The sequence below is a fragment of the Streptomyces sp. NPDC003032 genome (genome assembly GCF_053591415.1).
Genome location: NZ_JBSFTT010000040.1, coordinates 1 through 57,671, shown reverse-complemented (window position 1 = coordinate 57,671; position 57,671 = coordinate 1). Strand labels below are relative to the sequence as shown.

Below are 57,671 nucleotides of genomic sequence, written 5' to 3'. Positions count from 1 at the left end.
GTGGGTCGGCGCCCAGAGCGGCGAGCACGGCCATGGTGAGCAGCATGGTGGCGGCGATGCGGGCTGCGGTGGCGGCGCGCAGCAGACCGGGGTCGGCGGCGGTGAGGGCATCCACGAGCGTGGATGCCGCCGCCCGGGGGGGCGTGGGGGTGTGCACTGCTGTCGTACCGCTTCTGATCGGGCCGGGCAGCGGGCCCGGCCCGGCTGCCGGAGCTCTGGGCCAGTGACGCGGATCGGCGGGGCCGGGCCCGGGCGGGGGTTTAGGGCTGCCAGGTTTCGGTGGCGTACTTCTTCATCACTTCGGCGATGTCCGCGGGGTTCAGGCCCTCGGGGCCGGGCTTGAGGCGTGTCAGGTCGCGGAAGTACTCGATGTACAGGTCGGGGGTGGTGGTGAACAGGATGCTGGCGTCCTGGTCCTTGTCGGGGTTGCCGAAGGTGTGGGGGGTGCCGATGGGGGCGGTGACGAGCTGTCCGGGGCCGACGCGGTGGGTGTCGTGGCCGGAGGTGAAGTCGACGGTGCCGGAGAGGACGAAGAAGGTCTCCTCGTGTTTGCGGTGCAGGTGCTGCGGCGGGCCGCTGAAGCCGGGAGCCAGCCACAGCTCGGCGATGCCCAGGCGCTTGTCGGTGCGGGAACCGTCTTCCAGGATTCGTACCCGGGTGGCGCCCATGTCCAGCAGGTCGCCGTCGTTCTGGGTGACGAGGTTAATGGTCACGGCCAAGGTCTCCGATCGTCGAGCCGAGAAGCAAACAAGTGCAGTTTTAAGCGGTAACTGCTGTTTTGCGTGGTTAACGCGCGGTGGGCGCCGGTTCCAGGACGCGGCCGGTGGCGTACTGGTAGGAGGCGGTGACGACCTGCTGGACGAGAGCCAGCTCGTCCTCGTCGCGGGGCGCGTAGACCATGAGGGCGTTGGCCCGCTGCGGGTGATAGAGCGGGTGACGCTCACCCCAGCCGGCATCCAGCACCACGGCCTGGTCGTCGGGGTGGAGGGCGAGGTGGAGGCTGCCGTCGGCGTGCAGATGGACGAACTCCGTGCCGCGCGGCGGCATAAGCACCGCGCCGTCGGCGGCCGGGGCCGTCAGGTGAAGGGCCCAGCTGTCGGGGACGGAGATCCCCGAGCGGCCCGCTCGGGTGCCGTCCAGCGTGGTGGCCATCCACCGCTGAAGGGCTTCCCGGACGGCCGGGGGGCCGACCTGGGACAGCTGCAGGTGCGGGATGAACGATCCGGTGCGCGGACGGTCACCGGCGCGCGGCGGAAGTGAGGTCAGGGGCATGGTGCGCATTCCTTGCATGGGGGTGTGCCCGCGACGAGTGGCGGGCTGGGGGCCGGCTCTCGTGCCACGGTGAGCCGGGCCGGTATCTCCACGCTAGTAGCCGCCGGATAGTGGTTTCCCTGACGAAACCACCCCTCGATGGGATGAACGCGCAGGTCAGAGGTGCTGAAGATGTTTCACACCTGCTTGCCCGGTATCCGCTGGGAGCGGTTCAGCCTTCGGCCCAGGCTTCCTCTTCCGCGCGGGCGGTGTCGTAGGCGAGGCGGGCGGCTTCGACGTCGGCGAGATGGTCCTGGCCCCACCCGGTCAGCGTCTGGAAGACGGGGGTCAGGGTGCGGCCCAGGTCGCTGAGCGCGTACTCCACCCGTGGCGGGATGTCGGGGTGGTAGGTCCGCTCGATCAGTCCGTCGCGCTCCAGTTGCCGCAGCCGGCTGGTGAGGATCTTCGGGGTGATCTCGGGGATCAGGCGCTGCAGGGCGTTGAACCGCAGCGTGCCGTGATGCCCGAGGGTCCACAGGATCGGGGTGGTCCAGCGGCTGAAGATGATGTCGCCGACCGGACTGACCGGACAGGCCACCACCGCCTCACTCATCGGGGCAGCGGCCCTCGCAGGCGTGGCGGAACTCGGTCGGCGCGGCATAACAACACTCCAAAAACGAAGACGAAGACGTGTGGCGGGGACGCTCGGCCCGGGACGCCGCAGGCACGCCGGAATCCACCGGGCCGACCGACGCACGGAAACAACTAGGCCCCCGGTTTTCCAGTGTCGCCGCGACGTCGGGGGCACTTTCGTCAGGGAAACCGCTATCTCCACGGTAGTAGCGTGGAGGAGTCGCCGCACGACGGACGCGCCACTGGGCGCTCCTGCGGCACGGCAGCCGGGTGCCACAGTCCCCGGCCATGCCGGGCGCAGCTCACCTCATCAGTTGCCTGATGCCCTCCCCCGAGGCACCGACCGCCCTCGCGGGCAGTCCCCGCTGCACAGTCCCTTCCTCACCGAGTCCGGAGTTTTCCTGTGACTACCGCTTTCACGCCCTTCGACCTGGCGGGTACCAAGCTCGCCAACCGCGTCGCGATGGCCCCCATGACCCGCAGCCGCGCCCGCGGAGGCAGCGGCGTGCCGACCGCCGCCATGGCCATGTACTACGCCCAGCGGGCCTCCGCGGGCCTGATCGTCACCGAGGGCGTCCAGCCCAGCGCCGTCGGCCAGGGCTACCCCGACACCCCCGGCCTGCACACCGCCGAGCAGGTCGCCGGCTGGCGGCAGGTAACCGACGCCGTCCACAAGCAGAACGGTGTGATCTTCGCGCAGCTGATGCACACCGGCCGCATCGGCCACCCCAGCCTCCTGCCCGACGGCCTCACCCCCCTCGCGCCGTCCGCCGTCGCCGCCCGCGGGCAGGTCTACACCCACCAGGGCCCGAAGGACTTCGTCACGCCCAAGGAGCTGACCGAGGCGGAGATCGCGGCGACGATCGCCGACTTCGCCACCGCCGCCCGCAACGCCGTGGAGGCGGGCTTCGACGGCGTGGAGATCCACGGCGCCAACGGCTACCTGATCCACCAGTTCCTCTCCGACAACGCCAACCAGCGCACCGACCGCTGGGGCGCAAGCACCGAGGGCCGGATCCGCTTCGGCGTCGAGGTCGCCACCGCCGTCGCCGAGGCGATCGGCGCCGAACGGGTCGGCTTCCGCATCGCACCGGGCAACCCGTTCAACGGCATCACCGAAACCAGTCCCACTGGGCTCTACACCGCTCTGCTGTCCCGCCTGGCACCCCTGGATCTGGCGTACGTGCACATGGTCGAAGGCCCCGACCGCGACCTGACCCGCCACCTGCGGCAGGCGTGGCCCGGCACGTTCATCCTCAACCCCTTCACCCACCCCGACACCACCGGACCCAAGGACCTGGCCCTGGTCGACGAGGGACTGGCGGACCTCATCGCCTTCGGCGCCATGTTCGTCGCCAACCCCGACCTGCCCCGCCGTCTCGCCGCCGGCGGCCCGTACAACACCCCCGACCGGGCCACCTTCTACGGCGGCGACGAACGCGGCTACACCGACTACCCCACCTTGGGCTGACCCACCCGCCACACCGGCCGCCACCAGGCCGTCCGCCATTCGGGGACGACCCACGGCAACACACCAGAGGGCACACCACCGGCGGGTAGGACAGCCACACGGCCCGCCTTCAGGCCCATCAACTCTGTGAGGAGCTTTCCCATGTCACAGGCCATCCGTTACACCACCTACGGCGACGCCGACGTCCTGCAGCTGACCGAGGCCCCCCTGCCCGAGCCCGGCCCGGGCCAGGTCCGCATCGCGGTGAAGGCGGCCGGCGTCAACGCCCTGGACTGGAAGATCCGCAAAGGCTTCTTCTCCGAAGGCAAGCCCCTTCCCGGCCCGGCCGGCACGGGCATCGAACTGGCCGGCACCATCGACGCCGTCAGCGACGACGTGACGCAGTGGCAGGTGGGCCAGGCCGTCTTCGGCCGCTCGGCCACCGGTGGCGCAGCCGCAACCCACGACCTCGCCGACGCCGACGAGATCTTCGGCAAGCCCGAGTGGCTGTCCTTCGAGCAGGCCGCCGCTCTGCCCGTCGCGGTCGAGACCGCCTACCGCACCCTGCGCGAACTGGGCGTGCGCGAGGGCCAGACCCTCCTGGTGCACGCCGCCGCCGGCAGCGTCGGGCTGATCGCCACCCAGCTCGCCCGCGCCTGGGGCGCCACCGTCATCGGCACCGCCAGCGAGTCCAACCACGCCTTCCTCCGCGAGATCGGCGCGACCCCCGTCACCTACGGCGAGGGCCTGACCGACCGCGTCCGCTCCGCAGCACCCCAGGGCATCGATGCTGTCCTCGACGGATCCGGCCGCGGCGTTCTGCCCGACTCAATCGCCCTGACCGGCGACCCGAAGAAGGTGCTCACTATCGCCGACCCCACCGCCGCGGAACACGACGTCCGCTTCTCCGGCCGGCCCGGCCCGGCAGGCCCGGCCCTGGAAGCAGCCCTTCCTCTCATCGAACAGGGCAAGATCCACATGCCCATCGACTCCGTCTACCCGCTCCAGAAGGCCGCCGACGCCCACCGGCACAGCGAGAACGGACACCTCCAGGGCAAAATCGTCCTCAGCATCGAACCCGTGACCTCGGGAGACTGACCCACGACCCTCATAGCCGTGCCAGGCGGGGCCAGCAGGACGTCAAGGTGCGGTGATCTCGAGCGGGCTTGCGACGTACGTCCGCAGAAATCGTCGAAGTAGCCTCTGCACCAGATCACGCCCAGCCACTTCTCTCAGCGATGGCGCCCACTCGCGGGCAATGACGGGCTTGAGTCGGAAGGGCTTCACACGCCGGGACCCCAAGGCCACCCTGGCCCCGGACCTGGTCCAGCGCGACTTCACCGCACCCGCGCCGAACCGGCTGTGGGTCACCGACCTGACGGTGATCGCGTCCGGCGAGGGCCCGTTGTGGCTCTCCGCGATCCGGGACACCTTCTCCCGCCGTGTGGTGGCCTGGGAGACCTCCGCGTGCGGACGCCGACCTGGTGCTGTCCACGCTCGAGTATGCCCTCGCTTCCCGCCAGGTCGAACCCGGACAGCTCATTCATCACGCGGACCACGGCTGTCAATATACGTCGATCAAGCTCACAACCCGCCTGCTGCAAGCGGAGTTCATGCGTCCATGGGCGCAGTCGGAGACTCGTACGACAACGCCCTCGCGGAGAACCTGTGGGTGATCACCAAGACGGAGTGCATCCGCGGCCGCGTCTTCACCACCCGGGCCGAGGCGAACCTGGCGCTGTTCGAGTACATCGATGGGTTCTATAACTCCCGGCGCATCCAGAAACGGCTCGGTTACCTCAGCCCGATCGAGTCTGAGGAGAAGCACTACGCCGACCAGGCAACGGCCGAACGGACGAACCTGAAACCCCGTCAACCTGCCCTGACCAGCTGATCAGCACCTCCCACACGCCGGGGGAACCTCCAAGCGGCTGGTCGAGCGGGGATGGCTGGACGAGGACGGGCCCGGGCTGTTCACCCCGGCCCGCCGGACTTGTCAAGGCCGCGTGACGGTGCCTTGCCTTCGGTTCCCCGCCCGTCCGGCCGGGCTGCCGCCCACGAGGGGGCAGGCCCCCAGGTCAGCCCATTGCTGAGGGGAGGCGGCCTGAGCCCGCCGCTCTTCTGGCGCCAACTGCATGCGGTCGCTCCCCTGCCGCGGGCTGGCACCGGTGGGGCACGGCACGAGGGCGGTCACCGTCTTGCCTGTGGCATAGACCTCGACTCGCACGTCCACGGACAGCTCCTGCACCAGAGCCAGCCGAACCCGCCCGGCCGGGTGACATCCGGCGGCAGGAGCCGCGGCGGGACGGTGCTGGCGTCGTGGACTTCAACGGTCACCGTGCCCGGCCGGGCCTTCAGCCGGAACCCGCTCACCCCGCCGGCATGCCGCACCGCGTTGGCGAACAGTTCCGACACCACCAGCAGCACCACATCCACCGCAGCGCCGCCCTCTGGCGCGGCCACGGCCAAGAACCTGCGGGCCACGGCCCTGGCCTGCAGGGCCATCGGCACGCTGCCGTCATCGAGGGGGTCGTACTCCTCTGTGGGGGAATGCACCATCACGGCCTCCAGGAGCTCGGTCCTTGCGATTGCTGCCGTCTGCCCCGGACCGGTCGGATCATCCAGAAAAGAGGAAGCCGCCACTCATTCGGAGGCATCGGCGGCGGCCCGATGACCGCACTCCAGACCGATCACCTGCGGCCCGGACGGTTTCGCGATGCGTGCCGCCAGGCCCCGGACGGGTGCCTCACCGGCCGTCGCAGGGGCTGCGGGAGGACCCCCAGGCAACGGGCGGCGGGCCAGCCAGATCCGTGCGTCCGCTACGGATCCGGCGGCCTGCCCTGTCATCTTGACCGCCGGGCCGAACGGGCAGCTGGCAGCGCACCGGCCGAGGGCGGGGGCAGACCTTCACCAGAGTAGAACCGCCGGTGCCATCACTCGATGGGGCTCATGCCGGACAATGAATCCGGCCAGCGGGCAACGGACTTCGCCCCCCGCCCCACACCAAGCGCGTGGAAGACAACGACTGCTTCCCGCCCAGTCCCTCAAAACGCGACTACTTCACCGAGAGCCCCACCAAGTCGCTGTGCCCGTGGACGGGCATCGCCCGCCCCTACGCCGTGACCGTCGACGGCGCACTCCGGACGCAGCCTGGTACTACCCGCACCCCAGCCCACTCACCCACCGCATCAAGAACCACGTCGCCTTCTGGAACGGCGTCACCATCGAAGGCACCCGAGAGAAAAAGCCGCTGACGCGGAGCCGCCCCTTCGCGTTCCTGATCTTCCCGCGGATAGTCCTCGGGACGGCCAGGCCGCCCCGTGCCCACACCCCGGCCCGCCCCTCATGAAGCCCGGCCCGGAACCACCGACGACACCACGGACATTGCTGGGCACAGCAACAAGAGCGGAGGCCACACCCCCTCCAGCAACACACCGGACAGCGCGTCGGTGGACTTGTCGAGACCAGGAACGGAAGCAAGTAGGGTGTGTGCTTCATCACGGTCCGGGATGGGGATAGCAACACGATGCGCCACAGCACGGCGACACCGACCACGTCGCCAGCCGCCTCGTAAAGCGACACGACTTGTGGGGGACACGGTCTCTGCGGGAACAAACCTGCTGAGGACTCTTGCGATGAGCGCGACCGCCTTCGGGGTGGTTCTCGGCCTGGGCGCCTTGGGTGCGGCCGCCGGGGCACTGACCGCCCCGACGCTGGTCCGCCGTTACGGGCCCGGGCCGATGATGCTCACCGCGCTCGTCATCACCCCGTTGACGCAAGTCCCGCTGCTGCTCGCCTCCCCCGGGCTTCGCTGGCAGATCGCGGTCGCAGCGGCCCTGTTCCTGCAGCTGGCGTGCGCCGGTGCCGCGGGGACTACGCAACGTTCGATTCGTCAGATCGTCACCACGGCCGGGATGCAGGCGCGGATGCAGGCCGTGAGTACGTGGCTGACGGCCGGTGCCCGCCCCGTGGCCGCACTGCTCGCCGGCGGCCTGGGCACATGGATCGGAGTGCGGCCCACCCTGACCGCCGGGACCTTCCTGCTGCTCGTCCCCCTCGTGGTCCTCGCCCGCTCCCCGCTGCGCGCGCTGCGGCACATGCCCAACCAGCCAGCCGCCGCGCCCGGGACAGGCGGCGATCCCGTGCCGCCGCCCACCCTGCGGACCGCCCCTCCGGCCGTGCCCACGCCCGCTCGCACGGAAGACGACCGTCACGACCGCTCGCCCGGAGGAGATGCCACGTGACCAAGGTGCCGCACGCCGCCATGGCAACGTCTGCCGTGCCCACCGCGTCTCAGCCCCTTGGGTGCAACGGGCGCAGCGACCCCGCCCTGTCCGCCGAGCCCTTCCTGTCACCGCAGTCCGCCGACGACACATTCGGGGCCGCGGCCGCCCGGGCGGCGATGGTCACCCGGCTCGAGGCCAGCGGAGAGCTGCACCCCGGGCCAGTGCGCGAGACCCTGCTCGCACTGCCGCGCCAGGTCCTGATGCCCCAGGCGTACATGCGGTGCAGCGCCCCGGACGAGACCCCGCCGCGCTGGGATCTGCTGGACTGGACCCGCCCGAGTGACCGGGACGAGCTGCTGGAGCGGCTGCACAGCGGGGACAGCGTCGCGATCCAGCATGACGGCGAGCCGATCCTGGGCCGTACCGCCGGGCCGCGCCGTGGCGGTGCCATGACCGCGATGTCGAGCACGATGGGTATGACCGCGGACCTGCTCCAGCTCCTGGGCCTGCGGCCCGGGCAGCGCGTGCTGGATGTCGGGACCGGTGCCGGGGTGACCGCGGCGGTGGCGTGCTTTGTGTGCGGCGATGCAGGCGTCGTCACCCTCGACATCGATCCGCACGTCACCGCGGCCGCCCGCGAGCGCCTGTCCGCACTCGGATACCAGCCGGCCTCGGCGACCGGGGATGGCACCGCAGGCTGGCCCGACGCGGGCCCGTACGACCGGGTCTTCGTCTCCTTCGCCGTCCGCCGCGTGCCGACCGCCCTGGTGAAGCAGCTGGCGCCAGGCGGGCGCGCCCTGATGACGCTCGGGACGTCGTCGCCGTCGTGGCCGGGCCTGGCCGTGATCGACAAACGACCGGACGGGACCGTGGAGGCGCAGCTGCGCGCGGTCGAGTTCGGGCACCGCGCCGGTGCCGGCTTCGACCGGCTGTTCCTGTCCGCCACGTTCCTCGCGACGATCACCACGGCCGGCGGATGGACGCAGCGCACCCGGATCACACCGCCGGCGGACACGGCGCGCGGCATATGGCTCGCCCTGGACGCCCTGCACCCGGGGCTGGTGCGCCACTTCGGCGCCAAGGACCTGACGATCGGCGCGCCCGAGTGCGGGTCGTGGATGCGCGTGCGCCCCGTCGGCTACCGCCGGTGGGACGTGACGACCTGCGGCACCCGGGACATCTGGGCGGAGATCCAGGATGCCGCCGCCCGCTGGCGGGCGGCCGGTGAACCGGACGCCTACCGGCTCCACCTCGACAGCGACGTCCAGCGGGTCACCAGCCCGAACGGCGCCCTGACCTGGCAACTCCCCCGTACTCCTGGAGGTGCACGATGACCCGCCCCGACCAGCCGGTCTCCGCAGCGGTCTCGGACGATGCCCTGTTCGGGTCCGAGGCCGACAATTACGCCCGCTACCGTCCCGGCCTGCCCGACGCGGCAGTCCACCTCCTGGCCTCCACGCAGCACGGCGTACCCGACCCTGTCCTGCTGGACCTGGGCACCGGAACCGGCCAGGTCCCGCGCGCGCTGCTGCCCGTCCTGCACCGCCTGGCGCACATCGACCTAGTCGACGTGAACGAGTCGATGCTGAAGGCGGCCCGCGCCGCACTCGAACCGGTCCGCGGAGCGTGCACAGTGAACCTCTTCGTGACATCGCCCGAGATCACCCGCAGTGTCGTCCCGTGCGCGTAATGGCTGCGGAAGGTCTCTTCCGTGTGATCGTCGGCGATGTCGCTGATCCGGCCCTTGAACGCGATGGCCTTCTCGACCTTGCCCGACTTGCGAAGTCTGCGGATGTCGATCGGCGCGTTGAGACTGACCTGGTGGGCTTCCACCCAGTCCGCGAAATTCGATGCGGGCAGCGTCCCGTGGAAGGGCTTGATGCTGATCGTCGAGGAGTTGGCGACGGAGGCCCGCAGGAACAGCGGGATCCGGGTGAGTCCTGCCCGCTGGGCGAGTGGCCTGGTCAGCTTCAGCAGCCGCCGGATCAGATCACCGGCGTCCAGCCGCGGACGCTCAGGGTGGAGGACACCCTGCGGCATGGCCGTGGTCCCGAAAGCCTGACGAGGCTCGGCCCCGGCCCGTCCTTTCGTGAAGTCGATCGTCACGCTCTTCGGTCCGAACTCCACGTCGTCCTCGAACAGGCCCGTGACCTCCTCCGGGGCCCGTCCCGTCGCGGCCATCAGCAGGATCCGGAAACAGTGCAGGTCACGGTTGTGTAGGAACAGCTTCGCGACCAGCTGGCCCAGCAGGAACTGCTTCTTCCCGACGAGCGGAACACTCGCTGGAACCAGATCCTGCAATGCCGGCGGGCAGTCGGCCCAGGCCGGAACGTGGGCGACGATCTCCTCGAGGGACAAGCTGCCGGGTCCGAGAGCCCAGAGCAGGTTCGCCGGCTCCAGCCAGCCGTGTTCTCGTGGGTCCCGCCCCGCTTCCGCGAGCGTCCACCCGTCCTTGATCCGTGCCTCAGTGGCCATCAGATCGGCCCAGGCGGCTTTGACCAGGGTCTGCTTCTGAGCCCGTGTGAACTCGTCCAGCTCGGTGGACTGCCCGCGGCGAATCCCGACATTCCCTTGGGCCCAGGCAGGCAAGTGCCCGACCACCGGCCGGTTCGGGTGATCGGCGCGTCGAGTGATCAGTCGCCGTAACCGTCCCGCGTGCCAGGCCGGCGACCGCGAACCCTCCTTGAAGCCCGTCGGCAACGTCCTGATCCACTCTGTGACGGCGTGGTGCAGATCCGGGACCTCCCGGCTAAGTGACGCCTCCTCGGACTGGCTGGCGTGCTTGTCGACGAACGTGCAGAACAGGCGGACCGTGTTCCGGAAGTTGCGTACATGTCCGACCTTGAACTCGCGCAGAGTGACCAGCTCCACCCACTCATCAGCCAGTTCACCGGCCAGCGTCGAACAGCGAAACTCCGCTGGGTCAAGCGTGACCAGCGACTTCTCGCCCCGGCCGTCGACAGCGACGACCTCCCGCCTTCCAATCCCCTGCGGCTCACCGACGACGGAAGGCTCCGGCAGGGGGAAATCCCCGCGATATTCACCTCTGCGAGGCATCGGTCTTCTCCAGGTTCATCAGATGGCGGGCGATGGTCACGTAAGAGGCACCGCCGGCAGCACTCCACTCACGAAACGCGGCGTCGACCTCCGGTATGGGGTCTTTCAGATAGCGGACGTAGCGGTAGGTCGAAGAGGGATTCCTGTGCCCGAGGCGCTTCTGGACCACCAGCAGCGGGTTGCGGATCATGTGGTCCAGCAGTGTCGACATCGGCAGCTGCTGAGTCTCGGCATCGTCCAGAGCCTCACGGGTCAGGTAGATCAACAACCGAAGAGCGAAGGTGTGCCGCAGGTCGTGATAGACCCAGCGGCGGCGGGGCATCACCGGCGCCGACGGATCCGACGACCACTGCTTCATCCGGTCCCAGGCTCTCCACCGTGCCCGGTCCCAGCCCGAGAACGTCGGCATCCGTCCGCCCCGGCCCAGAAAGACAGCCAGAGGTTCCAGTCCGTCCCCGGTCTCCATCACGCAAAGGCGTCGCAGCTCGGGGTCCATGTCCTTGATCACCCATGACACCTGCTGGCCCTCGAACCGGCCTCGCAGACGACCATCATCGGCTTCGACCCGGTCGACGACGAACAGGTCGCGGTGACGGCGGCGCAACGTCCGCTGAGCCACTGCCACCATCTCGCGCCGTTCGAGAAGCAGGTAGGGGTCCAGGAGTTCCATGGCGTCTCGCGGAACGTAGACGCTCCGGGGTTGCTGGAACTTCGCGCATCTGGCCAGGTCGACATCTGCCGTGGTCGGCCTCTGCCCGTCGAGCAGACCCAGCTCGGGCAGGAGCAGAGTCGACCACTCCTGAATGCGCATCCCCGTCATCAGAGCCAGCTCGCAGGCCGCGCAGTTGCGATGAGGGCGCCACCCGGCGAAGGTCTCGTCCACGTCGCCATCCGCGACCAGACCGCCGAACCCGACATCCCGAAGGAACAGGTACTGATCAAGTTCCATGTGCCGCACCCGCAGATCCCGGCTGGTGCGGTTGGCCAGCGGATCACGGCCTCCGTCGGGGCGCCACGGCGCCGACGCGATGCGACCAGTCCGCTTCAGATACCCATAGAGGCTGGTCAGCGCGGCCGAGTCACGACTCCACGTCGGATGCTGGACCGGGTCCTTCTGAGTCTGCTTCCTCCAGTGCCGGAACGCCTTGATGTCCGACTCCGTGGCCTCGGTCAGACCAACACCACGTCTTTCAAGGAAGCCCAGCCACATCACCACGGTGTAGCCGTACGCACTCATCGTCTTCGCGTCCTGCTCGTCCATGCCAAGACTGCGAAACCACGACGAGATCGGCTCGATCGGCCGCATCTGATCGTCAACGAGGACCGGCGTACCTGCCGGAATCTGACGACGCTCAAACAGCTCAGTCAGCTCGTCCCGGCCCAAGCCCGCGACCTCACCGACTCGCCAGACCGCTCGATAGTCCGCGAAGAAGAGTTGCACCCCCGCATTCGACTCGTGCGACCCCGGCGCCCGTGAGGACTTGAACAAGCTGAGACATATAGAAGTGTCTGGAGAACCCGGCGAGATCCTGCACGTCTACGACGGCGGCACGTGGGCCAACGAGCAGATCGCCGCCATCCGGCTGCCCGACCGCGAGATCAAGTTCATCGAGTTCGTCGAACCCGCCCGGCTACCGGCCCTGATGTCCCCCGGCGACGCCCGCCGGGCCCTGTCCGCCCTGCGCGTCCGCATCAACGCCGCCGGACCCGCCCTGCTGGAGAACGGCCTCCCCATCGCCCCCACCGTCCTGGATCGGGCCGGCGCCCTTCGCACCGCCCGCGCCCGGCACCATTTGCCCTTCCACGCCGGCCCCGCCCCAGAGCAGCTCTCGGTGGGCCAGGTCTGGGGCTGGCTCCTGGGCCCCGACGGCCGCGTCTTGGTGCTTTTCGAACCGGACACCGGCGCGGCCCTCCTGCCGGGCGGCGCCCCCGAACTCCCAGACCGCTGCAACCCTCTCATCACACTGCACCGGGAGGTACGCGAGGAAGCCGCGGCCGAGTTCGGCGAACCGCTGTTCCTCGGACACCTCTGCGACCCCGACGAGCCGTACGCCCGCCTCCGTTACGCCGCGCCCCTCACCCGTCTGGGCCCGCCCTCCGTCGACCCGGCCACCGGCCGCACCCACATCCGGGCCCTGGCCACACCCGAGCAGGCCCTGGAGCTCTTCATCTGGGGACTCCCGGCGGCCGACCATTCTTCGCGGCCATAAAATAGCGGGTGGCAGGTTTCAGCCACTGCGGCAAACTGAACTCACTTTCCGCAGTGCAGGAACGAAATAGTGACGTAATACCTATCCTCTTCTCATGGCAAAGCCTGACGGTGAAACAAGGTCAGCAGGTCACCTCATTCCGGCGCAGATAAACCTGTCGGATGTACCGAATGTGCGCAACTTCCGGGACGCTAGAATTGCTCCTCTGTGCCCCGGAGTCCTATACCGATCGGGTTCCCTGAACCGGCTCACCGACGTGGGCGCCGGACGCCTCCGAGAGCTGGGCGTGCGCACCGGTCATCGACCTGCGCAGCGGTGTCGAGAGCAACGTCTGGCCCGGGCAGATGCACGGACTCGACGTCGAATGGGTCCCGATTCCGGCGCTGCCCGACCTGGATGCCCTGAAGGCACTGGGATTCACCGACTTCTCGGGCTTCGACGGGAAGCCGTGGCCTGTGGATCCCGCCGCCCTCTACCCCTTCATGGCCACCTACGCGGCTCCGGCCATCGCGGCGCTGGTCAAGCGGCTCGCCGAGCCGGCCTCGCTGCCCGCCGTCGTACAGTGCGCGGTCGGAAAGGACCGCACGGGACTCGCGATTGCCGTGGTCCAGTCGCTGCTGGGCGCGCCATGGGACCAGGTCGTCGAGGACTTCGTGCAGTCCAACGTCGAGCTGGAGCTGACGGCAGGCCCGACGTCCGAGGCAGGGGTCACCCGCTACTCACACCCGGTCAGCGAGGCCCTGCTGACCTCGGCGATGAACACGATCCAGACCGAATGCGGCTCCCTCCCCGCCTACCTGGCACCCCACGGGGTCACCACCACCGACCTGGAGGCCCTTCGCTCCAAACTGCTCGCCTGAACCGCCTGCCCCAGCTACGCCCGAGATCCCCGGATCGTGGGCGCAGCTGCATGGGCACGTGGCACGTTGATCTCCGCGGGCGCCGCCCGATGCCCGGTCATCCGATCGGGTGACATTCACAACGTGAGGCCGCCCGGGAACACTGTGCCGCGCATTGGCGCAGGCCAAACAGGTGCGCTTTGATCAATTAAGTGATGACGCTGCTCGAAGTCGATCTTGAGAACGACGGACCATGCGCGCGGCGAGGCGAATTGGGCGCCCCGTGGACGCTGATCAAGGCGACTCGTATAACATCGCCTGGGTCGCAGGGTGAGCTCTGAGTCCTAGCGTGGAAATGTGCTGCTAGTGGACCTATGGGCCTATTAGGGATCTAGGTATGGGAGCGGCTGTAATGGCTGATGCGTCAGGTGGTGCGATCACGCTGTCGGGTGGGCGGATGACCGATGGCATCGTCCGGGTCGATAATTCCGTTCGTAGGCCGGCGTCGGTTTCCTCGGAATTCATCGCCGCTCTCCTCAAGTTTTTCGAGCAGCGGGAATTCAACGGCGCTCCCAGGTATCTCGGGCAGGCCGACGGAATGGATATTCTCAGCTTTCTCCCGGGTGAGGTTCCGACCCGTTTCCAGGTGTGGCGGGACGACCAGGTGGCGGCTGCTGGAGCGCTGCTGCGGGCCATGCATGACGCGACGCGGGGCAGCGAACTGGCCGGCCGCTCGCCGGTTGTGTGCCATCACGATGTCGGGCCGAACAACGCCGTCTTCGTCGACGGCCTGCCCGCCGCGTGGATCGACTTCGACACCGCGGCACCCGGCTCGCCCCTGGAGGACCTCGGCTATGCCGCGTGGACCTGGTGCATTGCATCCAAGTGCACCGTTCCGGTGGAGCGCCAGGCGGAGCAGGTGAAGATCCTCGCGGACGCCTACGGCCTCCAGGAGCCAGAGCGTGGCGCGATGGTCGATGCCATCCTCGAGCGGCAGGCGCGCAACGTGCGGTTCTGGGCCGAGCTCATGGCCGCGCCCGAGACCGCGCCCGCCGCGCCCGACGTGCTGGCTTCGCGGATCGGGTGGAGCCGCCGGGAGTTCGCGTTCACCGCCGAGAACCGGTCGGTGTTCGAGGACGCGCTGGCCTGAGCCGGCCTCTCGTGGTTCAGGCAGTGGGTGGGACCGGTACCGGGGCGGGGGGCAGTCCGAACATCGAGCCGCTGGTCCGCGCCAGCGCCGAGATGTCCGCCGCCCCGCCGGTGTAGGCGATGACGTTCTGGTCGAGCCTCGGATTGGCCAGGAAGAGTGTGGTGATGCGCCGCTCCAGACCGTGGTTGCGGACCTGGTGATAGAGCGGCGCGATCTGGCCGTCGGTCATCGCGGTGAGCACGCTGCCGGGCATGACGAGCAGGCGGCCGTCACCGACGGCCGCCTGCCGCATCTGACCGTCGGTCTCGATCTCCAGGCCGGGGCCGTCGGAGGTGGCGAGGGTGAACAGGTGGCCGTCCTCGTGGCAGTCCTGGAGCAGGTCCCGCTCGGTGTCACGGAGGTACCAGTTGATCTCCAGGTAGGACGAGGTGCGGAACTGCAGGTCGCCCTGGTAGCCGTAGTGACCGGCCAGGTCGGCCAGCACCTGGTCGGCGGTGTGGGCGGCGACCCGCCAGTACGCGCCGAGGGCCTTGAGGAACGGAGCGACGGTGCCGGCCTCGTGGCCCGGGGTGGCCGTCGGGTCGTCCGCCCGGTAGACGAAGCTGCTGTTCATGTCGGGCCGGTCGGGGCTGACCGAGTACTGCCGCCCGTAGGGCCGGTAGCCGTAATTGAAGTCGTCGCTGCCGTGCCGGAGCTTGGTCTCTTCGTCCTGGGTGAAGAACCGCGCCGCCTGGGTCTGCAGCTCCGCGAGGACCTCGGCGTCCACGGCGGGCAGCGGGACCGTCGCATGGCCGCAGCCGAGGAGGTCTCGGACCGGGTCGGTGAGGGACATGCTGGTGCTCCTTGGGTCTCGGGCCGGGTTACAGGAAGTAGAGCTGGCTGAGCGCGGTGGCCTGGGCGGGCGGGGAGCTGATGGAGTCGCCGTCGAGGGTGACGTGCCCAGTGCCCGGGTGGACGCGGACGTCGCTGAGCCGGTCGTTGCGGTTCATGTCGGCCAGGCCGATCGTGCGGGTGTCGCGGACGGCGGCGCGGCGACGCCGGGTGGGCAGCGTGTCGGTGCCGTTGTCGTGCGCGGCGCGACTGACGAAGGCGACGGACAGGTCTGCCGCGGTGGCCCCGTACGCGCCGACCTGGGGTCCCAGGACGAGCGGTTGGCTGGTCTCGGTGGACGCGTTGGGGTCGCCGGTCGCGCCCCAGGCGGGGTAGCCGGCCTTGAGGACGAGGTGCGGCTTGGCGCCGAAGTAGGCCGGGTGCCACAGGACGATGTCGGCGAGGCGGCCGGGGGTGAGTGCACCGATCTCGTGGGCCATGCCGTGGGCGATGGCGGGGTTGATGGTGAGTTTGGCGATGTAGCGCAGGACGCGTTGGTTGTCGTCGCGGCCCGGTTGGGGGTCCAGGGCGCGCATCTTGGCGGCGACGGCCAGGGTACGGCGGACGGTCTCCCCGATGCGGCCCATGGCCTGGGAGTCGGAGGAGGTGATGGGGATGACGCCGAGGTCGTGTAGGACGTCTTCGGCGCCGAGCGTGCCGGTGCGGATCCGGTCATGTGCCATCCGCCGGCAGTCGGGGTCGTCGGGGTCGAGCCGGTGGACGGTGGCGATCATGTGGAGGTGCTCGGCGGTGGTGTCGCGGGTGTAGGGCAGGCTCGGGTTGGTGGAGGAGCCGATGATGTTCGCCAGGCCGGCCAGCTGCAGGACGTTCGGCGCGTGGCCGCCGCCGCAGCCCTCGACGTGGAAGGCGTGCAGCGTGCGGCCGCCGATAACCGCGAGGGTGTCCTGGACGCACATGGCCTCGTTGAGGGTGTCGCTGTGCAGCGCGACCTGGACGTCGTGGTCGTCGGCGATGGTCAGCGCGGTGTCCAGGGTCCGGGCGTGGGCGCCCATGTCCTCGTGGACCTTGAACCCGGAGGCGCCGCCCTGCTCCAGGGCTCGCAGCAGTGAGTCCGGATCCGAGGAGGAGCCGCGGGCGAGCATGGCGATGTTGACCGGCCAGGCGTCGAAGGCCCGCAGGGCGTGGCGCAGTTCGGTAGGCGTGGTGACGCCGCAGCCCCAGGTCGGGCCGAAGTTCTGGGAGACGATCGTGGTCACGCCGGCGGCCAGGGCTGCGCCCATGATGCCGGGTGAGCAGAGGTGGACGTGGGTGTCGATGATGCCGGCGGTGGCGATGAGGCCTTCGCCGGGGATGACGGTGGTGCCGGTGCCGGCGAGGACATCCACGCCATCCAGGGTGTCGGGGTTGCCGGCGCGGCCGACGGCGGCGATGCGGCCGTCCTTGATGCCGATGGAGGCCTTGCGGACGCCGAGGACGGGGTCGACGAGCAGGGCGTTGCTGACGATCAGGTCGCAGGTCCGGTCGGTGAGGCGGGCCTGGTAGTGGATGCCGTCGCGGCCGGTCTTGGCGTAGCCGGTCAGGAACTCATCGCCCCGCTGCTGGGCGTCGCCTTCGACACGCAGGCTCAGTCCGGTGTTGGCCAGACCGACGCGGTCGCCGGTGGTCGGACCGTACTGCTGCGCGTAGCTGAGGTGGCTGCTCACAGGTTGCCTTCCGGGTCGGTGGTGGGGCCGGTGTCGAGGTATCCGGCGACGTGGGCGCGGGTGAGTGCGGCTTCGAACGTGCCGGGAGCATCGAGGGGGCCGTCGACCAGGCCGGCGAAACCGATGACGATCCGGTCGCCGCCGATCGGGGTCAGCTTGACCTGCTCGATGATGCCGGGCTCGAAGCGGGTGCTGGCTCCGACCGGCAGGGCGAGGTGGCGGCCGTAGGCGGCTGCGCGGTCGAAGGCCAGGGCCCGGTTGGCCTCGAAGAAGTGGAAGTGCGAGGTGACGGTGACCGGCACGCTGGCGGTGTTGGTGACCTCGATCCGTACGAGGCCGGCGTACTCGGCAGGCGGCTGATCGGCGGGCACCACGGCACCGGGGGCATGTGACGGGTCGGAGGTCGGCCCGAGGGGGTGGGTGATGACGATGAGCTTGGAGCCGTCGGCGAAGACGGCCTCGACCTGGATCTCCGTCAGGATGCCCGGCACCTCGGGCAGCACGTCCGCGGGCGTGAGCGCGGCACGCCCGGCGGCCACCGCGTCCTCCAGCCGGCCACCGTCGCGGGCCACCTCGCAGGCAGCATGGGCGATGAGTGCGGTCGCCTCGGGAACGTTGAGCTTCACGCCGCGCTGTTGACGCTCGCGGGCCAGCAGGGTGGCCGTGTACAGCAGCAGCCGGCCCTGCTCGGCGGGGGTCAGGTGCATGTCGTCTCCTTCCGGGCGGGGGCGGTCGGGGTCATTCGCCGATGACCACGCCGCATGTTTTGGCGTGGGCACGGATGTCCGCGCGGGCCCGGGCGAGGTCTTCGAATTCGATCTCGGGCATCACCGCGAGGGTGTAGTCCCGCATCGCGTCCTCTGGCATCACCACGTCCTGGTGTGCCCAGCGGGCCGAGACCGCGGCGAGGGTGGCGTCGTCGGCGATGGTGAGGCCGAGCTTCGCGGCGGCCTGCCGGGCGGCGTCGGGGGTGGTGAGGTAGGTGTAGTCGCGGGCGCCGGGCTGCGGGGAGAGGACCTCCACGTCGACCGCCGAGAAGACGCCGTGCTTGCCGCCCTCGGTGATCAGGGCCAGGATCCGTTCGAGGTTCTCGGCCAGCAGGGCCCGGGTCATGCCGATGTGGCCGACGACGAATCCGGCGCGGATCAGCATGCCGTGGTCGCGGGCGACGGTGATCGCCGTCGAGTTGAGCTTGTACAGCTTCTCGGCCTCGGCGAGGACGTTGCGGCGCCGGCCGCCGACCGGCTTGTTCATGGCGGCGAGTGACAGCGGCGCACCGGCGTCCATGCCGATCATGATCTGGCGCACCCCGAGGGAGGTGAGCAGCGCGGTCTTGCGGGGATCGGCGATGCCGTCGGCGCGGCCGTACCCGACCAGGAGGGGCCGCTCGTCCTCGCCGAGCGCGGACCACCAGGCGGGAGTGTCGGTAGCCATGCCGTGCAGCAGTTGGGCGAAGGTGAGCGGGAGTTCGTCGGCGGTCAGGTAGTGGTAGTCGTAGCCGACATTGAAGGCCGCTTCGATGGCGGTCCATGCCTGGGCGGGGTTGAGCTGGTTGCGCCACAGCTGCCCGGGGTGGATGGAGCAGAACGAGCAGGCGTCGTCGGCGGCGAACTTGACGCAGCCGCGGCCGATGTCGACCGGCACGCCGGCCGTGACCGTGCGCCCGAGCAACTCGCGGATCCGCGGCGCGATCCGGTGGCCGAACTGCCTGGTGTACAGCGGCGTCTGGGGGAAGGCGCGGTCCACCAGGGTGTAGTCGTAGCCCGAGAAGACCGGCTCCGCGTGCGGGGCGGTGGTGTGCACGCGGCCGTCGGTGCGGTACACCAGGCCGGGCAACGCCGCCGGGTCGATCGGCGCTTGGGCGCGCAGGGCGCCGATCAGGTCGGCGAAGGGGCCGACGATCTCGTTGCCGACGAAGCCGTAGTCCAGGCTGGTCGAGGCGTTCATGCACGCCTCGGACAGGGCGCTGAAGTGGTCGTTGCCCGCGACGGTGGTGATCTGGGCGTCGGTGGCCTTGGCGTGCTTGGCGATCAGGACGCCGGCTTCGTAGTTCGCGGTCAGCATGCCCAGGCAGACCGCCAGGATGCGGTCGGAGTGGGCGGTGATGTACTCCAGGACGTCCTTCAATGGCGTGATCGTGCAGTCCAGGTAGACCGGCTCCAGCGCCGGGTTCGTCGCCAGCGAGGAGACGAGGGACAGCGCACCAAGGCCCAGGAAGTCCGACCAGTCGGAGTGCTCCTCGGGGCGGGTGACGGTCAGCAGCCGGCCGGTGATGACCGTGTTCGTGTTGGGCGGGACGACGACCAGGACAAGATCACGCATGGCGGTTCGCTCTCTGCAGGGTCGGGGCGCACCCCGGCGGGGCGCGTGGGGTGAGGTGGTCGGCCGGGTTCACAGCTGAAGCTGCGTCCAGTGGTCGGCCAGGGATGCGGCCAGGTGGTGCATGGCGGCGGCCGAGCGCCCGGCGGGCAGGCGGCGGTGCTCCTGCTGCCAGCGGTGGCGGCGCAGCGCGACAAGGACGGCCGCGTAGAGGGCCGCGTCGCGCACCAGATCACCGTTCAGGGCGGTTCCGCTGCCCCGCTCGTAGCCGGCCAACAGGTGGCGGGCTCGGCGCGGAGAGAAGACGCGTCGGCAGCAGAGGCCGAGCAGCGCCATCCCCACGTCGAGGTGGGGCAGGTCCAGGGAGCCGTCCTCCCAGTCGAGGAAGACCAGGCTCCGGCCTCGGCCGCGGACGACGATGTTGTCCGGGAACAGGTCACCGTGGACCGGGACGAGGGGGCCGTCGTGCTCGGGGACGTGGCCGACGCTCCGCCAGGTGGAGCGCGCCCATCGGCCGAACGCGCTGTCAGGCAGCAAGGCCAGGGTGGCGGCGTCGTCCTCGCCGAGGCGCAGGTGCGGGCGCAGCGCACTGTCGAAGCCGGCCGCCGCCGTGCGGTGCACCCGTCCGAGGAGGAGCCCGGCCTCGTCGACGAGGCGGGCCGGCAGCCGGGCGGGGCTGCGTCCGTCGACGAAGTCGCAGACGATGACTGGCCGACTGCCGAACTGGGTGACCCAGCCACCGCCCCGCAGCGTCCGAAGCCGTGGCGCGGGGGCGCCGGTGAGCTCCAGGCGCCGCAGGAAGCGGGCGTACTCCTGGGCCTGCTCGAGCGTCTTCTTGTTCAGCACGGTCACCACGACCGTGCCGCTGGCCGTCTGCGCCTTGAGGTGGGTGTTCTCCATACCGCCCGACAGCGGCCGAGCCCGTCGCAGCGTCAGGCCGTACGCGTCGAGCAGCCCGGCGGCAGCGTGCCAGGTCAGCCGCACGCCGGCCTGGGCGGTGTTCACCGGGCCTCCGACGTCGCCCGGGGAAGGGCGGCGGTGATGTCGACGACGGTGGTGTGGGGGTTGATGACGGCGCGAAGCGCCTGGTCGAGGCCGGTGAGCGTGGCTCCGATGCCGGGCCGGGTGGCGGTCTCGGTTCGCCAAGTCAGCGTTCCAGCCAGCTGGCCGGCGTGCGCGTCCAGAACCCAGCGCTGGTCGATGCTGGTCGGCGCGCGGCGGGGGCCGATCTGCTCCAGGTCGATGTCCTGGCAGTGCAGGCCGTCCAGGGTCAGCGAGGTGGTGCGCATCGTGTTGAGCGCGAGCGTCACCCGGTACAGCGAGCCCGCTCCGAGGGCGCCGGTGTCGCGCAGGGCCTGGTAGAGGTCCTGGATGGGCAGGGCCTGGTGTTCGATGGCCTCGGTGACGGCGGCGTTCGCCTTCGCTACCAATTGCCCGGCGGTCATCGTCGGGTCGATGCGCAGCCGGATCACGGCGGTGTTCACGAAGTAGCCGATCAGGTGCTCGGCCCCGGGCCGGGCCCGGTTGGAGATCATCATGCCGATCCGCACGTCCCGCTCGCCACCGAAGTGGTGCAGGACCAGGGCGAGCGCGGCGAGGAACGGTCCGGCCACGCCACCGCGCTGCGCACTGGTGGCCGCGGTCGCGCGCAGGCTCCGGACGAGGTCGGCGGGCACGAGGACGGGCTCGACGTCCACCGGGCTCAGTCCGTCAGCCGGTGGTTCGGCCGGGTGGCCGGGAAGTGGCGTGGCGAGTCGGCGGAGCCAGTAGGCGAGCTGGCGCTGTTCCTCGGGGCCGCCGCGCTCGACGTGCATCTGTCGGCTGTGGGCGGTGAAGGTGCGGGGAATCGCGGGCAGGCCCGCGTCCCGCCCGGTGCGGGCGGTGTTGTAGAGCTCGGACAGGTCGCGGTAGAGGACGCCGATGGACCAGCCGTCGCTGACGGCATGGTGGATCTGCAGCAGCAGGACGTGCCGTTCCTGGTCCAGGCGCAGTAGGTGGACGCGGAACAGGGGGTCGTGGCGGGGGTCGACCAGGTGGGCCGGGGCGTGCTGGAGCAGTTCCTCTGCCGTGGGGACCTCCTGCCCGGCCGGGAGGTCGAGCGTGTCGTGGGTCATCGGGGCCGGGGCGTGGCCGGTGACGAGTTGCACGGGCGTGCCGTCGGCCCGGCGGCGGAAGCTGGTGCGCAGCGCGGACTGCCGGGCGACCAGCGCGGTGACGGCGCTCCGAAGTGCGGCGGTGTCCAGGGGGCCGTCGATGCGGATGGCGGCGGTGTCGATCGGGCGCAGCCGGGTCGGGGTGCCCGGGGCGGGCCAGGAGCCGTCGGGCAGGGCGAACTCGGCGTCGAACAGGCGCTCCTGGCCGGGCGAGAGCGGCGCGATGTCGGTGACGACCAGGGGTGCGGTGGCGGTGGTCATGCGGGCTCTCCCTCGGTGGCGGGGTGGTCGGGGACGCCTCCGAGGAGGGTGTGCAGCAGCACGAGGCGCTCGCCGTCGGGCAGCAGCCAGCGGATGCGGTCGAAGTCGACGCCGTGCACCGGTGCCAGCCCCAGGCCTGCCTCGGTGGCGGTGTGGCACAGCAGCTGGCCCATGTAGCCGGCGTTCAGCAGGGCGAGGGGCTCGGCGTCGCAGCCGTACAGCGGGGCGGAGTCGGAGGGGTCGGTCGCCAGGAACACGGTGAATGCCGCGGTGTTGGCCAGCGGCCGGTTGGCCGGGCCGAGGTGAATGCCGGGGTCGAGATCGATGTCCGGGGCGTGAGGGGTGAGGTCGTGGGCGTCGGGGTGGTAGCCGTACAGGCCGCCGGGCAGGTCCTGGACGCGGCCGGGCCGTACGTGGAGGTGGACCTGGACGGCGTACAGGCCGCCGGCCGAGGGGTAGAGGAAGGCAGGCCGGCCGCCTGTGTCGGTGCGGCGCAGGCTCTCCAGCAGGGCGGCGAGTGCGTTCAGGGTGACCGGGCGGGGGTCGAAAGTGCGCGGGGTGCGGCGCCGGGCCCGGATGTCCAGGCGGCCGGGCTCCCGTTCCGGGAGGGTGCGGGAGGCGGGGGCCGGGCCGTGGGCGGGCCGGGTGGCTCGGAAGGCGGCCCGCTCGGTGGGGTCGGTCAGCTGCGGCCAGCCGGACCAGACGCCCGGCGCGGTCGGCACCGGGTCGTCGGCGGGCGCGTTGGCGTGCTGGAGGAGGGTGCGCAAGGTCGGGACGGCGTAGAACGCCTTCAGGTCGGGGCGCTGTCCGGTGTGCTGCTCGATGGCGTTGGCCAGGCGGATCACATCGACGGAGGTGATTCCGAAGGCGAGCAGGTCATTGTCCAGCCCGGCCCGGCCGGGCACGATCGCTGCCAGCGCCGCCCGCGCCTTCTCCTCCAGGCTGGCGTCGTGGCGAGTAGTCCCGGCGGCGTGCTGTGGTGCGGAGTGGTCGAGATCGGCGGCGAGGCGCTCGAGCGCGCCGCGGTCGACCTTGCTGGTGGCGCTCAGCGGCAGCTCGGGCAGGATGGTGAACAAGGCCGGGAGCATGTGGGCGGGCAGGCGGCGGGCGAGGTCGGCGCGCACCGTGTCCAGCGGCCGGGCGGTGACGGCGAAGGCGGCCAGGCGCCGGTCGGTGCGCTCCCCGGTGGTGACGACGGCGGCCTGCTCGACTCCGGGGACAGCGCGCAGCGCCGTCTCGACCTCGCGCAGCTCGACGCGGTAGCCGCGGATCTTGACCTGGGCGTCGCGGCGGCCGAGGAACTCCAGGGTGCCGTCGGGGCGCAGCCGCCCCCAGTCGCCGGTGCGGTACAGCCTGCGGCCGGTACGGCCGTCGAAGACGAATGCGGCCTCGGTCAGCTCCGGGGCCTGCCAGTAGCCCAGCGCGGTGCCGTGGCCGCTGATGTACAGCTGGCCGGGGACGTGCGCGGGACACGGCGCAAGCTGGTCGTCGAGGACCTGGACGTTCTGCCCGGTCATCGCGATGCCGTACGGGATGCTCGACCAGGCAAGGTCGACGTCGCCGATCTCGTGGAGGATCGACCAGATCGAGCCCTCGGTGGCGCCGCCGAGGCTGACGATGCGGCACTTGGGGGCGCGCTCGCGCAGCCGCCCGGGCAAGTTCAGGGGGATCCAGTCGCCGGAGAGCAGGCACACCCGCAGGCCCTCCAGCACCGTGTCGCCCCGGGGCAGGGAGTCCAGGAGCAGGTCCATGAGTACCGGCACCGAGTTCCACACGGTGACGTGCTCGGCGCGGGCCAGGGCGGTCCAGGCGGCGGGGTCGAGGCGCTGGTCGCGGGTGGGCACCACCAGGGTGGCGCCGGCCGCGAGGGTGCCGAACAGGTCCCAGACGGCGAGGTCGAACGTGGCCGGGGACACCGCCAGCACCGCGTCCGTCGCACCGATGCCGAAGCGCTCGTTGACGTCGAGGACCGTGTTGAGCGCGCCCAGGTGGGAGATCATGACGCCCTTGGGGCGCCCGGTGGATCCCGAGGTGTAGATCACGTACGCGAGGTCGTCGGCGGTGCGCTGTCGCTGTGTTTGGTCGGCCGTTGGGCCGGTGGTGGGGGTGGGGTCGTCGGTGAGGAGGACGGTCAGGTCGGCGGGCAGGCGGGTGCGGTCCCGGGTCTTCTGCTCGGTGACGACAACCGTGGAGCCGGTGGCGGCCAGCAGTTCGTGGAGGCGTTCGGCGGGCCAGGCCGGGTCCAGTGGCACGTAGGCGTATCCGGCGAACAGGACGCCCAGGGTGGCGGCTGCCTGCTCGCGGCCGGGCTGGCACAGCACGGCGACGAGTTCCCCGGCGGGGTCGGCAGCGGTGATCCGGTGCGTGATCTGTCGGGCCGTGTCGGCGAGTTCACCGTAGGTGCTGCGCTCGCCGTCGCACACGATCGCGGTGCGTTGCGGGTTGCGGTGGGCCTGGTCGAAAAACGGCTCGTGCAGGAGCCGGTCGCCGCCGAGCGGCGCGGCGAGCTCGGGCGCCGGGGCAGCTGCGCACAGGCGGGGGCGCTCCGGGGCGCCGGGGTCGTCGATCAGGGTGCGCAGCTGGGCTTCGTGGTTCTCCAGCATCGCCTGAACCAGGCCGTCGGGCAGGCGGCCGTCGACGGTGTCGAAGTTGATCACGAGTCCGCTGGCCACTTGGTAGGTCTGGTAGTCGACCAGGACCTGCGGGGTCTGGCCGATCCCGAAGCTGATGGTGCCGGGAAACGGGGTGGCCGGCTCGGCGCCGGGCACCTCCAGGTCCAGGGTGCTGGTGAACACGACGGGCGCGACGGCTCCGGTACGGCCCCGTCCCTGCTGGAGGTCCCGCAGGACCTCGACTCCGCTGTAGCGGGCGTGGTCGAGGTCGGCCCACAGCTGGCGCTGCAGCGCGCGCACCCGGCCGGCGAATGTCGGCGCGACGCCCAGGTCGATGCCGGTCAGGGCGGTGGAGGTGAAGTCGCCGACGATCTGGTTGATCTGCGGGTGGACACCGGGCCGGTGATAGATGGTGGTGTTGACCAGGAAGGTGCTGCTGTTGGTGAAGACCCCCAGGGTCTCGGCGAAGACGGCCATCAGCAGCGCGGACAGGGTCGCGCCGTGCGTGGCGGCGACGTGGCGCAGCGCGGCGAGGTCGTCGGTGGGCAGGCACAGCTGCAGCCGGGAGAACCGCGGCCCGTCGACCGGGTCGGCGGGTTCGGGCAGGAGCGGCAGCGCGGGCGGCTCGGGCAGCGCTGGGAGCTTGGCCCGCCAGTAGGCGCGGTCGCGCTCGTAGCGCGGACCGGCGGTCAGGGCGGGCAGGTGGGCCACGTAGTCGGCGAAGGTCACCTCGAGTGCGGGCAGTTCGGCAGCGGGGTTTTCGTAGAGGGCCCGGGCCTCGCGGTAGAGGATCTGCCAGCTCAGTGCGTCGCCGATGAGCAGGTCGAAGCTGAGGAACAGGCGGGTGGCGCCGCCGGGCAGCAGGGCCGCCTCCACGGTGAACAGCGGCCAGGTGCTGGTGTCGCGGCGCGGGTGGGCCAGGCGCTCGCGCATCCCGGCGAGCTCCGCCTCGGCGTCGGCGTCGGTGCGCAGGTCGGTGGTGTGGATTCGGTAGGGCGGGACGTCGGTCAGGATTTGCTGGCGGCCGTCGGCGGTGGTGACCGCACGCAGCATCGGGTGCCGGGCGATCAGGGCCCGCCACACGGCGGCCAAGCGCTCCAGGTCGACCTCGGGCAGGTCGGCCTCGGTGTAGAGGTGGGAGTCGACGCCGCCGAGGTCGAAGTCGGTGCTGCGCCCGGTCCAGTAGGCCTGCTGGATGCCGGTCAGCGCGAACGGCTCCGCAGTGCCTGCGGGCGGGGCGGGGGTGAGCGGCGGCAGTGGGTCGAGGGCGGGGGTGTCGTTGTTGAGGAGGTGGCGCACCCGGGTGGCCAGCGCGCTGGGAGTGCCGGTGGTGAGCAGGTCGCCGAGGGTGAGGTCGATGCCGAGAGCGGTCCGCAGTCGGGTCGCGAGCCGCAGCGCGAGCAGCGAGTGTCCGCCTGCGGCCAGGAAGTCGTCGTCGGCGCGGACCGGCTGGCCGAGGACGTCGGCGAAGGCGTCGGCCAGCACTCGTACCAGCAGGTCGCCGTCGCCGGCCGCCCGGCCGTACGCCGGGCGGCTCTCCGTCGCCTCCGTCGTGGACGGGCGGGGTTGGAAAGGAGTGAGGCCGCGGGCGGCTGCGGCGAGGTCGGCGACCGTAGCCGCTGGCCCGCCGGCGAGCTTGCGGAGCATCGCGTGCAGGGCGTCCAGTGCGGCGCGTGCGTCGTCGTCGCCCACGCGGGTGCGGTCGTTGACCAGGCGCAGCCGCAGTCCGTCGAAGGTCTCGACGACCAGGGCGAGCGGGTGGCGGGTGCGTCCGCCCTCGGACCGGGTCCCCGCCCTCTCCAGCACCAGGTCGCAGAGGGGGTCGCTGTCGCTGGTGTGCGGGTAGTTGGCGATTGACACCACGCTGTCGTAGAGCGTCCCGCCCGGTGCGAGTGCGGCCCAGGCGTACAGATCCGCGGTGGAGCAGATGCTGTTCGCCTCCGCCTGGACCAGCAGGTCCTGGATGCCGCCCACCCAGTCGCCGGTGTCGCCCGCCGGGGCGGGCAGCCGGATCGGGAGGGTCGTTGCGACGGGCCCGATCAGGTCGGCGACGCCGGGGGAGGCGCCGGTGCGCCCGGAGACGGTGACCCCGATGGCGAGGTCGTGGCGGTCGTGCTGCCGGGCGGCGATCAGGCCCCAGCAGGAGATCAGCACGGCCGCCGCCGTGGTGCCGTGCGTGCGGGCGAAGCCGTCCAGGTCCTCGGTGGTGGTCGTGTCCACGGCGAGGCGGTGCTGCCCGTGACGCTCCTGGTCCGGAAGCGGCAGATGCTCGGCGACCGCGGGCAGCGGCTGGTAGCCGGCCAGGTGCCCCGCCCAGTACGCCTGCTGTCGGCTCCGGTCCTGGTCGGCGAGCCAGCCCGCGTACGCGCCGAACTCCGTCCGTTCCGGCGGGATGTGGCCGGCGTAGCGCTGCAGGAGTTCGTTGACGAGGGCGAGGTGTGACCAGCCGTCCAGCACGCCGTGGTGGTGGGTCCACACCAGGCGGTGCCGCTCGCCGTCGAGGTGCTGGACGGCCAGGCGCAGCAGCGGCGGCCGCGTCAGGTCGAACGGCTGGGCCCGCTCGGCGCGCAGCAGCTCCTCCAGGTCGGCCTGCTGGCTGGCGCTGTCGTGGCCACGGCTGTCCACGACGCCGATCGTGCTCTCGCCCCGGGTGAGGACGACCTGCTGCGGGTCGGCGGCCAGGTCCCAGGCGAGGCCGGTCCGCAGGATCTCGTGGCCGTCGATCATTCCCGCGAAGGCGCGCTCCAGCCGGGCCATGTCGAGCGGCCCGCGCAGGGGGAGGACAGCCTGCTCGACGAACAGGGCGTCGCCGGGGGCAGCGAGCGTGCCGAGGAGGAAGCCCTGCTGTGCGGGGGTGGCGGGGTGGACTGCGGCGATCGTGCGGTCGGTCATGACCGTCCTCCCTCGAACGTGGCGGTGATCCGGCTCAGGTCGGCGGCCGAGAGCCCAGCCGGCCCGACGGGGGTCTGCGGGCGGACGGTGAGCGTGTCGGCAGCGTGGCGGGCGAAGGCGTCGGCGAGCCGGGTGACGGTGGCGGCAGGGATGAACGCCTCGTCGAAGCGCCACCTGACCTCGACCGTGTCCGGACCGGTCCACACGACGGCCTCCAGACCGAACAGCGGGCTGGCGGCGGCGTCCGGAAGGTCCGGCTCCTCGCCGGAGGGGAGGTCGCCGAGGTAGTTCAGCGCGATGGCCGGCAGCGCTCCGCTTCGGCCCTGGGATTCCTCGACCTGGTGGTGCAGGACGGCGGCCAGCGCCGCCGGGTCACCCTGCAGATGCTGCTCGGCTCGCAGCGGCCGGAAGTCGGTGAACCAGCCCACGGCGGCTACCAGGTCCAGCCCGGGACGGTCGCGGCCGTGAAGCTCGGCGCACAGCGCGGCCGGCAGGTCCGGGCGCACCTCGGCGAGCGCACCCAGCACGGCGGCCCCCAGGACGGCAAGTGCCCAGCGCGGAGCGGCCTGCCGTGCATCGGCCAGGTAGCGGCGGGAGTCCGCGCCCAGCCGGGAGACGGTGGTACGGCACGCGCCCGGGCCGCCGGACCCGGGCCAGGAAGGGAAGGGTGTGGCGGGACGGCCGTCTTGGTCCCGCAGCCACGCCGCGTACCCATCGCCTCGCCGTTGCGCCGCCGCGGCCGGGCTGGCGTAGGCGTGCCACAGCTCCTGGTTCAGGCTCTGCAGGGAGACGACGTCGGCGACGAGGTGGTGGACGATCCACACCAGGCGGTCCGCTTGGCCGGCGGCCCGGACCAGGCACAGGCCCACCAGCGGTCCGGCGAGGTCGATCCCGTTCTCCACCTGCTCCATGGCGTCTGCGACGGCCTGCTCGCGGGAGGCGTCCGGGACGCCGTCCAGGTCGAGGACGTGCACCGGCACCGGCACCGGGCCGGGCTCGCACAGCCGGGCCGTCCACCGGCCGCCGGTGTAGGTGAACGACGTCCGCAGCGCGTCGTGTCCGGCGACGGCTGCGGCGAGCGCCCGTTCGAGGCGCCCGGCGTCGACCGGTGCGGGAGCCTCGGCGCTCCACCGCACGGTCCACCGCTCCGGCCGGGTCAGTCCGCGCGCGAGGAAGCCGGCCTGGTGGGGCGTCAGTGGCACCGGGCCCGGCTCCACCGCGTCCCGCGCACCGGCCGGGCGTACGGCGGCCGCGATCCGGTGAAGGGTCCGCCGCTGAAGGATGTCGTGAACCGTCAGCTCCCGGCCCGCCCGCTGCGCCCGGCCGGCCAGCAGGACGGCCTTGATGGAGTCGCCGCCCTCGGCGAAGAAGTTGGCGTCCGGGCTGCTGGGCGGCGTACCGAGGACCTCGTTCCACAGCGCGGCGACCACGGCGAGCTGCGGGTCGGCCGCGTCCAGCGCCTCCCCCGCCGCTGCGGGCGCGGGGCGTTCGGCCAGAGCCCGGCGGTCGACCTTGCCGTTGCCGCGCAGCGGCAACTGGTCGAGGACCTCGTACCGGTCGGGGCGGGCGTAGAACGGCAGCCGGTCGGCCGTGAGCGCGGTGGCGGCCTCGGGCAGGGCGGCCGGATCGGCGCCGGGGGCGGGGACGAGGAACGCGGCGAGCACTGGCGTGCCCCGGGTGGCGGTGACGGCGGCCGCGGTGATGCCGGAGTGACCGGTCAGGACCGCTTCGATCTCGCCGGGCTCGATGCGGTAGCCGTGGACCTTGAGCTGGTCGTCGCCGCGGCCGAGCATCACCAGCTGCCCGCCGGGGCCGAGGACGGCGAGGTCGCCGGTCCGGTAGGAGCGGACGCCGGTGTGCGGGTCGGTGGTGAAGCGGGCATCGGTCTCGGCGGGCAGGCCCAGGTAGCCGGCCGCGACACTGGGCCCGGTGACGATGAGCTCCCCGGCGGTGCCGGGCAGGGCGAGGCGGCCGTCCGGCGTACGCAGCTCGATCGTCGTGGACCGGATCGGCGTGCCGATGGGCACCGGGTCGGCCGCCGGGTGCTCGCCCAGGCGCAGGGTGTGGGCGCAGCAGCCAACGGCGGCCTCGGTGGGCCCGTACTCGTTGGTGACGAGCAGGCCGGGCGCGTTCAGGAGGTCCAGGGTGGCGGCGGTCAGCCGCTCGCCGCCGACGACCAGGTGCCGGGTGGCCTGGGTGATCTGGTCGCCGGTCAGGAGAGTGGCGAGCAGGCGCAGGCCGCCGGGGGTGATCTTCAGCGGACTCAGATCGTGGACCCGGGTAAGGGCTTTGGCCAGGTCCTTGGGTTCGTCGGAGGGCAGCAGGGTGGCGGCCTGCCCGGTCAGCAGAGGCAGGAACAGGCTGGTGATGGTCATGTCGACGCTGATCGACGAGTGCACGAGGGTGCCGCTGCCGTCCGCGGTGCCGTAGTGGCGCGAGGCCCAGCCGAGGTAGTTCATCAGCGCCGTGTGGGTGATGGGGACGCCCTTGGGCCGGCCGGTCGAGCCGGAGGTGTAGATCACGTACACGTCTGTCTCCGGCCATGCCTCGGTCGATTCGGGTCCGGCCGCGGGGGAGCCGTGCGGCAGCGCGTCGATCCGCAGCACAGGCGTGCGGACAGTCGGCGGGGGTGCACTGGTGCCGTGAAGGTCGGTGACGAGCAGTCGCGGGCTGGCGTCGGCGAGCAGATCGGCCACCCTGCCGGCCGGCAGGGCCGGGTCGATCGGCACGAACGCGGCGCCGCGGCGGGCGACGGCCAGCAGCACGGCCAGCAGCGGCACCCGGCGGCTCATGCACACGGCCACCCGGTCCCCGGCGGCCACGCCCCGGTCGGCCAGCGTCCGGGCGAGCACGGCGCTCGCGTGAGCCAGCTCGTGATAGGTGACCTCCTGGTCGTCGTCTCGAGCGGCGCACGCGGCCGGAGTGAGCTCGGCTTGAACGCCGAACGCCTCCACCAGGGTGGAGGGCACCGCCGTGCCGGTACCCGGCTGGTCTGCGCCGACCAGGCGGCTACCGGAGGCGAGCGGGTCCAGGATTCGCCCGGCTGCGGCCTGGGCCGGGATGTCGAGGTGGTCCGGCAGGCCGGCGCACAGGGCGGCCAGCCAGGTGGCCAGGCGCTGGGCGCTCTCCTGGGTGACTGCGGCGCTGTCCGCGTCCAGGGCTAGGCGCAGCCGGCCAGCCGTGTGCAGGGAGTGCAGGTCGAGGCGGACGTGGTCGGTCGCGGCCTGCACCGCTTCGACGGTGACGGCCGGGCTCGGACCGAAGTTGAGCCCGGGCGCCTCCACGTGCCGGAACCCGACCGTGAACTGGCCGCCCGGCCGCTGGTGGGTGAAGAAGTCGCCGAATTGGGCGGCGAGCGCGATCTCGCGGTGGCAGCTCCGGACGGCATCCGGGAGCGATCCGGCGGCGTCCGGGCGCACCGGCACGGGGACGCAGCGGCCCAGCAGGCCGATCGTGTCCGGCAGCTGCTCCACCGGTCCGGGGACGAACAGGCCCATCGCCGCGTCCTTGCCGGGCGCGATCCGGTGCAGCAGCAGCCGCCACACCGTCGCCACCACGGGGTCCACGCCGACGTGGAGGTCTCGGGCGAGACGGATGAGCCGGTCCGAGGTCGCGTCGTCCAGCGGCACGGGAAGGTGCAGGCGCTGGGCGGGGGCGGCGGTGCGCATCACCAGGGCGCGGGCCAGTTCCTCGGCCGCCGTGTCCAGTCGGAGGCTCTGCCAGTGCTCGCGGCCGGCGGCGGCGCCTGGGTCGGTGAGCAGGCCGGCGAGGAAGGCGTCGACCGTCCGCGGGTTCGGGCCCCCCGCCCTGGCCGCTGTCCCGCTGTTGTAGCTGGCGGCGATGGCCGCTGCGGCACGCAGCAGGCCGGTGGTGTCCACCGCGCCGAGCGCTGGGCTCAGGCAGAGGGTGTGGCTGTCGTCGGCGAGGCGGGCGAGCCGGACCGGCGGCTGGGCCCCGACGGCGGAGGCGAGGTGACGGCGCAGCGCGGGGTGTTCGCGCATGGTGTGCTCGGCGGCCGCGCGGAGCCGGTCGGTGTCCAGCGGCCCGGTCAGCCGCAGTTCGAGGAGCGGCGGGCTGAAGGCGGCTTCGCGGTGGGCGGCCAGGTGGTGGTGCTGCGGTGCGGACGGTGCGAGGGCCGGGCCGTCGGCGGCGTCGATCTGCCACACGGTGGCGGCAGTGGCGGGTCGGGGGTTCGTGGTGGTCACCGGGATTCGCCGTCCTCTCGCAGATGGGCCACTCGGGCGCGGACCAGGTCGTGCACGGTGGCGGTGCCGGGCCGCAGGAGGTCCCGCAGCCGCTGCAGGGGCAGTTCGGGCAGGGCGCAGAGCGCGGCCAGGACGAGCGGGTACGCCTCGGCCAGCCACAGCGGATCCACGGGGTGGCGGGCGTGGGCGTCGAATCGCAGCAGCACGCTGGCGCCGTCAGCGTGCTCTTGGACATCGAGCATCAGCGGGTACGGCACCGGCCACAGCGCCGGTTCACTGCCCGTCACGGAGCAGCCCTCGAGCCGCAGCGGATGCGCGGCAGGCGTCTGGAGGGTGAAGAGCGTGTCGAACAGCGCGCCGGCGCCATCGGCGATCAGCCCGAAGGGCACCTCGGCGTGGCTCAGCGCCTCGGCCGCGGCCGTGACGGCCGCCTCCAGGTGCCTGCTGGCGGTGGCGGACCAGTCGACGCGGGCCGGGACGGGGACGAGGTTGGCGAAGAAGCCGACCGTGTCGGCGAACGCCTCCTCGCTGCGGCCTGCGACCGGGCAGCCTGTGACCACCGCGTCCGTGCCGGCCGCGGCCGCGAGCAGGACCTGCCAGGCGGCGAGGTGGACGGAGACCGGGGTGACGGCCCGGGTCCGCGCCGCAGCCCGGACCGCGGCCACCAGGTCGGCGTCCAGGGCGAAGCGAAGGTGGCGCGGCTCGGCGGGCAGGCCGGAGGAGGTGCTCCAGGGACGGGCGGCCGCCCGGGCGAGAGCGGCGCGCACCGCGGCCGCGCCCTGATCGAACACGGCGCTCTCGTGCCTCCGGGCGGCTGCGGCACTGTACTGGGCGAACGTCGCACCACCCGGAGTACCGGCCAGGGCCTGCGGATCGGTGTACACGGCGCCCAGGTCGCGCTGGAGGATGTCGAGGGACCAGCCGTCGGCGGCGCTGTGGTGCAGCATCAGCAGCAGCTCGTGATCGTCGGGGCCCAGGCGCAGCACGGCCGCGCGCAGCAGCACGTCTCGGCCGACGTCGAACACCGTCTGGAAGAACCGACGGGCCAGCAGGTCCGACCGGTCGGCCCGCTCGTTCGTCGGCAGGCTCGACACGTTGTGGACCTCGATGTCGACGTCCTCGGTGGTCAGCCGCCGCTGCACCAGCGTCCCGCCGTCGTCGACCAGAACGGTGCGCAGAGCCGGGTGGCGGGCGACGACCGCCGCCATCGCCGACCGCAGCCGGCCAAGGTCCAGCGGGCCGACGACCCGGTACGCCAGCGGGATGACCTGGGCGTTTCCTCGGCCTCCGACCGCCTCCGCCGCCCAGATGCGCTGTTGCCCGAGCGACGCCGGTCCGGCCTCCGCGTCCGCCAGCAGCTCGATGGCCGACCTCCTCGCGGCGCCCGCCTGGCGGGCCGCCCCGCGGACCGTCGGCTGCGCCAGGAGCTCGTGGACCGCCAGGTCCACACCGTGGCGGCGAAGGCGCGCGCAGATCACGGCGGCGGTCAGCGAGTCACCGCCCATGGTGAACAGGTCGTCGTGGACACCGATCGGCGCGGCCTTGAGCGTCTCCTCCCACACCGCCGCGATCATGCGCTCCGTCTCGGTCTCGGGCGCGACGTAGGGGGTGGTCGACGCCGTCTCGCTGGGGCGCTGGTAGGCATCAGCGGCCAACACGGCGGCCTGCTGGGAGACGGGCCAGCGCACCCTCGACGCCGCACCCGCGGCCTGGCCCTCACAGGCCACCGGAGTCGCGGCGGCCCGCGGCGCGGTGACCAGCCGCCAGTCCAGGGCCGCGGCGGCCGCAGCGTCCATCAGATCGGGCGCTCCCGGGAGTCCGAAGCGGGCCTGGGCTGCGGCAGCGAACTCCAGGGCCGGCCGGTTACGGGGCCCGGGCACGCCGGTGAGCGCGATGCCGTTCAGGCCGAGAGCGCCAGCCCGCCCGGCGAGCTCCCGCAGGACGTACCACTCGACGCTGCGTCCCAGCGCGCGGCAGCTGATGAAGAAGTCCTTCACCCGCAGCACCCGGCCGTCGGCCTCGGCCGACACGAAGCCGACGAGCCCGTAGTCGCCGAAGCGGTCGCACACCCGGACCGAGAGCGCCATCCCGGCACCGGCGAGCGCCTGCCGGACCGTTCCGGACGTGTGGCGGCGCAGCGCCAGGTTGAACTGAGTGGTGCGGGCCGCGAGCTGCGCGATCCGCTCCACCTCCTCCTCGCGCGCGGGGGACACCTTCACCCGCAGATCCAGCTGCTCCAGGTACTCGGCGGTCGTCGCCGTCTGCGCGGCAGCCCGCCGGCGCTGGGCCTCCACCGCGATCAGGGCCGTCCGCGCACGGTCTTCAACGGTCCCGGTGCCTTCCAGCGCCAGCTGCCACGTCCCGTGCAGCGCGGCGGCGAACGCCTCCGGGTAAGCCGGCAGGTCCACGACCGTGATCCCCGGGTGAGCGATGGCCACCTCGGCCCGCTCGGCCGCGCTGTCGTCGACGAAGACCAGCGACTGCACCGTGAAGCCGAGCTCCTCGGCGATCTCGACGACGGCGACGGACTTCGTCCCCCAGCCCGCCCGGACCACCGAGAAGTCCCCCAGGGCCAACGGCATATCCGGGTGGGCAGCGAACACCGCCTCCACGTCGGCTAGGTTGTTGCGCGAGCACAGGCACAGCACCCGGCCGGCCGTCAACTGCTCGCGCAGCGCCTTCTGCACCTGCCGGTAGGGTCCGGCGACGTCCACGTTCTCGGGTCCGACCTCCCCGCACACCCCGCCCCACAGCGTGTTGTCTCCGTCCACGACCACGGCCTTGGTCACCGGCCGCTGATCGGCGGTCATCCGGCGCAGCACCGCCTCCGCCCACGCCAGCACCACGTCCCGCTCCCCGGCCGTGCCCGCTGCTCCCACAGGCGGCGGTTCGGCCCAGGTCAGGCCGTGGGCCTCCACGGCCTGACGGGCGGTCCGCGTCTCGGCGGGCATCGCGCCGGGCGGCACCGTCACGAACAGCGGCAGGGCCGACGTCTGCGCCCAGCGTTCGGCCGCGGCGATCTGGCGCTCCATCCACTGGGCCTTGGCGCGCGAGGCATCGGGCCGAAGACCGTACAGCATGAAGATCTCGGAGCCGGCGAATAGCGGATCCTGGTCGACGACCGTCTCGAAGCCCCGGCCCTGGAGGAGGTTCCGAAGCCTCTCCACCCGGCCGTCCAGGTCGTGAACCTCGGCGACGACCTGGACGATGAGGGGCCAGTGCTCGTCGTCGATCCCGGCGAGGACGTCCTCTTCCGCGCGCTCAGCATCGACCTTCAACAGGTCGATTCGGCCCACGGCGCTGCGGCGGATCCAGTCCGACAGCCGGATCACCGGGACCTCGAGCTCCTGCCGGTCGGCCGTCCGCGCCCGGGCCGTCGGGGCCAGGGCCCTGGCGGCGACCGCCCGCAGCTCGGCTGTGAGTCCGGGAAGCGCCTCGGCCTGGTGACGGGCGTACTCCCCCATGATCTGCTGATCGCCCTGGGCGTCGGCGTAGAAGCCGGACTGTAGCGACGACTGCGGGTAGAAGGTGAGCGCACGGACGCCGGCACTCGCTCCGGCGGCAGCGCAGGTCACCGTGCCGACGACCCCGTACAGGCGCATGTTCGCCTCTAGGGCCCGGGCCACGACGGGGACGGGCTCGAAGGCGTGCATGATGACTTTGTCCGCTTGAGCGGCGGCGAACAGCGCGAACATCCCGATGTTGGCGCCGACGTCGACAACGACGTCGCCGTCGCACAGCTGCACCCCGTGCCGCAGGTACTGGTTGCGGGTGACGATCTCGTCGTAGAGCTCGCGCGTTTCGTTCGCGTTCGACTCCACGACCGGGCGGCCGTCCCGCAGTGCGCCCAGCTGAGCTGCCAGCCCGTTCGTGCCGTCCGGCCTTTCCGTGAGCCTCGGCTGGGGGAGGCTGCCGAGCCCCTGCTGGAGGACGACGAGGTTCGCTCCCCACGCCGCCGGCTGGAGGTGGCCGTTCGTCGGCGCCGGCGCCTCGGTCTCCTCGGCCTCGACGCGGTGTGCCGCGACGGACAGCCCGACGGCGTGGCCCCAGCTGCACAGGGCCGCGGTCATCTCCGAGAATCCCGCGCCTCCGAGTACTCGGACCTCGAAGGCCAGCGGTCTTATGTAGTCGGCGGCCTGTTCCGCTGTCAGGTCCGGCGCGGTGGCCAGGGCGTGCGACACGGTCTCGACCCGTTCGGTGAGCGCCCGCAGGACGTCTTCGTCGCAGGCGCCGGGCAGGGAGCTGAAGGTCCACGCCCATCCCTCCGGGACGGTGCGCACTGAGCAGGTGAGGGGGGCCAGCGGCGCGGGCGAAACCGACCCGGTTGCCGAGAAGTCGAAGGCCGGGAGGACGGCGGATTCAACAAGGCGCCGGAGGGCCGCAAGCCCGCCGGAGTCGGCGTTCACCGACATCGGTGAGCCGGACGTCCACTGTGCGGAGAGCTGACGGATCGAGGCCGGCGGAAGCACACGGAGGGACTCGACCCTTAGGGGCTCACCAGCATTCGTGGTCCCGCACGCCACACGCAGGTCTTGGGCGCCGGTGCAGACCGCCAGGACGACCGCGAAGACCGTCCGCGCGAGCAGGCCGGCCTCGATGCCGTCCGCCGCCTCTGCGAACCCGGCGGGCAGTCGGGTGAGGGAGGAAGCCGTTGCCCGACTCGGTCCCGCGCAGGGGGGCGCACCATCCGGGCGCGAGCGCGGCTGTGCAGGGTCGACCCACTCTGTCCCTGGATAGACCATTCTTCCCCCTGTCGACGTGCACTTCACGAATCCCACATCCCGTTCGGCGCATCTGGCAGCCAGACCGTCAGGGCCGACGTCCGACTGGCAGCGCGCTGAGGACGAACCGGCTGTCCGTCCTCAAGCACACCTCCGGCGGGGGGAAGCGGGAAGTGCGCCGGCGTCATCTCGCGTGGCCTCGCGGTCATCCAGCGGTCATCCACCCCGCGAAGGGTCTCCCGCGTGCGGCCCTGTCCGGAGACACTTGGACGGCCGTCCAGCAGCGGAGGGGGCACCGTTGAGCGAAGTCGGGGATCGGCTCGAATACCTCGTCGCGCACCACGGGGGAAAAGCGGAGGCGTTCCTGAAACGCGTCGCGGCACGTCATCAACGTCTCGGGTTCGGCAATCTCGCAGCCAACAAGCAGAAGCTCCATCGCTGGAAGACCGGTACCCGGCCGGACAGGCCCACCCAATTCGCGCTCGCTGATCTCCTCAGCTTCCCCCAACACGAAGTGGTGGAGCTCGGCTGGCCGACCTGGCTGCATCTCGCAGTTCCCGATGCCCTGCTCGCGCCGCACCGCGCGACCCCGATTGCGCTGAAGGCCCCACGAAAGGCCGGTGACTCCGTGGAACGCCGCCGCTTCATGATCACAGCCGCCGCGAGCGGCATGGCCCTCGCCCTCGCACCCGTCGTCCCCGCCACAGCCAGCACCGGCCGACGAGTGGGCGATGGCCTCGCCGCCCTTCACGAACAGCGCCTGATCGCCCTACGACACCTCGACGACAAGGTCGGCTCAGGCCACGCCTACAACGCCGCCGTCAACGAGTTCGACATGATCGCCGGAGCGTTGCGCACCACGTACTACAGCGAGGCAACCGGTCGGCGTCTGCTCGCCGCTGCCGCCGATGCCCAGCGGGCGGCCGGCTGGACCGCGTACGACAGCGGGCACCCGGACCTCGCGGAGGGGCACTTCGCAGACGCGGCCGAAGACGCACTCGAATCCCAGGATCCGGAAGTTCTCGCAACGACCCTCTCCTTCTGGGCCATCAAGCTGTACTCGACCGGCGAGCCCTTGGAAGCCGCTTCGCTGGTGGAAGCTGCGAAAGTTCACGGCCGGGCTACCAGATCCGCCCGGATGCTCGCGATGCTCCATGCCCGGGCTTGTCGGGCCCACGCGCGCGCGGGCGACCGGCGGGCATCCGACCGGGAAGCGAACGCCGCACTGGATGCCTACAGCCACGCCACTCCACTCGCCGACGATCTTTCGTCGTTGTACTGGGTCAACCTCGGAGAGATCTACCAGCTCCTCGGCAGCTCAGCGCTCAACCTCGGGCGCCCGGCCCTGGCTCTGGACCACTTCCAGCATGCCGCCACCACTGGCCTGGCCGAGCTCCAAGAGAGCTACGACGGCGACTCCTTCCCCCGCGGGGCCGCCATCTACGAGGCACGCACCGCCGCAGCACACCTCGAGCTCGACGCCATCGAACAAGCCGTAGCCATGGCTCACCTCGCCGTCGAGCACATGGGCGGAGTGAATTCCGCCCGCGGAAGCACCGCGTTGGCCGATCTCCGAACGAAGCTACGGGCGTACCGAGGCGTTCCCGACGTCAGAGACTTCCTCGAATTCACCGTGTGATGGCCCTCGTACTTGTGGTTCACAGAGCAGCGAAGCGTCGGCGCACGACCACACCCACCGCTTTCGGATGCCAAGTCATCCAGGCCGTCCACGATCTTGAACGCGCGACGGGGGCCCGCGAGGCCCTGGGCGACGCAGCCTGACAACGTCGTCGACAATCACCCCATGGATGTCACCGAGCTGCTCAAATCGGCTTCCCTTCTGGTCCCGGGAGAGATCGCTACCGAAAACGACGTCACAGTGCGAGACGTCTGGGACTACCTCGCCCACGACGAATGGGAGACCGCCCTGAGCCTGCTGGAGGCGCTGGGAGACGGGCATCCACTGCCCTTGTCGTTTTGGGAGCAGTTGGCTGAGGCAGCTGAGCAACTCCGTCTTGAGCGGAGCGCAGCTTGGTGCCACTGGCGGTGTTCTGAGATTCGAAACGGGATGGTCCGGGCGGTTCTGACACTTCGTCCAGCCGCAGAAGCGCGACGCAGGACACCAATCGTTGGCCACGGGGTTTTGCGGCCCATGTGGGACATCGGGAACCTCTCACCCGCTGGGCGTGCTTCGGTGAGCATTGCCGGGCTCTGGGTCGAGGACATGCCCTTTCTGGAGCCCGGCGGCCGGGCCACTGTTCGCCTCGTGCCTCTCACGCCGTCTCACTGGAAGCACGTCGAAACCGGGCAAGAGATCAGCATGCATGAGGACCGGACCGTGGCCGGCACCGCAGTCGTGCTGGAGGTTCATCTTCCTGCCACCACCATGCCCACGAGCTGACGTCGACTGTCCCAGACCTCTCACTGGCGCAGATAATCACCAGGGGCCAGGGGGAAGGCCGCTGACGGAACAGGTACTGACCTGGCTCATCACCTCGCAGGGGCGACAGCCATCACGGTCGATGCCTAGGGGCATGTTGAGGATGCCGATGGCACCGACGCCTTCATCCCGCCGGGCGAGAGCCCGGTGAAGCCCGCTTCCTTCCCGCGGACCGCCAGAGCGGCGGCCAGCTGAGGTTTCGTGCGGAAGGCCGGATCGGACCGGGCGCGGGCGAAGTGGTGGGCGGGGGTGTAGGGAGTGGCGTGCAGCGGGTAGTACACGCGGCCGTCGGTCCACACTGTGGTCACCGTGACGATGCCGTTGTCGGTCTTGCCCAGCCGGCCCAGCCACTGCCGGCCCACGTTGGCGGTGGCCGTGCCGTCCTTACGGTCCCCGCAGTCGTCGATCACGATCACTCCGGCGTCGTGCGGGGCCGTCGCCGATTGCTCACGCAGCAGTTCAAGCCGCCGGTCGTTGGGTAGGCGGAGTTCGAGTTCGCTGTGAGATGCCTCGACGCTCGGAGGTAGCCGGAGACAGTGGATGGGTGGGTCACTGCGTCGAGTTCTCTATGCCGAGGACGTTATACAAGTGCTGGCCGTGCGCCCACTTCTTCAGCTCGGGGCGGCCCATGAGGATGAGCTGGTGATGCTGCGCGAAGTCGACCGCAGGCCGGGTGAAGCCGTTGAGTCCGATCATGATCGGGAGATCGGCTCCACGGTGGAGGCGGGCCGTTCCCGTTGAATTTCTGCACATTCCCTGAGCCGACCGGATTCTGATACTGCTTGCACTGCAAGACCAGGAGCCGGCCGTCGTCGTCGCGGGCGGTGACGTCCACGCCGAGATCTCCGGCACCTCCGACCCGTCGCGTGCCACGGAAACCGTCACGAGCCAGGAGGTCGGCGCACGCCTGCTCGAAGCCCGTCGCGCTCATCGCGGCCAGTTGCTTCATTTTGAAGGTCAGCACATCTGGATCCACCGCCTCGCGCGAGGGGGCGCTGGAGGCGTAGTCCTCGTCCTGATCGCGTCGAGACGGATCAGCTTGCAGAAGCGACGGTGCTCGTCCATCTCGCCGACCAGGGGAGCAAGCAGGTGCGGGACGGACGGGCGCAGCAGGGCGGCGTACTCCTGGCCGCCGCGGAAGATCACGTCAGCGTCGAACAGTCCACGACCGGCAGCGTTGGACAACCGGAGAGGGCGGCAGCGAGCTGATCGCGCAGCTCCGAACGCTGACGTTGGATACGGACCCAAGAGTCCGCGAATTCCACACGACGCTGTGGAAGGACGCCGCCGCCCAGCACGAGCAGCACTCCGCCCTCCGAACCGCCGGACGAACCCCCGCCACAGAGCGCGATCACGTCGACCCCAAAGGTCACTCCACGGCGCGCCATGCCCACCAGCATGCGTCCGAGGCTCACATGCATGGCGAGCTACATAGATTCAGGAGCCAAGGGATTCAACAGGAGACCGATAGCCATCGACAAGACAAGCGAGTTGCGACCAACCTCGAAAGACAGAAGACTTGGTTGACGAGTCTACACACCAGTCACTAGTCTTTCAGAGTGAGCTTCGATAGGCGAACTGGAGCGCCACCCATGAGGACTTGACACACACCAGGAACCAACTCGACATCATCGCTGCCGCACAGCGTCGGCAGGGCCGCAGCTTCAGGGTGCACTCCGCGCTTACACGCAAGGACCAGCCGTCTGCGAGTTCGTACAAGTTCCTGCGCTCGCTTCATGTGCGGGTGCTTACCAGCTGACGAAGCACCCAACCAGCCCGAGACGGAAGAGAGGTGCCATGACTAGTCCGGAGGCAAACCGGACCGGTGCCGAGCGCAAGGCCATAATCGAGGCAGCCATTCAGGCCCTTGAGCAGGGCGAGGTGATGCTCACCTCATGGGAAGCGGCCCGCGCCATCGGCTGCGGCGAGAGATGGCTTCGAGATGGGGCCAACCATCGCGGCTTCCCTCACCACCGCTTCGGCAAATTCCTGCGGTTCAGCGTCCAGGACTGCCGCGAAATCCGGGACATTCACCGTGAGATGACCCGGCCGTCGGCACTGGCCAAGGTCCGCCGCCGCAAGGCCATTCCACGTAAGCCCACTGGCAGCGGCCCGGCTACGCCAGCCACCGTAGGGTCCAAGCCCGCCGCGTGAGGCGACCCCTAATGGTACGCCGCGACCGACAGCCTCACCCCGACTTGCTTCTCCCGGACGATGGAGCGCATAGGTCAGCTGGCTCCGCCAGACCCGCCCTGACGTGAGAAAACTCCCGGACTTTTTCCTGACGATGCCGTTCACGGTCATGCGGCCTGCCGAGCTCCACAGTCTGTGCCGCGAGTTCGGCCACCCGAACTGGCCAGCCTCAAACCCCGACCTTGAGCGGCGGAAAGAAGCCCTGGAGCGCTACGGGCCAACGGCACTGACCGCGTTGTGCGCCCAGTGGCAGTTCCAACGCGAGTCCGGCAAGGGACCGGTGAAGTTCGCCCACTAGAGCGTTGGAAGCGACGACTAAATCACCTAAACCGAATGACACGGCTTGAAATCCATTCTATTGATCCGTCAAGGGGACATCTATGTACGCGTCGGTATCCACCCCGGGACCTGACCATGGCCGAAAGGATCGGTATCCCGTCCGCGCAGGTGATCGACTGAGCATTCCGATCGTCCCCGACGCGTGGCTGACCGCCAAGGACGTCGCCGAGCTTCTCGGGGTCTCCCAGAAGACGCTCCAGAAGTGGCGCACTGCCCGGAAGGGGCCGCGGTTCCACCGCCTTGGCGCCGTCGGTGGACGTGTCCGCTATGCCGCAGCCGACGTCTCCGCCTTCCAGGAGGGAACGCAGGTGACTGTCGCGACCGAGGGCAGCGGGAGAAATGAGAGTCCGTTCGCCGGACGTTTGAAGCGTCCGCGACCAAAAGGATGAGCATGGCCAACGCATGGGTTGAAGACCTCTGGCACAAGAGGAACGGCAAGCCGAACGAGTACTGCCGCCGACACAAAGGGGCCAAGCGCTACCGCAGTGCGGCCCACGGAGCTGGCGCGCAATGGCAGGTTCGCGGCTACGACAACCAGGGCGACGCACTGCCCAAGGAGAACTGGGAGTCGTACGACGAGGCGGAGAACCGAGCCCGGGAACTAACTACGGATGTCATCTCAGGCAGGCTCCGGCAACAGCAGCGAGGTGAGATCACGCTGAAGCAGTACTTCGAGACGGTGTGGTGGCCGAGCGTCGAGATCATGCCGGGCACCCGGCAGAGGACCGAGCAACGGGTGCGGTCGTGCATCCTGCCGTACCTCGGCGACGTACCGTTGGCCGACATCGGCACCGAGGAGCTGAACAAGTGGAAGGTGGCGCTGCGCGAACAGGTCGCGTCCGGGACCGTCCGTACCGCGTGGCAGAACCTGTCAAAGATCCTCCAGGCCGCCTTCGAGGGTCAGCGGATCTCGTTCAACCCATGCCGGGGGCTTGATTCGGCGAGGCCGCCGAAGAGGCCGGCGACCAACAAGGAAGCATGGCCGCCGTCGGTCTACCGGGACGTACGGGTGGCGCTGCACCGCCGATACCGAGTGCTGGCCGACCTCGGAGTGGCGGCCGGGCTGCGGCCCGGGGAGGCGTTCGCGTGGAGCCCGGACGATCTTCGGGACGGCTGGCTCTACGTTGACCGGCAGCTCCAGAGCATCGGCGCAGAGCACTGGTTCAAGCTGCCGAAGGGGGACAAGGTCCGGCGTCTACCGGTGGCGCCGGAGCTGGAAAAGGCGATCACCGCCCACATGGAGGAATTCCCGCCCATGGCGGTGACGCTCCCCTGGGTGGACGCGAGCGAGCCGAACATGCCCTGGGAGAACCGGCCACTGGTCACGGTACGGCTGCTGATCACGACGGCGTACGGCAACTCGATCACGCACAACATCTTCCGCACCGACAACTGGAACCCGGCGCTGGAGGAGGCCGGGCTGGTGGAGCGGCTCTACCGCGAGGACGGGTCTCAGCGCGACGCGTGGAAGGGGACGGGCCCGTACACGTTCCACGCCCTTCGGCACACCTACGCCTCGGTCCAGCTCGGCGCGGGCGAGACTCCGGTGACGGTCGCGGAGTACATGGGTGACACGGTGGAGACCGTGCTGGAGACCTACACCCACTTCATTCCGGACGCGGGTGGGCGGGGGCTGGAGGCCATGGGGTCCTTCATGACGGCGCCATGATCTTGTCTCAACTGATCGCGGAAGGTGTGGTGGCGGCTCCGGTTGTGCCAGGCTATCGGGCAATGACGACTCAGCTGATCGGCGTCGGCCCTGCAAGTATCACTTCGGCGGACACCCGGTGCGCCCATGTGCCCGATCGGTGCCCGACTTCGCGTGCTGCAAGCCTTTGACCTGAGGGAACGTTCTTACCCAACCCCTACCACAGGAAGGTGGCGCCCAGCGCGACGAACCCTTCCCGGTACTCGGCCAGCCGCAGCACCGAGGAGCGGGTCCGGAAGAACAGCCAGCCCAGCAGCTTGCCGATCAGCAGCCCGCTCAGCACACCGACAACACACTTCAACGCGACGTCCTTTACCGCCCATGTGCCGATCCACTCCGCGGACCAGCCGCTGCCCGCAGCGGCAGCCAGCGCGATCGCCGCGTACGTGACAGGGAAGGCCAGGCCGTCGTTGAGGCCCGCCTCGCTGGTGAGGGCGAACCGCACCTCGTCCTCGTCGTGCTTGTCCTCGGTGGGCTCCCCCACCCGCACCTCCGATGCGAGCACAGGATCCGTCGGCGCGAGGACCGCCGCGAGCAGCAACGCGGCGGCCGGCGGCCACTCCAGCAACCACCACGCCACCGCAGCGGTCGCCACGACGGTCAGCAGCATCGTGATACCCAGCAAACGCCAGGTCGAGGCCCACAGGCGCCGGCCCACAGGCCGGTTGAGCGCCAGTCCGGCGCCCATCAGGGCGATGATGACGCAGACCTCGGTGACGTGCTCCGTCAGGAGCCGGTGCTCCACCGGGTCGACCACCGGCAACGGCAGCGGAAGCGCGTACACGACGATGCCGCTCACCAGGAACACCACCGGCAACGACACCGGCCGCCCCGCCACCACGCGGGGCAGCACCGCGGCGACCAACGCCCCCACTCCCAGCCACGCGAACACCACATCGGCAATGGTCACTGCGCTGTGTTCACCAGGCTCTCGTGTCGCTCACCCGCGGGGAGCTGCCGGCGCAGCCGCGACCGGGCAGGTCCGTCCTGTCGGGTCATCGGGTCCTGGTGAAGGGGGCGGCTCATCGGCACTCCTCAGCTTTCGTATGACTGTCATACGTCTAACCCCAAGGACCACGCCGACACCTCGCCGCAGACGATCACCGGCGTCAATCCCTCGTCTGGCCGGTACCGCCCTCGACTGGGTCTATGGCCTGGCCAACGACACGAGTCAGTCCGACTACTCAGAAAGACAGACCTCGCGTACCGCCTCTGCGTTCGAGGGGGCGAAGGTGAGGCGCGTAGGGACCATGAGCCAGGACCTCAAGGGCATGGTGCTGGCGAACCGTTCCACCTGGGAGGGCATGAAGGTCTACTAGGCCACAGACGTCCTCTCGCTACCTGCGGCCCTGCGGTACCAGCACAGGACGCGGTTGCTTTGCCGATGTGTTCCGGCTCTTCGGCTTGTCCCCACCGGGCGCGGTACGCGCCGGGCAGCCAGTCGTCGCGGTGACCGGCTGCCGGGCTCGGGCAGAGCGTCAAAGCTTCAGAGCTCTTTTGTGGCTTCAGAGCTTGCGCAGCTTGGTTGTGTAGACGTGGTTGGCGATCTTCTCGCCGAGGACCAGTCCGTCCTCGGCGTCCCACGGGAAGTGGACGCCGAGCCAGACCCGGCTCTCGGCGTCCTCGCGGGCAGCCTGACTGAAGCTGGTGAACGAGCGGGACTTGACCGGGGACTGCGGTTCATCGGTGGTCATGGTGAAGGCGATGTCGTCGTTGTTGAAGTAGCGTTTCATCACCCCGGCCCAGGAGGCACCGAAGGTGGCGTGTCCGGAGGCCCAGGCCGGGAAGCACGGGGTGAAGTTCACTCCGGCCCGCGTCTTGAGCAGAGGCTTCCACTCGCGGTCGATGCCGCTGTCGCGGATGGCGGAGACCGGCCGCCACAGGTCGATCGAGGTCAGGTACTTCACATCCCTCACCGCGATTCCGGCGTCCGCCATCGCGATCGAGACGAGTGCGAACAGCCGGGCGTTTGCGTACGTGTTGAGTTTGCGCTGGGTCGCGACCTCACGAGTGGCCTGGAGCAGCTGGCCCGGCGGCTTGTACGTGCCATCCTCGTCGTTCGCCCAGAACCAGGCCGCCGCTTCCTGCTCCAGCGTGCGGTTGATGACTGGGGTCTTGGCGGTGGGCCCGTCGGCGCCTGTCGTGCGCACCGCCTCGAGCTGCTGCTTGTACGCGTCACTGGCCAGCAGCTTCTCGTATGTGCCGTACAGGCCGGGGGCCGGCGGCCGGAACTGCGAGCCCGAAGTCAGGGCGAAGGGTTTGACCTGACCCCAGAACGGAGACACGGCCTGGCTGGCCTGGGTACAGCCGGGGTCGACCATGTCGGGGTAGCTGGTGGGTCGCCAGGCGCCGGGCTTGTTGTCCGCGACGTACGTTTTGTTGTTGTCGGAGCCGTCGCCGTTGCGGGCGTCCCGCATCTGCTTGACCATTGGCCCGACGATCGTGGTATCGAGGAGGTCGAACTCGGTCGGCTCGGTGCCGAAGCGCTCACGGAACCGGGCGTCCAGGTAGTGGGTCTGACCCGGGTAGAGCCCGAGCAGAACGTTATAAGCCGTGCGGCCGATGACCCGCTCCTCCTCGTGCGGTCCCTCGACCCACCCCGCGTATTTGTCGGCGCGGATGTAGGGCTCGGAAGTGATCTTGCCCTTCCACTTGAGCTGGTACGAGGACTCCGCGTCGTAGACGGCGGCGTTCAGCATCGCGGCGGATCTGGCCATCGGGCCGGGACCGCCGCCCTCTCTTCGTACGACCTCCAGGAGCACGTCATTCCAGTAGTGCACCGGGTCCGCGATGGTCTGCGGCGGCAGCGCCGCATGCGCCGGCCGCGGCACCGCGGTCAGCGTGGTGCCCGCCGCGGTCAGAGCCACGGCGATCACCAGGGCCCGGCGCCAGCGCGCCGTCCGCTTGTCGTTGACGGTCCGAGTGTGCATGGGCATGGTCAAACCCCCTGATCACAATCCTGATTGAGCACCACCGGAGCGGTAGCGGCGCGATCCTCGCCCCGGCGCACCGACGGCACAGACCGCTCCCGGCGGAATGTCCGACCCCGGGCAGATGCTTGTCCGAAACCCGTCACCGCCCAGGGGAAGAGCTGCGCTGAGCGGTCACACACGTCCATCACGTCAACGGCATGCCACGAAGCCGCCATTGACCGTATTCGGGCGGAGATCTCAACAGGGCGCTTCTCCCCGTAGCCACGTACGAACAACCGTGACGCTATGGAATGCCTAGCCGCTTTTCGGGTGTCACCGGTGGGGGTGGGCGGTGAGGACAATGGTCGAGAACCGATCACCCCGTCGCGCGGCGGGTGTCTTGGCTTCGCACGCTTTACGCCTCAGCAGGGATAGGCGTAGCGACGGGCCTCCCTATCTCACGCAGACCCGTGGGACGGCGCCCAGTTCGGATGCACGGCAGCCCTCAGTCGCCGACGCGTGCACGCCGACTATCGTCACGGCCCTACTGGCGCCACCTCGGTTCATCCCGGCGCGACCGCCGGCAACTCCCCTTCCTCCCGCCGTCCATGCAGGTCGACACCTGATACTCCAGCCGCAGATCGTGATCTTGCTGGTCGGGGGCCGGCCGGGGAAGGCCTCAGCATCCTTACGGGGGGTAACCCCCGACACCACCCTGACGACAGCGCATCGGTACGTGAGGGGGAAAGCCGGATGGGCCGATCCCCCCACCGCTGATGGGATGGTCGCCGATCGCCGCATTCGGGGTGACGCAGTCTCGGGCCACAGCTTGAGCGGTCCCTGAACGCCCGCAACTTGAGCACAGAAGGGGCCGCCATGCATGGGTCAAGAAGGCGTCGGCGAGGCCTGCTCGTCCTGACGAGCCTCGCTACAGCCGTCCTCGCCGCATCGAGCGCGCCCACGGCGGCGGGGCCCCGGTCGGCCGATCCGCTCCAACGGCAGGTGGAGGCGATCCACGACACCGGGGCCGTCGGTGTGCACGCCGAGGTGACGTCACCGGACACACGCGACAGCGCGTACGCCGGAACGGCCGCGATGAACACAGGGAGGCCGATGCCGCGGGACGGCAGGTTCCGGATCGGCAGTGCCACCAAGACCTTAACCGCCACGGTCGTGCTGCAACTCGTCGGCGAGGGGCGAATGTCCCTGGAAGACACCGTCGAGCAGTGGCTGCCGGGAGTGGTCCGGGGCAACGGCAACGACGGAAGCCAAATCACCGTACGGCAGCTGCTGCAGCACACCAGTGGCATCTCTGACGTCAAGCCGGAGATTCCCTCGTTGAACAGCGCGAACGGCTATCGGGCCGAGCGGTATCGCACCTACACCGCCGAGGAGTTGGTGGAGCGGGCGATGCGGAACCGACCCGTCTTCCCGCCGGGCCGTGGCTGGTCGTACTCCAACACCAACTACACCCTCACCGCCATGATCATCCAGAAGGTCACCGGCCGAAGTTGGGCAACGCAGGTGCACGACCGGATCATCCGTCCACTGAGCCTGACGGACACGACGACGCCCGACACCTTCCCCTTCATACTGGGTCCCCACGCCCGGGGCTACGCCGCGTTCGGCACCGACAGGAGCATCGACGTCACGACCCTCAATCCGAGTATGGCCGTCGGCTCCGGCTCGATCATCAGCACCGCACACGACCTGAACCGGTTCTACGCCGCGCTGCTCGGCGGCCGTCTGCTGGCTCCGGCGCAGCTCGACGAGATGACGACCACCATGCCCGCGCTCGAGCTGGGCGTGCGGTATGGACTCGGTCTTGCCGAGATTCCGTTGCCCTGTGGCGGCAGCTACTTCGGCCACCGGGGCGAACTCCTCGGCTATGTCACCTGGGGTGGCGCCACCCGAGACGGGGCCCGGACCGCCGTCGTGTACGTCACCAGTGACGGCGGCCAGGACACCCAGCAGGCCATGATCACACTCATGGGTCAGGAACTGTGCCGGACCCGCTCCTAGTACTCCAGCCGTGGTACGCGCTCTGCCCCGGCGCCGGGTGAGGGACTTGGCGCTGGGCCTGTTGTCGGACCTGCCGCGCAAGAACTGCTGGTCGATCGCCGAGTGGGCCGGGGAAGGGGGTCCGGACGGCATGCGGCACCTGCTCGGCCGGGCCAGGTGGGAGGCCGGCCGCGTGCGTGATGACGTGCGCGAGTACGTGCTGGAGCATCTGCACGACGAGGACGCGGTGCTGGTGGTGGACGAGGCCGGGGACGTGAAGCCGCGGGACTGTCCGGGCACGCGGCGTTGGACCGTGAGCTGTACATCCCGCGCTCGTGGACGTGCGGCCCGGACCGCTGCCGGGCGGCGGGCCTGAGTGAGAAGGTCCGAAGCGGGCCTGGCAGAAGCTGTCGGCAGGGGCAGGCGCCAAGGGGCCCTGCCGCTACGACTGGGCCGTCATCGACCCGGCCGAAGTGCGGCCCCGCAGCCACAGGCTGCTGATCCGCCGCGACCGCACCACCGGTGAACACGCTTGCTACCGCTGCTTCTCGCCGGCCCCGGTGCCCCTGGCCCCACTCGTCTGTCGCCGGGTCACGATGGCGGGTGGAGGAGATCTTCCAGGCCGGGAAGGGCCTGGCCGGACTCGACGAGCACCAACTCCGCCGCTTCGCCTCGTGGTCTCGCTGGGTCACCCTGGCCATGCTCGCTCACGCCTTCCTCGCCGCCGTGCGCGCCGACGAACACACCCACCATGTGCACGATGCGGCCCACCGGCTCAGCTGGGCAGCCTGGCGCCGCCGTCATCAGGCCCGAGCCCGCGCCAGCCATTACCCGAGACAAGCCGCGAATCAGACATGAAGATCACGATCGACGACTGGAGTACTGAGCATCCGATCAGACATGGTCACAGACGCCGACACACGCAAACCTCGCCCCTCGTCCCGAACGGCCACCGCGCGGTTCCATCGCCCCTCCCCAGCGCCCGCCTCGGGGACAGCGCGGGGCGGTCCCGGCCGACCCCCGATCTCCTCGTGCGAGCGGCCGACGAAGTCCCACCGCATCTCGTACACACGCAAGCACCACGGCTCGCTCAACAGACCTGGCCGGACATGCCGCGGATGCCCTTGCTGCGAGTGGCCGTCACCGCGGCGACGGCCACCAGGGCGGGGAAGACCAGCATGGCCGGTGTCGGGCTGAAGCGGGCCAGGAGGGCACCGGCCAGGGCGGGGGCGAGCGCGGCGGCGGACCCCGCGGCGAGCAGCACGCCACTGACCACGCGGCCTTGCAGGTGGTCCGGTGTGATGGCGGCCTGGTGGGCGAAGAGCGCCGCGTTCGCCGTGGGCCCGAGGAACACAGCGGCGGCCAACGGTATGGCGGCCAGCACACTGCCCGCGAGCAGCGTGCTCACCGCCATCAGCGCGGCGGTCGTCCAGCACAGCAGCGTCATCAGGACGGGCAGCCGCAACCGCCGCTGCAGCGCGGGGGCCACGAGGGCGCCGAGGAAGCCGCCCAGCGCGAAGATCGTGCCGGCGAGACCCACCAGGGCCGGAGGGACGCCCGCGTCGAGCAGGGCGAGCGTCATCGCGAAGATCATGCCGGTGAAGGCCATGTTCAGCGGCGCGGCGATCACCAGCAGGGCGCGCAGGAAGGGATGGCCGAGGAGGAAGCGCAGGCCCTGCACCGCGGAGACGGCGACCGGCTGGGCCGCCTCCTGCCGGGCCTGCTGAAGAGGCCGCCGGATACAGGAGACGGCCACCAGGGAGAGCAGGTGGCTCAGCGCGTTGCCGAGGAAGGGCAGGGCGCGACCGAGGCCGAACAGCACGCCGCCCAGCGGCGGACCGCTCAGCGAGACGGCGTACGCGCGCGCCTCGTTGCGGGCGACGGCGGCGGTGAGCTGGTCGGGGCGGACCAGGCTGCGTATCGAGGCGTGCTCCGCGGTGCTGAAGACGGCCGTGGCGGCGGCAGTGGCGATCACCACCGCGACGATCACCGGCAGGCTCGCGGCGCCCGTCGCCACTGCCCAGCCGAGCAGCGCGTACCCGACGAGCCGCAGCACATCGCAGGTGATCATCAGGCGGCGCCGGTCGAGACGGTCGGCGAGGACACCGGCCGGCAGCCGGCACACCAGGATGGTGACGAGTCCGGCGGTGCCGACGAGCCCGGCCTGCGCCGGGGAGCCGGTCTGCTGGAGCACCAGCAGCGGCAGCGCCAGTTCCACCATGGCGCCGCCGAGGTCGGACAGGCACTGCCCGGTCCACAGCAGGTTGAAGTCGCGGTTGCGCCACAGCCCCGGCCGGCCGCCGTCCGCCGTCTCGGCGGTGCCCTCGCCGGCGGACGGCCGGCTCACGCCGAGTCCCCGGCGAACGTGGTCCCGGCTGCTCCGGCCCCACCATCCGCGCCGGTCATGCCCGCGCCTGCCGCCCCGCCCGGGACCGGCTCCGCGCCGCCCGTGTCCCCGGCACTCCGCGCGTTCCCGGGCTCCGGGTTCCCAGCGGTGGGCGCCGTCCCACTCGGGTCCGTGACCGGGATGAGCAGCATTTTCGTGACGGAGCCGTCGTCGGCGACGACATCCCGGACGTGGCGGAAACCCAGGCGGCGGCAGAGGGCGAGGCTGGCGGTGTTCTCGGCGCCGACCATGCCGTACGCCTCGCTGAGCCCGAGGTTGTCGGCGGCGTGCCGGAGCAGTCCGCGTACGGCCTCGCCGCCCAGTCCGTGCCCCCAGTACGCGGGGGCGAGCGCGGTGACGAGTTCATGGCCGTCGACGTTGCCGGTGCGCTTCACCTCGGCGTGCCCGACGTAGGCGCCCGCCAGCCACAGGCCCCACACGTCGAACCGGCGCTGGGGGTAGACATCGGTGAGGATGGCGCGGAACACCTCACGCAGCTGCGGTTCGGGCACGAGGTCCTGGCCCATCCAGCGGCACACCTCCGCGTCCCGCAGCAGCGCGACGAAGAGGTCCTCGTGTTCGGGTCGGTACGGGAGGAAGTCCAGGCGTTCGGTGCGCAGGACGGGGGTCATGGCGGGCTCCTCGGAAGTGATGCCGTGCGGTGGTCGGCCGAGGGCGGTGGGGCGCCGGAACGGCGACGCGTGGGGGGAGCGGGGGCGCCGGGCCGGCGCGGGTGCGGGTGCGGCCGGCCCGGCGTGGGGGTGCGCGCGGGCCGGTCAGACTCCGGCGTTCTCCATGCGCTCGCGCAGGCTCTTGGGCCGCATGTCGCTCCAGACCTCGTCGACGTACGCGGAGCACTCGGCCTCGGTGCCCTCCTTCCCGGCGGGCCGCCAGCCCGCGGGCACCTCGATGTCCGCGGGCCAGAGCGAGTACTGGTCCTCGTCGTTGCGCAGCACCTGGTAGCGGGTGTTCTCGTCCATGTCGCCTTCTTTCGTCGTCCGGTTTTCCGTTGATCGATGAGTAGTCGAGGGGTGCGCGGTCGGGGCGCGGGGTGCGCGAGGGCCGTGCCGGGCGGTTCGCCGGGACGGTGCCTCGCGGGTGCGGAGTGTCGTCACTGGCCTCCCCGGGCATGCCGGGCGAGGTGGCGCAGGGCTTCGGCGAAGTCCTCGGCCGCCCGGCGCACGGACGCCGTGTCGTGGAGGCCCGGCCGGTGGTGCCAGGTGAAGGCGAGTCGGCCGTGCTGCACCGCGCCCACCACCTCCACCGGGTGCGAGCCGGGATCCCGCGGGTCGTGGTCCTGTCCGAAGGAGCCGTGTTCGGCGCGGACCAGGCCGCCGTCCGCCGTCTCGGGGCGCGCGTCCCACTGGCCGAGGTAGTTGAACACCACCTGGCTGTGGGCCTGGGTGCCGAGGCGTTCGCGGACCTCGGGCGGGCCGAAGGTGCGCAGGGCGCCGTAGCCGATGCCGTTGCCGGGTACGGCGCGCAATTGGCGGCGGACCGACTTCACCAGGGACCTCCAGTCGCGGTCCGGGCCGAGGCGGCCGGGGTCGGGCACCTGGACGGCGACCGGGTGGACGGTGGTGAACCAGCCGACGGTGCGCGAGAGGTCGACGCCGTCGAGCAGGTCCTCCCGGCCGTGGCCCTCCAGGTCCAGGCGGACCCGGTCATGGCCGGTCCAGCGGGCCAGTGCCAGGGCGAGCGCGGCGAGCAGTACGTCGTTGACCCGGGTGCGGTAGGCGGTGGGCGCGGAGCGCAGCAGGGCCGTGGTGTCGTCCTCGTCGAGTTCCACGCTCACCGTGGCGGCCGGTCCGCCCCCGGTTGCCGGGACCGGGTCCGCCGGGACGGGCTCGGCGCCCGCCGTCTGCTCCCAGTGCGGCAGTTCGTGGTCGAGACCTCCCTCGGCGACGTGTTCGGCCAGGCGCCGGGACCATGCGCGGAAGCTGGTGCCGCGCTCGCCCAGCGCGACCGGCTCGCCCTGGGCGGCCTGTCGGTAGGCGGTCTCCAGGTCGTCGCGCAGGATGCGCCAGGAGACGGCGTCCACCACCAGGTGGTGGGCGACGAGGAGGAGGTACGCGGGCCGGTCCGGGTCCCCGGTGAACAGGGCCGCCCGCAGGTGCGGGCCGCGGGCCAGGTCGAAGCTCGCGTGGAGTTCGTCGGCGGCCTTCGCCATCGCCGCGTCGGCGTCCTCGGCGGACAGACCCGTCAGGTCGTGACGTACGAGGCGACGTACGAGGATGTCGTCGCCGGTGGCGGGCGGCGGGTTGAACTGCCGCCAGCCATGCTCGTCCTGGGTGAAGCACATGCGCAGGGCGTCGTGGTGCTCAAGGAGGGCGTCGAGCGCGGCGCGCAGCGCCCGTGGGTCGGGGCGGCCGTCGAGTTCGAGGAGCGCCGACTGGTTGAAGTGGTGGTGGGCGGCGCGGGGTGTGGTCAGGAACCACTCCTGGATCGGGGTGAGCGGTACCTCGCCGGTCACCGGGCCTTCGGCTGAGCGCCGGGGCGCGGTGCGGACCACGGTGGCGAGTTCGGCGACGGTCTGGTGCGTGAACAGGTCCCGGGTCGCCACGTGCAGTCCGTCGCGGCGCATCCGGGAGACGACCTGCATGCTCAGGATGGAGTCGCCGCCGAGCGCGAAGAAGTTGCCGTCGGCGCCGACCTCCTCGATGCCGAGCACATCGGCCCAGATACGGGCGATACGACGTTCGGTGTCGGTGCGCGGCGCGGTACGCGGGCCATCGGCGACCTGGGCGGGCCCGGGTGCGGGCAGCGCCCGCCGGTCGGTCTTGCCGTTCGGGGTGAGCGGCAGCCGGTCGAGGGCGACGAAGACCGACGGCACCATGTGCGGGGGCAGCGTCCCGGCCAGGTGCAGCCGCAGTTCCCCGACGGGCAGCGCGGTCCCGGACGGTTCGGTGCCCGAGGAGCCGGTTCCGGCCGGTTCGGGGAGGGCGGGTGCGGTGGCGGGCGATTCCCGATGCGCGGGTGCGGTGATGGGCGGCTGTGCCGGTACGACGTAGGCGACGAGCCGGGCCGGTGCGCCTGGCCCCTCCCCCGCGCGGACGACCACGGCCGCGTCCCGCACCAGCGGGCTGCGCCGCAGCGCGCTCTCGACCTCACCGGGCTCGATCCGGAAGCCGCGCAGTTTGACCTGGTCGTCGGCGCGGCCGGCGAACCGCAGGCGGCCGTCGGCGGTCCAGCGGACCAGGTCGCCGGTGCGGTACATCCGCTCCCCCGGCGCGCCGAACGGGTCGGGCGGGAACCGCTGGGCGGTGAGTCGCGGCCGTCCCAGGTAGCCGCGGGCGAGGCCGGGCCCGGCGATGTACAGCTCGCCGGTCACGCCGGGCGGTACGGGACGCAGAACGGCGTCGAGCACGTACACGCGAGTGGCGCCGGACGGGCGGCCGATGGCCGGGGCGCCGGTGCCCGGGGTCAGCGGACCGGTCCAGGTGGCGACCACGGTGGCCTCGGTGGGGCCGTAGGAGTTGACCATGCGGCGGCCCGGGGCCCAGGTGTCGACCAGGTCGGCCGGGCAGGCCTCGGCGCCGACGATGAGGGTGCGCAGGTGGGGCAGGGCGGCGGCGGTCTCCGGCGGCAGCGTGGCCAGTGCCGCCGGCGGGATCAGCGTATGGCTGACACGCCGTTCGGCGAGCACCTCGGCCAGCCGCTCCCCGACCAGTGGCCCTTCCTCGCCCGTCACCAGCGCGGCCCCGCTGAGCAGGGAGACGCACAGTTCGAGGACGGACGCGTCGAAGCTCGGAGAGGCGAACTGGAGGACCCGGTCGCCGGGGCCCGCCGCGTACTGTTCGGCGGCCGCCGCGGCGAAGGAGGCGAGGCCCCGATGGGTGACCACGACGCCCTTGGGCGTGCCGGTGGAGCCGGAGGTGTAGATGACGTAGGCGGGGTGGGCGGGAGTGAGCGTGGTGGTGCGGTCGGCGTCCGTGAGTGCCGTGTCCGGCCCCTCGGTGGACCACACCTCGGCCGGGTCGTCGAGGACCAGGTGGGCGCCCGCGTCCCGGATCATGAACTCCCGCCGCTGCGGCGGGTAGTCGGGGTCCACCGGCAGGAAGGCCCCACCGGCCTTGGTGACGGCGAGCTGCGCCACCACGGCCGCCGCCGAGCGCGGCAGGGCGAGGGCCACCACGCGCTCGGGTCCGACGCCGTCCCGGACGAGCCGGTGGGCCAGCCGGTTGGCGGCCCGGTCCACGTCGGCGTAGGTCAGCTCCCGGTCGCCGTCGATCAGCGCCACGGCGTCCGGGGTGCGTGCCGCCTGCCGTTCGAACAGGGCGGGCAGGGTGGCCTCGGGCACCGGGCGGAAAGTGCCCCGGCCTTGCTCCAACAGGTTCTCCCGCTCGTCGTCGGAGGCCAGAGGCAGCGCGCCGAGCGGTCGGCAGGGGTCCTCGACGACGGCGTGCAGCAGCGTGCCGAGCTGGCCCGCCATGCGTTCGGCCGTGGCCGCGTCGAACAGGTCGGTGTTGTAGGTGAGCAGGGCGTGCAGCTCGCCGGAGTCGGTCTCGGCGAACTCCAGGGTGAGGTCGAACGCGGCCTGGTCCGACTCCGGTTCGACGTCGGCGACGTCCAGGCCGGGCAGGTCGAGGGCGACGGCCGGGGTGTTCTGGAGGACGACCATGACCTGGAAGAGCGGGCTGCGGCTGGTGTCGCGGACGGGCTGCACCTCGTCCACGACCCGTTCGAACGGCACGTCCTGGTGGGCGAAGGCGTCCTGGACGGTCTGCCGTACGTCGCCGAGGAACGCGGTGAAGGGCCGCTCCGCCTCGGCCCGGGAGCGCAGGACCAGAGTGTTGACGAAGAAGCCGACGAGGGCCTGCGTCTCGGGCCGGTCGCGGCCGGCGTTGACGGTGCCGACGGTGATGTCCTCGCTGCCGGAGAGCCGGGCGAGGTAGCTCTGGGCGGCGGCCACGAGCGTGGTGAACAGGGTGGTGCCGTGGTCCCGGGCGAGCCGGGTGAGCCGTCGGGCGGTCGGGGCGGGCACCACAAGGCGGGTGGTCGCGCCGGCGCTGGTGCGCACCGGTGGCCGGGGCCGGTCGGTGGGCAGCTCCAGCGGTGCGGTGTCGGCCAGTTGCTCCTTCCAGTAGGCGAGGTGCTCGTCGGTCTCGGTGTCGCCGGTGGTGCGCTGCCAGTGGGCGTAGTCGGCGTACTGCACCGGAAGCGGCGCCAACTCGGTTTCCACTGCGCCACGTTCGGCGCGGTAGAAGTGCGCGAGGTCGCCGAGCAGGACGGAGGTGGACCAGCCGTCGGTGACGATGTGGTGCAGGGCGAGGGTGAGTACGTGGTCGTGTTCGGCGAGCCGGAGCAGGCCGGCGCGCAGCAGCGGACCCTCGCGCAGGTCGAAGGGGCGGACGCGTTCCTCGGCGAGCAGGCGGCGCACGGCCGGTTCCCGCTCCCCCGCACCGAGCCGGGACAGGTCGTGAACGGGCAGCGGCACGTCCTGGGGCGGGTGGACGCGCTGGATGCCCTGTCCGTCGACGCTGTCGAAGGTGGTGCGCAGTGACTCGTGCCGGGCCACCACGGCGCCGAGGGCGGCGCGCAGCGCGTCGGTGTCCAGGGTGCCGCGCAGCCGCAGGGCGAGCATGGTGACGTACTCGGCGCTGTCGGGCTCGAACTCGTGCAGGAACCAGAGGCGTTGCTGGGCGTGTGACATCGGTGCGGCCGCGTCGCGGGCGACCCGGACGAGCCCCGGGCGGCCGGAGCCCCGCCGGTCGCCGAGCAGGCGGGCCAGGGCGGCCGGTGTCGGGTGGGTGAAGACCGCGCGCGGTGTGACGTCGGTGTCGAAGGCCTCGGCGAGGCGGGAGGCGAGCCGGATGCTGAGGATCGAGTCGCCGCCGAGCTGGAAGAAGTCGTCCTCCACGCCGGGCGGTTCGCTGCCGAGCACCTCGCCGAAGACGTCCGCCGTGCGGCGCTCGGCCTCGGTGCGGGGCTCGGCCCGCTCGCGGCCCGGCACGTCCGGCACGGCGTCCGGCGCGGGCAGGGCGGCCCGGTCGACCTTGCCGTTGCGGCTGAGCGGCAGAGCGGTGAGCGGGACGACGGCGGTGGGCACGAGGTAGTCGGGCAGGGCGCGGGCGGCGAACGCCCGCAGTCGCTCGCCGTCCTGGCCGGCCGGTCCGACGACGTAGGCGACGAGCCGCTTGGCGCCGGGGCGGTCCTCGCGGGCCAGGACGGCCACGTCGATGACGTCCGGGTGGGCGGCGAGCGCGGCCTCGACCTCGCCGGGCTCCACCCGGAAGCCCCGGATCTTCACCTGGTCGTCGGCGCGGCCGAGGAACTCGACGGTGCCGTCCGGGCGCCGCCGGGCCAGGTCGCCCGTGCGGTACATGCGGGCGCCGGGAGGACCGAGCGGGTCGGCGAGGAAGCGGGCGGCGGTGTCGCCGGGGCGGCCCAGGTAGCCCCGGGCGACGCCCTCGCCGGCCAGGTACAACTCGCCCGGACAGCCGGGCGGTACGGGCCGCAGCCGGGCGTCGAGGACCAGCGCCCGCATGTCGTCCAGCGGCCGTCCGATGGGGATCGTGCCGGGCACCGCCGCAGGGTCGGTGAGGGCGAAGGAGGTCGCGAAGGTGGTGGTCTCGGTGGGGCCGTAGCCGTCCACGACGGTCAGGCCGGGGCAGGCGTCGAGGACCCGGCGCACGGCCTGTGCCGGTACGACATCACCGCCGGTCCACACCTGCGCGAGGCCGCGGAAGCAGTCGGGCGCGTCCTGGGCGAGCAGCCGGAACAGTCCGGCGGTCAGCCACAGCGCGGTCAGTCCGCCGTCGGCGGCGAGTCGGCGCAGCGAGGCCGCGTCGACGCTGCCGCCCGGGGCCACGACCACGCAGCCGCCGTTGAGGAGCGGTGCCCACACCTCGAAGGTGGCGGCGTCGAACGCCACCGGCGAGTGCAGCAGCACGCGGTCGCACACCCCGCCGGTGAACCGGCTGTCGGTGGCCAGCGCCGCCACGTCCCGGTGCCGCACCGCGACCGCCTTGGGCACCCCGGTGGACCCGGAGGTGAACATCACGTAGGCGAGCCGGTCGGGGTCGGCGGACGGTGCCGGCTTCTCTACGGGCGCCGCGTCGGCGGGTTGGGCCGGCGACGCCGACTCCTGCGCGCCTCCCGCGCCGTGCGCGGAGGCCTGCGGCTCCGCCGCGACGGGCCGCGCGGGCGGCGTGTGCGGCTCCGTGACCCCGGCCTCGT

At 71.2% G+C, this 57,671-nt stretch carries 39 protein-coding genes and 4 pseudogenes (1 of these 43 running past the window's edge); 16 read left to right on the top strand and 27 right to left on the bottom strand.

What is annotated here, in order from left to right:
• The 4 genes from ACWDZ7_RS36030 to ACWDZ7_RS36015 all read right to left on the bottom strand — a co-directional run.
• Positions 1 to 115, bottom strand: part of the annotated coding region (locus ACWDZ7_RS36030; protein ID WP_451802965.1) for an FUSC family protein (this coding region is incomplete at its 3' end). 1,469 nt of the annotated region lie to the left of the window's left edge; 115 of its 1,584 annotated nt are in view.
• Positions 116 to 260: 145 nt separating this feature from the next.
• Complete coding sequence (locus ACWDZ7_RS36025) at positions 261 to 713, bottom strand: cupin domain-containing protein (RefSeq protein WP_451802964.1); 453 nt, start codon at positions 711 to 713, stop codon at positions 261 to 263.
• 73 nt (positions 714 to 786) lie between these two features.
• Positions 787 to 1,272, bottom strand: coding sequence for a luciferase domain-containing protein (locus ACWDZ7_RS36020; protein WP_451802963.1), 486 nt, complete (start codon positions 1,270 to 1,272; stop codon positions 787 to 789).
• Between the two features lie 211 nt (positions 1,273 to 1,483).
• Complete coding sequence (locus ACWDZ7_RS36015; RefSeq protein WP_451802962.1) at positions 1,484 to 1,864, bottom strand: winged helix-turn-helix transcriptional regulator; 381 nt, start codon at positions 1,862 to 1,864, stop codon at positions 1,484 to 1,486.
• Positions 1,865 to 2,287: 423 nt separating this feature from the next.
• Between ACWDZ7_RS36015 and ACWDZ7_RS36010 the strand changes: the two genes are divergently transcribed.
• The 3 genes from ACWDZ7_RS36010 to ACWDZ7_RS36000 all read left to right on the top strand — a co-directional run bounded on the left by ACWDZ7_RS36010 (position 2,288) and on the right by ACWDZ7_RS36000 (position 5,228).
• Positions 2,288 to 3,355 carry an alkene reductase gene (locus tag ACWDZ7_RS36010; protein WP_451802961.1) on the top strand — a complete coding sequence of 356 codons (1,068 nt, stop codon included), beginning with the start codon at positions 2,288 to 2,290 and terminating at the stop codon, positions 3,353 to 3,355.
• A gap of 141 nt (positions 3,356 to 3,496) precedes the next feature.
• Positions 3,497 to 4,432, top strand: coding sequence for an NADP-dependent oxidoreductase (locus ACWDZ7_RS36005; RefSeq protein WP_451802960.1), 936 nt, complete (start codon positions 3,497 to 3,499; stop codon positions 4,430 to 4,432).
• A gap of 160 nt (positions 4,433 to 4,592) precedes the next feature.
• On the top strand, positions 4,593 to 5,228 hold the full coding sequence (locus tag ACWDZ7_RS36000; protein WP_451802959.1) for an IS3 family transposase: 636 nt from the start codon (positions 4,593 to 4,595) through the stop codon (positions 5,226 to 5,228).
• Positions 5,229 to 5,524: 296 nt separating this feature from the next.
• On the opposite strand, the gene ACWDZ7_RS35995 is transcribed toward ACWDZ7_RS36000, so the two are convergent.
• Entirely contained in the window at positions 5,525 to 5,893 is a 369-nt protein-coding gene (locus ACWDZ7_RS35995; protein WP_451802958.1) for an ATP-binding protein, read from the bottom strand.
• A 157-nt stretch (positions 5,894 to 6,050) separates the two neighbouring features.
• On the opposite strand from ACWDZ7_RS35995, the gene ACWDZ7_RS35990 reads away from it, so the two are divergent.
• The 3 genes from ACWDZ7_RS35990 (at position 6,051) to ACWDZ7_RS35980 (ending at position 8,894) form a co-directional block, all read left to right on the top strand.
• Entirely contained in the window at positions 6,051 to 6,683 is a 633-nt protein-coding gene (locus tag ACWDZ7_RS35990; protein ID WP_451802957.1) for a DUF427 domain-containing protein, read from the top strand.
• A gap of 286 nt (positions 6,684 to 6,969) precedes the next feature.
• Positions 6,970 to 7,578, top strand: coding sequence for an MFS transporter (locus ACWDZ7_RS35985; protein WP_451802956.1), 609 nt, complete (start codon positions 6,970 to 6,972; stop codon positions 7,576 to 7,578).
• Positions 7,575 to 8,894 carry a methyltransferase domain-containing protein gene (locus ACWDZ7_RS35980; protein WP_451802955.1) on the top strand — a complete coding sequence of 440 codons (1,320 nt, stop codon included), beginning with the start codon at positions 7,575 to 7,577 and terminating at the stop codon, positions 8,892 to 8,894. Before ACWDZ7_RS35985 ends, ACWDZ7_RS35980 begins: the two co-directional genes overlap by 4 nt.
• Before the next feature lie 76 nt (positions 8,895 to 8,970).
• Here the strand turns inward: ACWDZ7_RS35980 and ACWDZ7_RS35975 are convergent, their stop codons facing one another.
• Together ACWDZ7_RS35975 and ACWDZ7_RS35970 are read right to left on the bottom strand one after the other, a co-directional pair.
• On the bottom strand, positions 8,971 to 10,617 hold the full coding sequence (locus ACWDZ7_RS35975; protein WP_451802954.1) for a hypothetical protein: 1,647 nt from the start codon (positions 10,615 to 10,617) through the stop codon (positions 8,971 to 8,973).
• On the bottom strand, positions 10,601 to 12,058 hold the full coding sequence (locus ACWDZ7_RS35970) for a site-specific integrase (protein ID WP_451802953.1): 1,458 nt from the start codon (positions 12,056 to 12,058) through the stop codon (positions 10,601 to 10,603). The genes ACWDZ7_RS35975 and ACWDZ7_RS35970 overlap by 17 nt, the downstream gene beginning before the upstream one ends.
• A gap of 64 nt (positions 12,059 to 12,122) precedes the next feature.
• On the opposite strand from ACWDZ7_RS35970, the gene ACWDZ7_RS35965 reads away from it, so the two are divergent.
• From ACWDZ7_RS35965 to ACWDZ7_RS35955, 3 genes are all read left to right on the top strand, one after another.
• Positions 12,123 to 12,827: a hypothetical protein gene (locus tag ACWDZ7_RS35965; protein ID WP_451802952.1), complete on the top strand. Its 705-nt coding sequence runs from the start codon at positions 12,123 to 12,125 to the stop codon at positions 12,825 to 12,827.
• Positions 12,828 to 13,126: 299 nt separating this feature from the next.
• A complete protein-coding gene (locus ACWDZ7_RS35960; protein ID WP_451802966.1) occupies positions 13,127 to 13,687 on the top strand; it encodes a tyrosine-protein phosphatase in 561 nt (186 codons plus the stop codon).
• A gap of 436 nt (positions 13,688 to 14,123) precedes the next feature.
• A complete protein-coding gene (locus ACWDZ7_RS35955; RefSeq protein ID WP_451802951.1) occupies positions 14,124 to 14,816 on the top strand; it encodes a phosphotransferase family protein in 693 nt (230 codons plus the stop codon).
• A gap of 16 nt (positions 14,817 to 14,832) precedes the next feature.
• Here ACWDZ7_RS35955 and ACWDZ7_RS35950 read toward each other — a convergent pair whose 3' ends face one another.
• The 9 genes from ACWDZ7_RS35950 to ACWDZ7_RS35910 form a co-directional block, all read right to left on the bottom strand.
• Positions 14,833 to 15,648 carry a 2-oxoglutarate and iron-dependent oxygenase domain-containing protein gene (locus ACWDZ7_RS35950; RefSeq protein WP_451802950.1) on the bottom strand — a complete coding sequence of 272 codons (816 nt, stop codon included), beginning with the start codon at positions 15,646 to 15,648 and terminating at the stop codon, positions 14,833 to 14,835.
• A 28-nt stretch (positions 15,649 to 15,676) separates the two neighbouring features.
• Positions 15,677 to 17,350 carry an urease subunit alpha gene (locus ACWDZ7_RS35945; protein WP_451802949.1) on the bottom strand — a complete coding sequence of 558 codons (1,674 nt, stop codon included), beginning with the start codon at positions 17,348 to 17,350 and terminating at the stop codon, positions 15,677 to 15,679.
• A complete protein-coding gene (gene ureA / locus ACWDZ7_RS35940) occupies positions 17,347 to 18,057 on the bottom strand; it encodes an urease subunit gamma (protein WP_451802948.1) in 711 nt (236 codons plus the stop codon). Before ureA ends, ACWDZ7_RS35945 begins: the two co-directional genes overlap by 4 nt.
• Positions 18,058 to 18,088: 31 nt before the next feature.
• A complete protein-coding gene (locus ACWDZ7_RS35935; RefSeq protein ID WP_451802947.1) occupies positions 18,089 to 19,672 on the bottom strand; it encodes a hypothetical protein in 1,584 nt (527 codons plus the stop codon).
• Between the two features lie 69 nt (positions 19,673 to 19,741).
• Positions 19,742 to 20,674, bottom strand: coding sequence for a phosphotransferase (locus tag ACWDZ7_RS35930; RefSeq protein WP_451802946.1), 933 nt, complete (start codon positions 20,672 to 20,674; stop codon positions 19,742 to 19,744).
• Positions 20,671 to 22,083 carry a condensation domain-containing protein gene (locus ACWDZ7_RS35925; protein WP_451802945.1) on the bottom strand — a complete coding sequence of 471 codons (1,413 nt, stop codon included), beginning with the start codon at positions 22,081 to 22,083 and terminating at the stop codon, positions 20,671 to 20,673. Before ACWDZ7_RS35925 ends, ACWDZ7_RS35930 begins: the two co-directional genes overlap by 4 nt.
• Positions 22,080 to 27,587: an amino acid adenylation domain-containing protein gene (locus tag ACWDZ7_RS35920; RefSeq protein WP_451802944.1), complete on the bottom strand. Its 5,508-nt coding sequence runs from the start codon at positions 27,585 to 27,587 to the stop codon at positions 22,080 to 22,082. Before ACWDZ7_RS35920 ends, ACWDZ7_RS35925 begins: the two co-directional genes overlap by 4 nt.
• On the bottom strand, positions 27,584 to 31,792 hold the full coding sequence (locus tag ACWDZ7_RS35915; protein WP_451802943.1) for an amino acid adenylation domain-containing protein: 4,209 nt from the start codon (positions 31,790 to 31,792) through the stop codon (positions 27,584 to 27,586). The genes ACWDZ7_RS35920 and ACWDZ7_RS35915 overlap by 4 nt, the downstream gene beginning before the upstream one ends.
• Entirely contained in the window at positions 31,789 to 36,072 is a 4,284-nt protein-coding gene (locus tag ACWDZ7_RS35910) for an FkbM family methyltransferase (protein WP_451802942.1), read from the bottom strand. Before ACWDZ7_RS35910 ends, ACWDZ7_RS35915 begins: the two co-directional genes overlap by 4 nt.
• Before the next feature lie 739 nt (positions 36,073 to 36,811).
• On the opposite strand from ACWDZ7_RS35910, the gene ACWDZ7_RS35905 reads away from it, so the two are divergent.
• Positions 36,812 to 38,152 (top strand): transcriptional regulator, encoded by a 1,341-nt coding sequence (locus tag ACWDZ7_RS35905; protein ID WP_451802941.1) that lies wholly within the window; start codon positions 36,812 to 36,814, stop codon positions 38,150 to 38,152.
• Positions 38,153 to 38,317: 165 nt separating this feature from the next.
• A complete protein-coding gene (locus ACWDZ7_RS35900) occupies positions 38,318 to 38,914 on the top strand; it encodes a hypothetical protein (RefSeq protein WP_451802940.1) in 597 nt (198 codons plus the stop codon).
• Positions 38,915 to 39,102: 188 nt separating this feature from the next.
• Here the strand turns inward: ACWDZ7_RS35900 and ACWDZ7_RS35895 are convergent.
• From ACWDZ7_RS35895 to ACWDZ7_RS35875, 5 genes and pseudogenes are all read right to left on the bottom strand, one after another.
• Positions 39,103 to 39,435 (bottom strand): annotated as a pseudogene (locus ACWDZ7_RS35895) (transposase); the annotation flags it as partial.
• Between the two features lie 67 nt (positions 39,436 to 39,502).
• A complete protein-coding gene (locus ACWDZ7_RS35890) occupies positions 39,503 to 39,649 on the bottom strand; it encodes a hypothetical protein (RefSeq protein ID WP_451802967.1) in 147 nt (48 codons plus the stop codon).
• A 97-nt stretch (positions 39,650 to 39,746) separates the two neighbouring features.
• Positions 39,747 to 39,884, bottom strand: a pseudogene (locus ACWDZ7_RS35885) (restriction endonuclease); the annotation flags it as partial.
• Positions 39,885 to 39,910: 26 nt separating this feature from the next.
• Positions 39,911 to 40,099, bottom strand: coding sequence for a hypothetical protein (locus ACWDZ7_RS35880; RefSeq protein WP_451802939.1), 189 nt, complete (start codon positions 40,097 to 40,099; stop codon positions 39,911 to 39,913).
• Positions 40,096 to 40,353, bottom strand: a complete 258-nt coding sequence (locus ACWDZ7_RS35875; RefSeq protein ID WP_451802938.1) for a hypothetical protein — start codon at positions 40,351 to 40,353, stop codon at positions 40,096 to 40,098. The genes ACWDZ7_RS35880 and ACWDZ7_RS35875 overlap by 4 nt, the downstream gene beginning before the upstream one ends.
• Before the next feature lie 397 nt (positions 40,354 to 40,750).
• Here ACWDZ7_RS35875 and ACWDZ7_RS35870 point away from each other — a divergent pair, with 397 nt between their 5' ends.
• The 3 genes from ACWDZ7_RS35870 (at position 40,751) to ACWDZ7_RS35860 (ending at position 43,154) form a co-directional block, all read left to right on the top strand.
• Complete coding sequence (locus tag ACWDZ7_RS35870) at positions 40,751 to 41,107, top strand: hypothetical protein (protein WP_451802937.1); 357 nt, start codon at positions 40,751 to 40,753, stop codon at positions 41,105 to 41,107.
• A 419-nt stretch (positions 41,108 to 41,526) separates the two neighbouring features.
• Positions 41,527 to 41,874 carry a helix-turn-helix transcriptional regulator gene (locus ACWDZ7_RS35865; protein WP_451802936.1) on the top strand — a complete coding sequence of 116 codons (348 nt, stop codon included), beginning with the start codon at positions 41,527 to 41,529 and terminating at the stop codon, positions 41,872 to 41,874.
• 2 nt (positions 41,875 to 41,876) lie between these two features.
• Complete coding sequence (locus ACWDZ7_RS35860) at positions 41,877 to 43,154, top strand: tyrosine-type recombinase/integrase (protein WP_451802935.1); 1,278 nt, start codon at positions 41,877 to 41,879, stop codon at positions 43,152 to 43,154.
• Between the two features lie 202 nt (positions 43,155 to 43,356).
• Here ACWDZ7_RS35860 and ACWDZ7_RS35855 read toward each other — a convergent pair.
• Both ACWDZ7_RS35855 and ACWDZ7_RS35850 read right to left on the bottom strand, forming a co-directional pair.
• Positions 43,357 to 44,103, bottom strand: a pseudogene (locus ACWDZ7_RS35855) (cation:proton antiporter domain-containing protein); the annotation flags it as partial.
• A gap of 595 nt (positions 44,104 to 44,698) precedes the next feature.
• Positions 44,699 to 46,129: a vanadium-dependent haloperoxidase gene (locus ACWDZ7_RS35850; RefSeq protein WP_451802934.1), complete on the bottom strand. Its 1,431-nt coding sequence runs from the start codon at positions 46,127 to 46,129 to the stop codon at positions 44,699 to 44,701.
• An 852-nt stretch (positions 46,130 to 46,981) separates the two neighbouring features.
• Between ACWDZ7_RS35850 and ACWDZ7_RS35845 the strand changes: the two genes are divergently transcribed.
• Both ACWDZ7_RS35845 and ACWDZ7_RS35840 read left to right on the top strand, forming a co-directional pair.
• Positions 46,982 to 48,127, top strand: a complete 1,146-nt coding sequence (locus ACWDZ7_RS35845) for a serine hydrolase domain-containing protein (RefSeq protein WP_451802933.1) — start codon at positions 46,982 to 46,984, stop codon at positions 48,125 to 48,127.
• Between the two features lie 10 nt (positions 48,128 to 48,137).
• Positions 48,138 to 48,964 (top strand): annotated as a pseudogene (locus ACWDZ7_RS35840) (transposase).
• 232 nt (positions 48,965 to 49,196) lie between these two features.
• Here the strand turns inward: ACWDZ7_RS35840 and ACWDZ7_RS35835 are convergent.
• From ACWDZ7_RS35835 to ACWDZ7_RS35820, 4 genes are all read right to left on the bottom strand, one after another.
• On the bottom strand, positions 49,197 to 50,453 hold the full coding sequence (locus tag ACWDZ7_RS35835; protein WP_451802932.1) for an MFS transporter: 1,257 nt from the start codon (positions 50,451 to 50,453) through the stop codon (positions 49,197 to 49,199).
• The gene (locus tag ACWDZ7_RS35830; RefSeq protein ID WP_451802931.1) at positions 50,450 to 51,124 is read right to left on the bottom strand and encodes a GNAT family N-acetyltransferase; all 675 of its coding nucleotides are present in this window, start codon (positions 51,122 to 51,124) and stop codon (positions 50,450 to 50,452) included. The genes ACWDZ7_RS35835 and ACWDZ7_RS35830 overlap by 4 nt, the downstream gene beginning before the upstream one ends.
• A 144-nt stretch (positions 51,125 to 51,268) precedes the next feature.
• Positions 51,269 to 51,472 carry an MbtH family protein gene (locus tag ACWDZ7_RS35825; RefSeq protein WP_451802930.1) on the bottom strand — a complete coding sequence of 68 codons (204 nt, stop codon included), beginning with the start codon at positions 51,470 to 51,472 and terminating at the stop codon, positions 51,269 to 51,271.
• A gap of 131 nt (positions 51,473 to 51,603) precedes the next feature.
• Positions 51,604 to 57,671, bottom strand: a 6,068-nt coding sequence (locus ACWDZ7_RS35820; RefSeq protein ID WP_451802929.1) for an amino acid adenylation domain-containing protein, incomplete at its 5' end; no start/stop codon positions are given.

Coding starts and splice junctions, on each gene's coding strand:
- ACWDZ7_RS35975 (WP_451802954.1), bottom strand. CDS start 10,617: ATGCCTCGCAGAGGTGAATATCGCGGGGATTTCCCCCTGCCGGAGCCT.
- ACWDZ7_RS35830 (WP_451802931.1), bottom strand. CDS start 51,124: ATGACCCCCGTCCTGCGCACCGAACGCCTGGACTTCCTCCCGTACCGA.
- ureA (WP_451802948.1), bottom strand. CDS start 18,057: ATGCACCTGACCCCCGCCGAGCAGGGCCGGCTGCTGCTGTACACGGCC.
- ACWDZ7_RS35890 (WP_451802967.1), bottom strand. CDS start 39,649: ATGATCGGACTCAACGGCTTCACCCGGCCTGCGGTCGACTTCGCGCAG.
- ACWDZ7_RS35870 (WP_451802937.1), top strand. CDS start 40,751: ATGACTAGTCCGGAGGCAAACCGGACCGGTGCCGAGCGCAAGGCCATA.
- ACWDZ7_RS36005 (WP_451802960.1), top strand. CDS start 3,497: ATGTCACAGGCCATCCGTTACACCACCTACGGCGACGCCGACGTCCTG.
- ACWDZ7_RS35850 (WP_451802934.1), bottom strand. CDS start 46,129: ATGCCCATGCACACTCGGACCGTCAACGACAAGCGGACGGCGCGCTGG.
- ACWDZ7_RS35955 (WP_451802951.1), top strand. CDS start 14,124: ATGACCGATGGCATCGTCCGGGTCGATAATTCCGTTCGTAGGCCGGCG.
- ACWDZ7_RS36020 (WP_451802963.1), bottom strand. CDS start 1,272: ATGCCCCTGACCTCACTTCCGCCGCGCGCCGGTGACCGTCCGCGCACC.
- ACWDZ7_RS35995 (WP_451802958.1), bottom strand. CDS start 5,893: ATGGTGCATTCCCCCACAGAGGAGTACGACCCCCTCGATGACGGCAGC.
- ACWDZ7_RS35925 (WP_451802945.1), bottom strand. CDS start 22,083: ATGACCACCGCCACCGCACCCCTGGTCGTCACCGACATCGCGCCGCTC.
- ACWDZ7_RS35900 (WP_451802940.1), top strand. CDS start 38,318: ATGGATGTCACCGAGCTGCTCAAATCGGCTTCCCTTCTGGTCCCGGGA.
- ACWDZ7_RS35920 (WP_451802944.1), bottom strand. CDS start 27,587: ATGACCGACCGCACGATCGCCGCAGTCCACCCCGCCACCCCCGCACAG.
- ACWDZ7_RS35950 (WP_451802950.1), bottom strand. CDS start 15,648: ATGTCCCTCACCGACCCGGTCCGAGACCTCCTCGGCTGCGGCCATGCG.
- ACWDZ7_RS35985 (WP_451802956.1), top strand. CDS start 6,970: ATGAGCGCGACCGCCTTCGGGGTGGTTCTCGGCCTGGGCGCCTTGGGT.
- ACWDZ7_RS35875 (WP_451802938.1), bottom strand. CDS start 40,353: ATGCTGGTGGGCATGGCGCGCCGTGGAGTGACCTTTGGGGTCGACGTG.
- ACWDZ7_RS35990 (WP_451802957.1), top strand. CDS start 6,051: ATGCGTGCCGCCAGGCCCCGGACGGGTGCCTCACCGGCCGTCGCAGGG.
- ACWDZ7_RS35860 (WP_451802935.1), top strand. CDS start 41,877: ATGGCCAACGCATGGGTTGAAGACCTCTGGCACAAGAGGAACGGCAAG.
- ACWDZ7_RS35865 (WP_451802936.1), top strand. CDS start 41,527: ATGTACGCGTCGGTATCCACCCCGGGACCTGACCATGGCCGAAAGGAT.
- ACWDZ7_RS35825 (WP_451802930.1), bottom strand. CDS start 51,472: ATGGACGAGAACACCCGCTACCAGGTGCTGCGCAACGACGAGGACCAG.
- ACWDZ7_RS36000 (WP_451802959.1), top strand. CDS start 4,593: ATGACGGGCTTGAGTCGGAAGGGCTTCACACGCCGGGACCCCAAGGCC.
- ACWDZ7_RS35845 (WP_451802933.1), top strand. CDS start 46,982: ATGCATGGGTCAAGAAGGCGTCGGCGAGGCCTGCTCGTCCTGACGAGC.
- ACWDZ7_RS36015 (WP_451802962.1), bottom strand. CDS start 1,864: ATGAGTGAGGCGGTGGTGGCCTGTCCGGTCAGTCCGGTCGGCGACATC.
- ACWDZ7_RS35935 (WP_451802947.1), bottom strand. CDS start 19,672: ATGCGTGATCTTGTCCTGGTCGTCGTCCCGCCCAACACGAACACGGTC.